Source organism: Vulcaniibacterium tengchongense, from assembly GCF_003814555.1.
Classification (GTDB): Bacteria; Pseudomonadota; Gammaproteobacteria; order Xanthomonadales; family Xanthomonadaceae; genus Vulcaniibacterium; species Vulcaniibacterium tengchongense.
The window spans coordinates 678,106-732,876 of the sequence record NZ_RKQN01000001.1 but is presented as its reverse complement, the minus strand read 5'-3'; the positions used below and the strand labels follow the sequence as shown (position 1 = coordinate 732,876).

The window sequence follows — 54,771 nt, the reverse complement described above, 5'->3', positions numbered from 1 at the left end:
GCGCTGGCCGGTGCTGGTGGCGCTCGGCGGCGGCGGGACCGCGCCGCTGCAGGTGCACTGGTGCCGCTGACGCGCACGCGCGCTGCACGCGCGGCCGCGCATCCTGTACGCCGCGTCGACGATCCCATGTTCCCAAGGAGAGCTCGATGAGCCTGCATCCCCGCGTCGCCGAAGTCACCGAACGCATCCGCGAACGCAGCCGCCCCACCCGCGGCGACTACCTCGCCCGGATCGAGGCCGCGCGCCGCGACACGCCGCACCGCTTCGGCCTGGGCTGCGGCAACCTCGCTCACGGCTTCGCCGCCGCCGAGGAGGACAAGCCGGTGCTGAAGGGCGAGCGCCGCCCCAACCTGGGCATCGTCACCGCGTACAACGACATGCTCTCCGCGCACCACCCCTACGGCCCGTACCCGCCGCGGCTGAAGGCCTACGCGCGCGAGGCCGGCGCCACCGCCCAGGTCGCCGGCGGCGTGCCGGCGATGTGCGACGGCGTGACCCAGGGCCGCACCGGCATGGAGTTGTCGCTGTTCTCGCGCGACGTCATCGCCCAGGCCACCGCCATCGCGCTGTGCCACGACATGTTCGACGCCGCGCTGTGCCTGGGCATCTGCGACAAGATCGTGCCGGGGCTGCTGATCGGCGCGCTCGCGTTCGGGCACCTGCCGGTGGTGTTCGTGCCCGGCGGGCCGATGCCCTCGGGCCTGCCGAACAAGGCCAAGGTCGCGGTGCGCGAGCGCTACGCCGAGGGCAAGGCCACGCGCGAGGAGTTGCTCGAAGCCGAGGCGCAGAGCTACCACTCGCCGGGCACCTGCACCTTCTACGGCACCGCCAACTCCAACCAGGTGATGCTCGAAGCGATGGGCCTGCAGCTGCCGGGCTCCTCCTTCGTCAACCCCGGCACGCCGCTGCGCGAAGCCTTCGACCGCGAGGCGGTGCATCGCGCCGCGCGGATCACCGCGCTCGGCGACGACTACCGCCCGATCGGGCGGCTGGTGGACGAGCGCGCCATCGTCAACGCCCTGGTCGCCCTGCTCGCCACCGGCGGCTCCACCAACCACACCATCCACTTCGTCGCGGTGGCCCGCGCCGCCGGGCTGGTGGTCACCTGGGAGGACTTCGACGACCTGTCCAAGGCGGTGCCGCTGCTGGCGCGCGTGTACCCCAACGGCGAGGCCGACGTGAACGGCTTCGCCGCGGCCGGCGACACCTCGTTCGTGATCCGCGAGCTGCTCTCCGGCGGGCTGCTGCACGACATCGAGACCGTGATCCCCGGCGGCATGCGGGCCTATGGCCAGGCCCCGTACCTGGACGGCGACCGTGTCGCCTACGCGCCGGCGCCGGCCGCCACCCGGGACCCGTCGGTGCTGCGGCCGCTGGCCGACCCCTTCGACGCCCAGGGCGGCCTGGTGCTGATGCGCGGCAACCTCGGCCGCGCGCTCGGCAAGCGCTCCGCGGTCAAGCCCGAGCATCGCCGCGTCGAGGCGCCGGCGGTAGTGGTGGACGACCCGCGCACGCTCAAGCTGCTGTACGAACAGGGCGCGCTGCCGCGCGACTTCGTCGCGGTGGTGCGCTTCCAGGGCCCGCAGGCCAACGGCATGCCCGAGCTGCACAGCCTGATGCCGCTGCTCGGGCTGATGCTCAACGCCGGCCGGCGCGTGGCCCTGGTCACCGACGGGCGCCTGTCCGGCGCCTCGGGCAAGGTGCCGTCCGCCATCCAGGTGGTGCCCGAAGCCATCGCCGGCGGCCCGCTCGCGCGCGTGCGCGACGGCGACCCGATGCGGGTGGACCTCGAAGCCGGCGTGCTCGAAGCCCTGGTCGAACCCGACCTGCTCGCCTCCCGCCCCGCGGCGATGCCGCGCACCGAAGGCGGCGTCGACCTCGGCCGCGGCCTGTTCGCCCACAACCGCGCCAACGTCACCCCCGCCGACCAGGGCGCGCTGTCGATCAGCCTCGCCCCCTTCTCCACCGGCCTCCGGCAGCCGCATCCGCTGGAGGAAGGCGGCGAATGAGCGCCCGCCGCGCGCCGGCCCGCCGGCGTGCGGGAAGGGGCTTGCCCGTACGCACGCTGTCGATCGCGCATTCGATCGACAGCGTTTCCGGGCGCTATGCGTCTACGGCCCAAGGAAAGCGATCGGACACCCTCGGCCGCCCCCGCTCCCGTGTTCCGCATGGCGGCGTATCGGCCTCGGCCCCACCACCGTTGCAAAAATGAGGTCGATGACGTCATCGATGACGTCATTGACCTCATCGTTCATATCGGCGACCTCATCCGAAAGGTCCCGCACCTCAACCAAGCCGTCGCCGACGTCATCGATGAGGTCGCGGGCCTCTTGCGAGACGTTGGCGACCTCAACCGTCAGGTCAGCGACCTCCATGGCGAGGTCCGCGACGTCTGTGGAGAGGTCGGCGACCTCAATGGAGACGTCGCGGACGTCGGTGGACGGATCCCGGACCTCATCGGTCCGCGCAAGAGCTCACTCGGCCTCCACTTCCAAATTTTTCTCAGTCCATGAAGTGGCCCGGCCACGGGCGTGGACGGGAAGTCGGGAGGTCAGAAACCGCAGACGGCGGGCGTATTTCCCTTGCGGGTGCTGTATTAGCCGCTCTCCCGACGCAGGCATCGCGCCGGTTTGCGCCCGCAGCGAAGTGCGGGCGCAAAAAACCCACCGGTATGACGGAGGTGGGCACCGCTGCCTGAGGAGTTTCTACGCTCCTTGCCGCGGATTCTTTGCGCGGAAGACGGGGCCGCCGAGTCCTGGCCCGCGCTATCGAGATGGCAACGCGATCTCCACTTCCGCGCCGGCCGATCCGATGCGCAGCTCGTCGCCCCGCCACGGCGCCGGCTTGCCGTCGATGCGCGTCGCGCCGGGCGGTTGCGGGTACGGCCACTGCAGCACCACCCCGCCCGGCGGCAGGCGCAGGCCGGGCGCGAGGGTGAGGCGCAGCTTGCCGTTGGCCTCGCGCAGGGTGTAGCCGAGCGGGCCGTACGGGGTGCGCAGGCCTTCGACGGCGACGCCCTCGCCCTTCAGCCAGTCGGCGGGAATGCCGGCGGCGACCACCAGCGCCTCGTCGCGGTCGCGGGTGTAGGCGAACAGGTCCAGTGCGGAGCGGACGTAGTCGGATTCCACCCAGGCGTGCGGCAGGTCGCCGACGAAGAACGGCTTGCGCGGGGTGCGCGAGACCACCTCGGCCCACTGGTTCCAGGCGCGCGGCTGCTGGTCGGCGAAGAAGAAGTCCAGCGCCTCGTGCGCGCGCTCGCGCCAGCCCAGGCGCACGAAGGTGCCCACGGTGCGCAGCTCGTAGGGCGTGTAGTCCTTCCATTCGCGCCGGCCGTCGCGGCGCTGCACGAACTCGCGCCAGTAGCGCTCGAAGGTGTTCTCGAGCAGGTCCTGCGGCAGCAGGCCCTGTTCGCCGCCGGGGGCGAGCGCGATGGTGGTGGAGGTGGCGTCGAAGTCGCCCAGTTCCGCCGCGCCGGGCAGGAAGTCGATGCCGTGCTGCCGGGTGGCGATGCCGAGCGAGGCGTACAGGTCGGCGCGGAACTGGTCGCGCGAGGCGGCGAAGCGCTGGGCCTCTTCCTCGCGGCCCAGCCATTGCGCGATCCGCACCGCGTCCTTGTAGCCGCGCAGCGCCCAGAAGTTGTCCCAGTACGAGTGCATCGGCTTGGCCGAGTAGCCCTCGTGGCTGATCGAGGCCGGCATCAGGCCGTAGAACGCCGGGTTGCGCGCGCGGTTCTCCTCGGTGCGCTCGCTCAGGCGCAGCTCGTCCATGTACTGCACCGCGCCGGCCACGTGCGGCCACATCGCCTCCAGCAATGCGCGGTCGCGGGTGTAGCGGTAGACCTCGGCGACGGTGAAGATCAGCTCGCCGTGGCTGTCGTTCTCGGGCACCGGGTCGCTGCCGCGGTCGTCGACGCAGCACGGCACCTTGCCGCTGTCGAACTGGTAAGGCGCGTACCAGCGCAGGAATTCCTCGGCCACGTCCTCGCGGCCCATGCGCAGCAGGCCCTCGCCGATCATCGCGCCGTCGCGGATCCAGGCGCGCGAATACGAGCGCGTGCCCGGCTGCAGGCGCGGGCCGATGCGGGTGATCAGCATGTGCGCCAGGTTCGTGCGCAGCGTGTCGACGATGCGCCGGCCCGGCTCCGGCACGCGCAGCCGCACCCGGTCGAGCTTGTCGCGCCACTGCGCGGCGACCTCCCGCTGCCAGGCCGCGGCGTCCCAGTCGCGGTGCTTGAACGGCAGGTCGCCGGTCAGCGGCACCAGCAGGTCGAACTCGCGCGACTCGCCGGGCGCCAGGCGCACGCGGTACAGCAGCGCGCCCGAGGCCAGGCCGGTGGCGTCGCGCACGCGCGCCTGCGCTGGCAGCTCGCGCGCGGCCAGGTGCGTCACGTCCAAGCCGCCGTCGAACGGGGTGGCGAACGCCCGCTCCGGTGCCTGCTTCGCGAACACGCGCGGGCGGCCGTCCACCGAGACGGTGGCGCCGTCGATGGCCAGCTCGCGGATCTCGCTGACGCCGCCGACGGTGTTGAGGAACTGGCTCGGCGGGTTGACCTGGAACGGCCGCACCGCCAGCGCCAGGGTGTAGTCGCGCGGCCGCGCGCCGGTGTTGCGCAGGCGGTAGCGCGCGACCAGTTGCGACTGCTGCGGCGTGCCGCGGGCGAAGGCGGTCACGTCGAGGGCGAAGTCGGGGTGCTGCCAGTGCACGCTCGGGATCGGCAGGTAGCCGTCCTGCAGCGACTGGCGCGTGGCCGCGTCGGCCCAGGTGACCAGCCTCGCGTCGCCGCCGTCCTCGATCCGCACGAACGGCTCGATGCTGAAACCGCCCTTGCCCACTTCGACCGCGCCGTCCTCGCCGATCAGCCCCTGCTCGATGCCGCCGTCGAGGCCGACGATGGTCCAGTACGGCTGCTCGCCGTGGAAGCCGCGCGGGAACGCGCCGCGGCGCGCGTCGCGGGCGAGCGCCTTGACGAAGTCGTTGGGCGTGGCGCCGAACTCGAGCGGCTCGACGGTCAGTTCGCCCAGCGCGTAGGCGCGGCCCGGCTCGCCTTCCAGCCGCAGGCGCAAGTAGCGCGCTTCGGATTCGGGCAGCGCGATCGGGTCCTCGCCGCCGTTGCCGGCCTCCACCGCGCGGACCTCGCGCCAGTCGCGGCCGTCGGCCGACAGGTCGAGGCGGTAGCGCGCCGCGCCCTCGCCTTCGCGCCAATGCAGGCGCACGCCGCCGAACTCGCGCAGGCGGCCCAGGTCCAGGCTCAGGCTGGCGCCCGCGTTCGCGCGCCAGGCGGTGTCCGCGTCGCCGTCGACCGCGTACGCGGCCGCGCCGCCGGCCAGCGCCTGGCTGGCGCGCGCGACCGGCCGCGGCGGCGGCGTGACCTCCCCCGGCCGCGCGCGGAAGGTCAAGGTATCGAAGCAGACCGTGCCCTTGCCGCCGACCCGGTTGTAAACCGTGAATTCCAGCGAGCGGCTGCGGCGCAGCGTCGGGTCGGGCGCCGGGCCCCAGGCGCGGCTGATGTGGCGCTTCTTGTAGACGACCGGCGTCCACTCGCGCGGGAACGCGTACGACACGCGGTTGACCCACCAGACGTTGTCGCCGCTGTCATCGGCGACCTTGAACTGCAGGTCGTTGGCCGGCGAATCGCCGCGCAGCTGGAACGCGAACTCGTAGTCGGCCGGGTATTCGACCGGCAGCTCGCGCCGCAGGCCGGCGTAGCCGGACACGCCGTTGAAGTCGTAGTCCAGGCACAGCGCCTTGCCGTCGCGCCCCTGCACCGCGCGCAGGCGGCCGCCGACCTGGTCGGAGGTGACCAGGCGCCAGGCGCCCGGGTCTTCGAAGCCGTCGAGCACGCGCGGGGCTTGCGCCGCCGCGGACAGCGGCATCGTTCCGGCCACGAGCGCGGCGGCGATCGCCGCCCGCTTCGTCCGGCTCCGCATCGGGAACATCGACACACCGCTTGCCTGCAATCCGAACCTGATACCGCAGCGCACTCGCCTCTCCTCTTCTTCGCAAGACTTCGACCGTCGTTCCCGGGCAGCGGGATTCCTGGGCTGCCGGAGGACGGCCCCTCCGGCGGCTCCGCGCCCTCGGGTCGGCGCCGCGCCAGGCCACCGGATTCCCGCGTCCGCGGGGAACGACGGGCGGGCCGCTGGTCCTTGGCGAGGATCGGGTCGGCGGCCGCCCTCGACGGCGGCCGCGCCGTCAGCCCTTCACGCTGCCGACCAGCAGCCCCTGCAGGTAGTAGCGCTGCAGCGACAGGAACAGCAGCAGCACCGGCAGCACCGTGACCACGGACCCGGCCATCATCAGTTCGTTGTCCTGCACGTGCTCGCGCGACAAGGTCGCCAGCGCCACCGGCAGGGTGTACAGGTCCTTGTCGCTGAGCACGATCAGCGGCCACATGAAATCGTTCCACGAGCCGAGGAAGACGAAGATCGCCAGCGTGACCAGGATCGGCTTCAGCACCGGCAGCACGATCTGGAAGAAGATCCGCGCTTCGCCGGCGCCGTCGATGCGCGCGGCCTCCAGCAGCTCGTCCGGGATCGAGCGCGCGTACTGCCGCACCAGGAACACGCCAAACACGCTCGCCATCAGCGGCACCACCGCGCCGGCGTAGCTGTTCACCAGGCCGAACTGCTTGAGCATCAGGAACAGCGGCATCATCGTCACCTGCGCCGGGATCACCAGCGCCGCCAGCAGCGTGCGGAACACGCGCTCGCGCCCGGCGAAGCGCAGCTTGGCGAAGGCGTACCCGGCCAGGGTGTTGAGCAGCAGCGCGATCAGCGTGGCGGTGGAGGCGATCGCGAAGCTGTTGAGCAGGTAGCGGCCCATGCCGGCGCGGGCGAACAGCTCGCGGTAGTTGTGCACGGTGGGGTCCGACGGCAGCAACGGCGGCGGGAAATGGCTGGCCTCGCCCGGCTGCATGAACGAGACCGAGAGCATCCACAGCAGCGGCGCCAGGCTCAGCGCCGCCAGCGCGATCAGCAGGCCGTTGACCACGGCCCTGGCCAGGCGCGGGTTCATGCCGGTCTCACTCCGCCCCCTTGCGCCGCGCGTACCACAGCATCGCGCTGGTCACCGCGGTCATCAGCGCGAACAGCAGGAAGGCCACGGCCGAGGCGTTGCCCAGGTTCCACCACTTGAAGCCCTCCTCGTACATCAGGTACAGCACGCTGACCGTGCTCTGCAGCGGCCCGCCCTGGGTGATCACGTAGGGTTCGGCGAACAGCTGGAAATAGCCCGACAGGGTGAGGATGGCGACCATCAGCATCACCGGCCCGAGCATCGGCAGGGTGACGTGGCGGAACTGGCGCCACGGCGAGGCGCCGTCGATGCGCGCGGCCTCGTACAGGTCCTCGGGGATCGACTGCAGGCCGGCGAGGAAGATGATCATGTTGTAGCCGAAGTTCTTCCACACCGCGAACAGGATGATGGTCGGCATCGCCCAGGCCGGGTCGCCGAGCCAGTCGACCGGATCGACGCCGAGCGAGGACAGGCCCCAGTTCACCAGGCCGTAGCGGGTGTGGAACAGGTAGCGCCAGATCACCGCCACCGCGACCACGGTGGTCACCACCGGGGCGAAGAACGCGGTGCGGAAGAACGGCTTGAACGCGCCGAGCCGCGAGTGCAGCAGCAGCGCCGCGCCCAGCGAGGCCGCGATCGACAGCGGCACGCCCACGGCGACGAAGTACAAGGTGTTGCCCAGCGCCTTCCAGAACAGCGGGTTCTGCAGCAGCGCCAGGTAGTTGCCCAGGCCGACGAAGCGCAGGTTGCCGATGTCGGCCAATGCGTAGATGTCGAAGTCGGTCAGGCTCAGCGCGAACGCCGCCAGCACCGGCAGGCCGAAGAACAGCGCGATCACGATCAGCGCCGGCGCGGCGAAGACCCAGCCGGCGGTGGCGGGCTTCATCGCGCACCTCCCGCGGCCGGCGCGGCCTCGGCCGCAGGGCGGTCGAGCATCCACCGCCGCTTCTCCAGGATCGCGTCGGCGCGGCGGTCGAGCTCGGCCGCGGCCTGCTCCACCGTCAGGTGCCCGGCGACCATCCGCTCGCCGACGATGCGCAGTTCCTGGGCGATGCGCTCCCACTCCGGCACCTTCGGCGCCGGCTTGGCGCGCTCGAGCTGGTCGCGGAACGGACGCGTGTACGGGTCCTGCGCCAGCGCCCCGCTCCGCGCCCAGGCGCTGCGCCGCGGCGGCAGGTTGCCGGTCATGCCGTGGAAGCGGATCTGCACCTGCGGGTCGGACAGGAACTCGACCAGCTTCCACGCCGCGTCCCGGTTCCGGCTGGCGCGGAACAGCACGAAGCTGGCGCCGCCGGCGACCGAGGCGCCCGGCCCGTCGGGCCCGGGCAGGGGCATCGTGCCCCAGGCGTCGGCCAGCGAGGGCGGCAGGCGCTTGCGGAACTCGGCGATGTTCCAGGGGCCGTTGACGTAGAACGCGTAGTAGCCGCGGCCGAACTCGTCCCAGACGTTGGAGATCTGGTTGTTGCTGACCGGCGGCGCCCACCCGCGGTCGAACATCTCCTTGTAGAACGCCAGCGTGCGCTTGAAGCCGGCGCTGCGGAAATTGCCGTAGCGGCCGCCGTCGCGCAGCAGCGGCCCGGGCTGCTGGATCGCCAGGTTCAGCAGCGGCTCGTACTCGTTCAGCGGCAGCAGGATCGCGTAGCGCTGCGGCCCGACTTCGCGCTTGACCGCGGCGAGCGCCGCGCGCCATTCCTGCCAGTCGCGCGGCAAGCGCTCCACCCCGGCCGCGGCGAGGATGTCCTTGCGGTAGAACGGCAGCCGCGTTTCCACGTACCACGGCACCGCGTAGACATGGCCGTCGAGCACGCCGGTCTGCCACGGGCCGGGGAAGTAGTCGCCCGGGTCCAGCGCGGGCGAACGTGCCAGGTACGGCTCCAGCGGCGTCAGCGCGCCCAGCTCGACGAACTCGGCCAGCCAGGTGTTGCCCAGCGCGCACACGTCCGGCAGGCCGTCGCCGGCGAACGCGGTCAGCAGCTTCTCGTGCGCGGCGGTCACCGGCAGCTGCTGCACCTCGACGCGGATGCCCGGGTGCAGGCGCTCGAACTCCGGAATCAGCCGGGTCACCACCTCGCCCTCGTAGCCCATCGCCCAGAAGCGCACCACGGCGCGCTCGTCGGCGCGGCCGGTGCACGCCGCGAGCAGGCCCGCGAGGAGCAACGCGGCGACGCGCCGCAGCGCCTTCCCGGCGCCGGCGCCCCGTCCCGCTTCGATGCGCGGAGCGGAGAAGGAAGCCGGCCTGCGCTCGAGCCGCATCGGGATCACGGCGACTCGGGCTGCTTCTGCTGCGGCGCCGGCGCAGGCTGCGGCTGCGGCTGCGGGTTCTGCTGCTGCGCTTGCTGCTGCGCCTGTTGCTGTTGCGCCTGCGCGGCGCGGGTCGCGCGCGATTCGGCCTCGCCGAGCGCGCGCGCGGTGGCGGCGTCCTTCCCCGCCGGCGTCTGCGGCTTGGCCGGCTCCGCCTTGCCCGCCTCGCCGGGGCTCAGCCAGCCGCCCTGGAACCCGGCGCGCTCCAGTCCGGCGCGGATGTACGGGTTGCGCTTCATCACGTTCCAGACGAACTCGTTCCGGTAGTTGGCGATCATCGTCAGGATCGGCCCCTGGTCGATGCCGATGTAGTCGCTCGCCACCCAGCCCTCGCCCGGCACGATGCGGCCGGTCTTGAGCGGGATGTCGTACTCGAAGCTCGGGTTGAACGCGTCGAGGAAGCCGTAGCTGGAGTAGAGGAACTCGCCGTAGCGCTTGTGCATCTCCAGCGCGGAGGGGATGACGATCTCCGGCGCGAACGGCAGCGAGCCCAGCGCCGCGGTGGGCGCGATGGTGCCGTCGTCGAAGGTGTCGGCCAGGCCGACGCCGCGCGCGGAGTAGTGGCGGAACTGGCGCTGCTCGCCGCGGTATTCCTGCAGCGTCTGCTGCGGGCCGTCGCTGGCGGTCAGGCCCCACACCTCGGGGCCGTAGTCCTTCCACTTCATCGGATTGGCGATCGCGTACGCGCGGTGCGCGTAGGCGGCGCGGCGGCTGTTCTCGAAATAGTCGATGCCGCGCTCGCGCATGTACTGGTCCTGGATGCCGCGGAAGTCGATCCAGACGTGGCTGTACTGGTGGCCGAACAGCGGGCCGAAGGCCAGGTATTCCTCGCCCTGGAACACGCCCCAGGAGTTGTTGTAGGTGCGCGCCCAGACCTGCCAGGTCTCCGGCTCCACCGGGTGCGTCGGCGAGCCCAGCGCCAGGACGTACAGCAGCATGGCCTCGTTGTAGCCCATCCAGTCGTGCTGGATGAAGCCGCTCTCGGGGAACCAGCCCATCGAGATCAGCGGTTTGTTGCGCTGCAGCCAGGTCCAGTCGACGCGCCGGTAGAGCTCGTCGGCGAGCTCGCGGATCTCCTTCTCGCGCGGGTCGTCGCGGTCGTAGTACGACTGCGCGAACAGCACGCCGCCCATCAGCAGCGCCGTGTCCACGCTCGACAGCTCCACCCAGCTGTCGAAGCGGTGGCCGGTGTCCATGTCGAGGAAGTGGTAGTAGAAGCCGCGGTAGCCGCCGCGGCCGGCGGCCTGCGGCCCCTGCGGCAGGTCGCGGAAGAAGCGCAGCGTGGTCAGCGTGCGGTCCACCGCCTGGTTGCGGCTGATCCAGCCGTTCTCGATGCCGATCGGGTACGCGGTGAGCGCGAAGCCGACCGAGGCGATGCTGGCGAACGGCCGCGAGGGATAGCGGTCGGGCGTGAGGCCGTTGCGCTCGTTGGTGGTGTCCCAGAAGAACTGGAACGTGCGCCGCTCGATGTCGCGGAACAGCGGCGGCAGTTCCGGCTTGCTCGGCTTGAGCGGCTCCACCTGCACCGGCGGCGCGGACGCCACCGGGTAGGTGGTCGATCCCGCGGGCTGCTGCTGGCAGCCCGCGACGATCACCATGCCGATCGCAATCAGCGATGCGGTCAACCAATTGCGACGGGACGAATTCGGCATTACTACAACCGTTGTCGATGAGCGGAAAACGAAGGCGTCGCCGCCGGCCGTCGGAAAACGACGGCCGGCGGCCGCTGGCTCAGAAGTTGAAGCCCAGGGACAGCTTGAAGGTGCGGGTCGGCAGGGCCTGGACCGTCGGACGCCCGAAGTTCTCGTTCGGATCGTTGAAACCGCCGTACCAATCGTCGTAGCCGATGTAGTTGGCCCAGTCGAACACGTTGAAGATGTCGCCGCGCACCCACATGACGAACCCGGCGCCCGTGTCGAAGTTCTTCTGCACGGCCAGATCGACCTGCTTGAACCCGAACGTGCCGCTGGGCTTGTACTGGTCGATGAAGCAGTTGTCCGGGCGGTCGACGTCGAGGCAGTTGGTCGCGTAACGGGGCGCTTGCGACGCCAGCGTCAGCTTGCCGGAGAACGTCATGCCCAGCGGGCCGTCGTAGATGCCGGTCGCCACGAAGCGGTGCTCGGGCACCTCGGCCTTGTTCCAGCCGTAGTCCTCGAGCGTCGGGTAGTCGAGCGAGAACGCCTCGGGCGATTCGCGCATCTCCTTGGCGCGCATGTAGGTGTAGGCGAAGGTGACGCCCCAGCCCGACTCGGCGGTGTAGGGCTTTTCCGCCTTCAGGTACAGCGAACTGGTGCGGGTCTTCAGGCCGTTGGTGCCGAGGATCAGATTGCCGAAGCCCGGGAACCCCTGCCCCCACGGCTGCCCCCAGCGGAAGCCCGGGGCGAAGAAGGTGCCGTCCGGACGGCGGTTGCCGAGCAGGAACGCGAAGCCGTCGTGCCCTTCGACGTACGACAGCGTCGCGTCCGTGAGCCATTCGCCGACGGTGTTGCGCATGCCCAGGCTGAACTGGTCCGTGTAGGGCACCTTGAGATTGTTGTCGAGCACGAAGACCTCGCGCCCCTCGCCGGTGGTCGACGCCAACGTGGCCAGCACCGCCGGGTCGTAATAGGCAGGATCCCAGGCGATGCAGCGGATCGTCGGGTCGTTCCCGCGCGGGCAGGTGCCGTCCTCGCGGATGAAGTCGATGTCCACCGACGGGAACGTCGACTTGGTGATCTCAAGCTGCAGCCAGTCGAACAGGTTGCGGTCGTACGCGCGGCCGACGCCGCCGTAGACCACGTGCTCCTGGTCGGCGTTGAGGTCGTAGGAGAAGCCCAGGCGGGGCTGCCAGCCGTCCTTGAACGACTTCCGGTTGTGGCCGGTGCTGATGTAGTCCTCGACGTTGATGCCCGAATTCGGGTTGTTCAGCGCCGTGGAGGAACGCAGCGAAGCGGCGACGTCGGCCGGCGTCACGTAGTCCAGGTAGCTCGGGCTCTCCTCGTAGTCGTAGCGCAGGCCGAGATTGAGCGTCAGCTTGTCGTTGACTTCCCAGTCGTCCTGGAAGTAGATGCCGTACTGCTTGTTGCTCGACTCGGCGTTGCCGTCGCCGACGCCCGGCAGCACGGTGCCGAACTTGACGTGGATCGGCCGGGTCCAGCTGCCGTTGATGTCGTAGGTGAACTGCGGGTAATAGGGCTGGCGCTCGCTCGCGCGCACGTCCACGTCCTTGAACTTCACGCCCATCTTCAGCGTGTGGCCCTGCCAGCCGGTGAAGGTCAGGTCGTTCTGGAACCCCCAGCCCTTCTGCCCCTTGTCCTGGAAGTCGGAGCCGGCGCCGGTGCGGACGATCACGTCGTTGAAGTTGGTGCCGTCGCTGAGGATGTACGCCACGCCGGCGGTGCTCGGGCTCGGGTTGTAGCTGGAATCCTCGAAGGTGAGGTGCGCGTCGTTCAGCCACGGGCCGTTGGTGTACTGGTAGCGCAGGTCGCCGCGCTTCTCTTCGTTGAGCTTGGCGGTGCCGTAGCTCGGCAGGTTCTGCCCGCCGATGTTGGTGATCTCGCTCTCGTCGCGGTACTTGCCGCTCAGCTCGAAGTAATGGTTCTCGCCGATCAGCCAGTCGATCTTGGCGAAATAGAGGTCTTCCTTGAACGGCGCGCTGAACAGCCCGGAGCCGGCCTCCTGCTGCAACGCGGGCGGCAGCTCCGGGATCTGGAAGCCGCGGCCCGGCTCGAGCGTCCTGGGCGACTCGTACTCCTTGGCCTCGTAGGCGAGGAAGAAGTGCGCCACGTCGCGCAGGATCGGACCGCCGAAGGTCGCGCCGTACTGCGTCTCCTTGGTTTCGGTCTTTTCGCCTGCACGCTCCTCGAACACGCTGCGCGTGCGCCAGTCGGTGGCGGTGTGGTCCCAGAAGAAGCTGCCCTCGAACTCGTTGGTGCCCGAGCGCGTGCTGGCGACGATCGCCGCGCTGTTGAGCTGGTCGAACTCGGCCTTGTAGTTCTGGGTGATGACCTTGTACTCGCCGATCGCCGACTGCGGGAACGGGTTGCCGCGGCTGGAGTCCTGACCGCTGATGCCGCCGCGCAGCACGTAGTCCTTCTGGCCGACGCCGTCGATGTAGACGTTGATGCCGTTCGGGTTCGACGCGCCGGAGCGGATCCGGGTCGAACCTTCGGTGCCTCTCTCGAACATCACGCCGGGCACCAGGTCGGCGAACGCCAGGAAGTTGCGGGTACCCTGCGGCAGCGCCTCGATCTGCTTGTTGCTGATGTAGGTGGCGATCTCGGACGTCCTGACTTCCGGCAGCAGCTCCGAAGTGACCGTGACCGCATCCAGCTCCGTCGCCTCGCCCGGCGCCGCGGTCTCCGGCACGCCGCCGGCGGAGAGGTTCAGCGTCGCGGTCTGGCCGACCTGCAACGTGACCGTGCGCGAGGTGCTGCGGCCGTCGGCGACCGCGTCGATGCGGTAGGTGCCGGGCGGCAGGCCGCCGATGTTGTAGCTGCCGTTGCTGGCCTGGACCTTGCGGGTGAGGCCGGTGGCGAGGTTGGTGACGGTGACGTCGGCCTGGCCGGCCGGCGCCGAGTCGACCGTGATCTGGCCGCGGACGGTCGCGGCCGTGCTCTGCGCCAGCGCCGCGGGGGCGGCGATGGCGAGGCAACTGGCCAGCGCGCATGCCAGCAGGCGCGGCACGGGCCGGCGGTTTTGCAGGGGTTGCGACTTCATGGTGCTGTCCTCTCTCCCAAAAGCACGGTTATGGTTGGAATCGTTTACATGCAGCGACACGAGCGGCCCTCTCGAGGGGCGTTTTCAGGAAGGCGATGCGCCGCGCGCGCCGCTGGACGCGCGCACGATGAGCTCCGTGGCCAGCGGGCTGGAGCCCCCGGCCGCTTCGCCCGCGATCCTTGCGATGAGCAGGCGCGCGGCGCGCGCGCCGAGTTCGGCGATGTTGACCCGGATCGTGGTCAGCCCCGGGTGAACGTAACCGGCCAACGGAATGTCGTCGAAACCGGCGACGGCGATGTCGGCCGGCACGCGCAGTCCGGCCTGGGCGAAGGCGAACATGCAGCCCAGCGCCATCATGTCGTTGGCGGCGAACACCGCGTCCGGACGCGGCGCCGCGGCGAGCAGCGCCTGCCCGGCGCGATGCCCGGAGGCTTCGTCGAATTCGCCCCGCAGCTCCCACGGCTGCGACTGCGGCAGCAGGCGCGCGATCGCATCGCGGTAGCCGCGCAGGCGTTCGTGCGCGTCGAAGTTGTCTTCCGGCCCCGAGAGGAAGGCGATGCGGCGATGCCCCTGGCCGACCAGATGCCCGACCATGGCCACGGCGCCGCCGTAGTTGTCGACGCCGACCACCGGCTCGTCCGCGGCGGGCCGGCTGTTGATCAGCACGCGCGGCAACGCGGCGTCGAGGTCGGCGCGCATCGCCTCGCTGCCGCCGACGTAGGGCGCCATCGCCAGCAGCCCGTCGACCCGGCCGCGCATCGCGCCCAGCGCGGCGCTCTGTTCGTCCGGATCGCCGTGGTAGCTCGACACCAGCAGGTGCAGGCCGTGCTCGCGCGCGACCTGGTCGATGCCGCGGATCAGTTCGGAGAAGAACTCGCCGTACAGGTCGGGCAGCACCACGCCGATGGTCTGGGTGCGGCGGCTGCTCAGGCTGCGCGCGGCGGCGTGCGGGGTGTAGCGCAACTCGCGCGCGGCGGCGAGCACGCGCGCGCGCACCGGGGCGGCGACGTTGCCATGGCCGTTCAGCGCGCGGGACACCGTCGCCACCGAAACCTGGGCCATGCGTGCGACGTCTTTGATGGTTACGTTGGCCACGCCGGGCGAGCCCCCTTGACGAGGTGAAACGCACTGTAATCGTTTACAAACGCCGATGTAAAGGCGACGTTATCTTGCATCGCAGCGTGCGCTCGCGATGCGCGCAAAGCCCTGCGGGCGCTGGTTCGCGCTCCGCGAATCATGCTGCAACGCGGCAGAAAAGGAATGCGGCGGCGCAGCAAACCCGCCTCGCCGGCGACTCACGCGCCCTCGCCCGCTTCCTCCGGGGTGCGCGCGCGGATCGCCAGCGCATGGATGTCGGTCTGCATCAGCCCGCCCAGGGCGGCATACACCGCGCGGTGCCGCGCCAGCGGCGCCAGCCCGGCGAACGCGGCGCTGACGATCTCGACCCGGAAGTGGCCGCGTCCGTCGGCGGCGCCGGCGTGGCCGGCATGGCGGTGGCTTTCGTCCACGACATCGAGCGAAGCCGGCGCCAGCGCGCGTCGCAGCGCATCCTCGATCGCGGCAACGCGGCGCTCGCGCGGCAGCGGGCCGCCGCTCATGGCAGCACCTTGCGGAACGGACGCACCTCGACCCGCGAGTACACGCCGGCGGCGACGTACGGATCGGCCTCGGCCCAGGCGCGGGCCGCGTCGAGCGATTCGAATTCGGCCACGATCAGGCTGCCGCTGAACCCGGCCGGGCCCGGGTCCTCGGCGTCGATCGCCGGGCACGGCCCCGCCAGCAGCAGGCGCCCCTGCTCGCGCAATGCCTGCAGCCGCGCCAGGTGCTGCGGCCGCGCCTGCTGGCGCTTGGGCAGCGCGTCGGCGCCGTCGTAGCCTTCGATCAGATACCACATCGCTGCGTCCGCTCCTCTTCTTTCTTGTCTTGCAGTGCTCGCGGGCCATCCGCGCGAATGAATTGTAGCCAGCGGGCTCCGCGCCGCCGCTGGACAGGGCCGGGACAAGCCCGTACCCTAGCCGCACAGCCCAAAGGCCGGACGCAGCGGCCCGTCGCGACAGGCTCCCCACTCCGTCGCCACGCCAGCACATCACGTGCGTCGCTGCTTGCCGTGGCCCGCGCCCGCAGCCCTGCCGCCCTGTGCCGCCACCCGCGCGTGGCGCGCCGGTCGTAGCCGTTCGGACGCCGCGCCGAGATCCAAGCAGTCCGTTGCATCCGATGGCGGCCCCGCAGGCCGCCAGCACCGTAGCGATAGCAGTGCCGAGGCCCGGAGGGGCCGGCTCCGAATGACCGAAGAACGCGCAGCCGACGCGAGCGAGCAAAACCCGGCCCCCGCGCACCCGCAGCAGCAGGAAATGCCGCTGGCGGTGGTGCATGGCCAGCCGGTGCTGCAGATCCCGCAGGACCTGTACATCCCGCCCGACGCGCTGGAAGTGATCCTCGAGGCGTTCGAGGGGCCGCTCGACCTGCTGTTGTACCTGATCCGCCGGCAGAACCTGGACATCCTCGACATCCCGGTCGCCGAGATCACCCGCCAGTACATCGACTACATCCAGACGATGCACGAGATGCGCTTCGAGCTGGCGGCCGAGTACCTGGTGATGGCCGCGATGCTGGCCGAGATCAAGTCGCGCATGCTGCTGCCGCGGCCGGCGGCCGCGGAAGGCGAGGAGGAGGACCCGCGCGCCGAGCTGGTCCGCCGCCTGCAGGAGTACGAGCGGTTCAAGAAGGCGGCCGAGGACCTGGACGCCCTGCCCCGGCTGGAGCGCGACACGGCGCCGGTGGCGGCCTTCGTGCCGGACCGCGCCGCGGTGCGCTTGCCGCCGCCGGTGGAGTTGAAGGAGATGCTGCTGGCGCTGCACGACGTGCTCAAGCGCGCCGAACTGTTCAGCCAGCACGCGATCAAGCGCGACGCGCTGAGCGTGCGCCAGCGCATGGGCGAGCTGCTGGAGCGGATGAAGGACGGCGCCTTCCACCGCTTCGAGGCGCTGTTCGCCGCCGAGGAGGGCAAGCTGGGCGTGGTGGTGACCTTCCTCGGCCTGCTCACCCTGGCCAAGGAGCAATTGGTGGAGATCGTCCAGGAAGCGCCGCTGGCGCCGATCTACGTGAAGTCGCTGGCGGTGGCCAAGGACCCGTCCGAGATCGAACTGTCCAGCGAGTTCGACGCGCCGGCGGCGAACGACGACGCGCAGGCCTGACCCGCCCTCGCCGGCGGCGAACGGGAACGCCGCCGCGCGAACAGCACGACCCGGAAGGCACGCGGTGGCGCCGCGCGGCATCGTGGGGAAACAAGCGAGAAAGCCAGAGTCCGCATGGATCAACAACTCATCACCCGCATCGTCGAAGCCGCCCTGCTCGCGGCCAACCAGCCGCTGACGCTGGCGCAACTGCACGCATTGTTCCCCGAGGAGCAGCCGGCGCCGGCCGGCAGCGTCGAGCAGGCGCTGGAGGCCCTGCGCGAAGGCTGCGCCGAGCGCGGCATCGAACTGGTCGAGGTCGCCTCCGGCTTCCGCTTCCAGGTCAAGGCCGACGTGCACCCGTGGGTGGCGCGGCTGTGGACCGAGCGCCAGACCCGCTACACCCGCGCCACGCTCGAGACCCTGGCGCTGATCGCCTACCGCCAGCCGATCACCCGCGGCGAGATCGAGCAGGTCCGCGGCGTCGCGGTCAGCAGCAACATCATCAAGGCGCTGGAGGAGCGCGAGTGGATCCGCGTGGTCGGCCACCGCGACGTGCCCGGCAAGCCCGCGCTGTACGGCACCACCAAGGCCTTCCTCGACTACTTCGGCCTCAAGCGCCTGGACGAGCTGCCGCCGCTGTCGGAGCTGAAGGACATCGGCGAGCTGGAACCGCAGCTGCCGCTGGAGGAGCGCATCGCCGCAGGCGGCATCGACGCCGGCCAGGACACCGGCGCCGGCGACGACGGCGCGCAAGCGGCCGCGGACGACGGCCGCGCGCCGGGCGCCAGGGCGGCCGACGCGGCGGCCGCGGCCGGCGAAGCCGCGGGCGAGAACGAAAGCGAAGACACCGGCGAGGCCTTCCCGGCCGAGCCATCCGAATCCGCCAGCGATGGCGACCCCGAAGCCGCGCCGGGCGAGCGCGCGGCGGACGCGAACGATCCCGAAGCAGACACCCCCGCCGTCGAGACGACGACCGTTCCCGAACAGATGGACGCGGCCGCAACGGCCGAGTCGGAGCAACACAGACATGACTGAAGCCAAGAGCCGCAAGCTCACCCTCAAACGCAACGACGCCGCGGCCGAAGCGCCGCGCCTGGAAGAGCGCCTGCACAAGGTCCTGGCCCAGGCCGGGCTCGGTTCGCGGCGCGCGCTGGAACAGCGCATCGCCGACGGCCTGGTCAAGGTCAACGGCGAGACCGCCCAGGTCGGCATGAGCGTCCGCAGCGGCGACAAGATCGAGATCGACGGCCGCCAGTTCGTCGCCAGCGCGCTGACCGATCCGCCGCGCGTGCTGATGTACAACAAGCCCGAAGGCGAAGTGACCACCCGCGAGGATCCGGAAGGCCGCCCGACCGTGTTCGAGGCGCTGCCGGCGCTGAAGGGCGCGCGCTGGATCGCGGTCGGCCGCCTCGACATCAACACCACCGGCCTGCTGCTGCTGACCACCGACGGCGAGCTGGCCAACGCGATGATGCATCCCTCGTTCGAGATCGAACGCGAGTACGTCTGCCGCGTGCGCCCGCCGGAAGGCCAGGAGCGGGTGCCGGACAACCTCGTCGACCGCCTCGCCCGCGGCGTCGCGCTCGAGGACGGCCCGGCCAAGTTCGACGAGATCGAGCGCATCGGCGGCAGCGACTCGCACGACTGGTTCCGCGTGGTGGTCAAGGAAGGCCGCAACCGCGAGGTGCGCCGGCTGTGGGAATCGCAGGGCTGCCAGGTGAGCCGGCTCAAGCGCATCCGCTACGGCGCCGTGGCGTTGCCGCGCGAGCTGCTGCGCGGCCAGTCGCAGGAACTGCCCAGCGACAAGGTCGAGGCGCTGCGCCGCGAGGTCGGGCTCGAGGACGGCGCGCCGTCGGCGCTGACGCTGCAGCCGGTGATCGGCCAGCGCAAGGCGACCAAGGCCACCATCGACCTGACCGGCCGGGGCCGCGCCCAGGGCTACGTCAACGGCCACAACATCGCCGACGAGGGCCGCGAACTGCGCCGCTTCGACCACGTGCGCGACGAGCGCGGCCGTGGCCGCAAGGCGCACGGCGGCCTCACCGTCAGCGGCGAAGCCGCGGCCAAGCAGGCGCAGAAGCCGTTCAAGCAGCGCAAGCAGAAGGGCCCGAAGCCGCTGCCGGAGGGCAACCCGGCCGCGTTCCGCACCTGGTACGTGCCCGACGGCGTGGAAACCGGCCCGAGCGGCCACCGCAACCCGGACCAGCGCGGCAAGAAGCCGTACGGCAAGGGCCGCGGCGCCGGCGCCGGTGCGGCGTCGCGCGGCCCGGGCCAGGGCAAGGGCGGCCAGCGCGCGGCGCGGCCGTACGGCGCGCCCAGCTTCCCCTCCGACCACGCCACGCCGGGCGGCTTCAATCCGTACGGCGACAAGCCGCGCGGCGCACGTCCGAACGGCCGCCCCGGCGGCCGCCCGAGCGGGCGCCCCGGCGGTTCGCGCGGCGGCGGGCGTCCCGGCGGCCAGCCCGGCGGCGGCCGCGGCCAGCGCAGCGGCGGATGACGGCGGCCGCCGACGGCCGCGCAGAAAAAAGCTCGAGGCGCCCCGTGGCGCCTCGAGCCGGTTTGGACGCCCGCCCGGCAGGCGGACGCGCGTCCAAGTGCGTTACAGCTTGGCGGTGCCGTCCGCCGGATCGACGGCGGGATTGGCCGCCGGAGCGGATACGCCGGCATAGTCGACCACCAGCGCGACGCGGCGGTTGTCGCGGCCGGCGTCGCCGACCGCACCCGGGCGCACCAGGCGGTTCTTGTCCTCGCCGTAGCTGACCGCGCGCACCTGGCCCGGGGCCAGGCCGCCGCTGGCGACAAGGTAGTCGCGCACCGCCTCGGCGCGGCGCAGGCCCAGGCGCTTGTTGTAGCCCGCCGGGCCGGACGGGTCGGCGAAGCCTTCGACGGTGATCAGCGCATCGGAATGGTTGCTGCGGATGACGCGGGCGAAGTCGTCGAGCAGCGGCTTGTCCTGCTCGCTGAGGGTGGCGTCGTCGGTGGCGAAGTGCGCGCCGGTCTCGACCCGCACCCGCCCGGCGAGCTGGGTCACCAGCGCGTCATGCTTCTGCGACAGCGCGTCGAGCTGGGACTGCAGGCGCTGGTCGGTCGCGCGCAGGTCGGCGACGGTGGCGTCGAACTCCTCGCGCTTGACGTAGTGGTTGCAGCCGCTGAGGGCGATCGTGGCCAGGCCGAGAGCGAGGGTGGTGGTGCGAACGGAAAGAAGCATCGATATCTCCTTCGGAAGAAGCCAAACCGGCGCACGGGGGAATGCGCGCGGCGGACGCGCAGGACCGGGGGATCGCTGCGGCCGTGAACGTCGTTTTGGGAATGAAGCGGCGCCAGCGGCGCGAGGTGCAATCGGTTCATGGAGTGAAGGTGCGGGTATCAATCGCACAGCGCTTGTTAAACGGGCGTTGGATGAACGCGCGAAAACAGCGCCGCCGCGCACGCTTTGGCGGCGCGTTCAGGCCGGAGACACGCTTTCGCATGCCGGCGTTCACGAATGCGAAAGAAAGCGTCGCGTCGCAGGGTGCACGGATGTCGGCGGCCGCGCGTCGGGCGGCTGCCGCCGCGTCGGCGGATGGCGCCGCGAAACCGGGCCGGTGGACGCCCGCTCCGCCCCGGCGGGGCGGGCGCGCATGCGCGCCGCCGCGCGCCTCAATGCCGGCTCAGGCTCGCCACGTACGGATGGACGAGGCGCTCGAAATCGCTCCACTCCATCAGCAGCAGCTCGCGATGGGTCCCGGCATTGAAGGCGATCTGCCCATCCTCGTCGGCGAGGCTGTCGGCCGCGTACACCTCCATGCCATACAGGTTGCCGAACGGCGGCATCGCACCGACCTCGCACTCGGGGAAGCGGTCGCGGAACTCGGCCTCGCTCGCCAGTCCGACCTCGCTCGCGCCGCTGACCTCGCGCAGGCGCGCCAGGCTCAGCCGTTCGTCCGCGGGCAGCACCGCCATCGCCAGGCGGCCGTCGAGCCTGACCATCACCGTCTTGGCCATCTCGTGGCGATCGATGCGCGCGCTGAACGCGGTGGCCTCGGCGGTGAACGCGCGCGGATGGGTCAGGGTGTCGTACGCCACCCGGTGGGAGTCGAGAAACGCTTCGAGCCGGGACATGGACATGGCCGCCTCCAGGAACGGGAGGCCGGCGGCGTCGGTCGAGCGGCGCGGCGCGCCGGCGTTCGGAATGGGCCGCATGCGCGGCCGAGGCCAGTGTAGCCGGGCCGTGTCGAGCCGACGTGGTGACGCGGCGCCCGTGCGAAGCGCGCGGCGGCTCCGCCCTTGCGCCTGCGTTTTCCGCCTGCGGCGGTCAGCCCTTCAGTTCGAACGCATCGGCGTCGAGCATCGCCGGGAAGCGCCGGCGATGCGCGAGCAGTTCCTCGGCGAGCAGCGTCGTGGTCGCCACCACTTCCTCGTCGGTGCATTCGCTGGCCGGGTGGCCGAGGAAATCCAGCACCGCGCTGTCGCCGGCGTAGTGCAGGCCGTTGCCGTCGGTACCCACGCGGTTGACCGCGGCGACGTAGCACAGGTTCTCGATCGCGCGGGCGCGCAGCAGGGTCTTCCAGGCGTAACTGCGCGCCGACGGCCAGTTGGCCACGTAGATCGCCAGGTCGTAGTCGAGGTCGCCCGGGCGCTCGACGTCGTAGCGGTTGCGCGAGAACACCGGGAAGCGCAGGTCGTAGCAGACCAGCGGGCAGATCCGCCAGCCGCGCCATTCCACGGTCAGGCGCGGGCGGCCGGCGGCGTAGCGCTCGTGCTCGCGGGCATAGCGGAAGAGATGGCGCTTGTCGTAGGCGCGCAGCGCCCCGTCGGGCTGGACGAACAGCAGGCGGTTGAACACGCCGGCGTCGGTGCGGATCTGCACGCTGCCGGTCACCGCCGCATCGAGCCGGGCCGCCTGCTCGCGCATCCAGGCCACGGTCGGCCCGTCCATGGTCTCGGCATTGCCGATCGCGTCGTTGGAGAAGCCGCTGGTGAAGGTCTCCGGCAGGATCACCAGGTCGGTCGTGCCGTGCAGCGGCGCGATCAGCTGGCCGTAGTAGTCGCGGTTGCCGGCCGGGTCGTGCCAGCGGGTGTCGCCTTGGACGAGGGAGACGCGGAGGTTGTGCATGGCGGGATTGTGGCGGGTTTCGCGTGAACGCACGAGGCGGTCTTCGTCGCTCCCGCGAAGGCGGGAGCCCGGTGTCTTCAGCTTGTCTTGCCCGATCGCCCGCTTTCGCGGACGGCGGCGATCAGAGCTTGCGCAGCCGCTCGATCGCCGCGTCCAGGGTCGCCTCGTTCTTGGCGAAGCACAGGCGCGCCAGGCGCTGCCCCGGCGGCGGGTTCTCGTAGAACGGCGACAGCGGGATCGCCGCGACGCCGTGTTCGACCGTGAGCCAGCGGCAGAACGCGGCGTCGTCCAGCTCGCTCACCGCCGAGTAGTCGACCAGTTGGAAGTAGCCGCCCGGCACCGGCAGCGGCTTCAGCTTGGTGCCGAGCAGCTGCTCGCGGAAGCGGTCGCGCTTGGCCTGGTAGAACGCGCCGAGCCGCTCGTAGTGCTCCGGTTCGGCCTCGATCATCTCGGCGAACGCCCACTGCGCCGGGGCGAAGGTGCAGAAGGTGTTGTACTGGTGGACCTTGCGCAGCTCCGCCGACAGCGCCGGCGGCGCGATGCAGTAGCCGACCTTCCAGCCGGTGCAGTGGTAGGTCTTGCCGAAGCTGGAGACCACGAACGCGCGCTCGCGCAATCGCCGGTGGCGCAGCGCCGATTCGTGGACGCGGCCGTCGAACACGATGTGCTCGTAGACCTCGTCGGAGAGCAGGTACACCTGCGGCGCGTCGGCCAGCAGCGCGCCCAGGGCGGCGATGTCCGCGGCGCCGAACATCGCCCCGGACGGGTTGTGCGGCGAGTTGACCATCAGCAGGCGCGTGCGCGGGGTGACCGCGGCGCGCACCGCGGCCCAGTCCGGCGCGAAGGTCCGCGGGTCCAGCGGCACGTGCACGGCGCGGCCGCCGGCCAGGTCGATCGCCGGCTCGTAGGAGTCGTAGCACGGGTCGAGCACGATCACCTCGTCGCCCGGATGCACGACCGCCGCGACCGCGTCGAAGATCGCCTCGCTGGCGCCGGAGGTCACGGTGACCTCGGCGTCCGGGTCGGGCCGGTAGCCGTAGCAGCGCTCGGTCTTGGCGGCGATGGCCTGGCGCAGCGCGGGCACGCCGGTCATCGGCGCGTACTGGTTCCTGCCTTCGCGCATGGCCCGGTCGAGCGCGCGGACCAGGCGCTCGGGTACGTCGAAATCCGGAAAGCCCTGGCCGAGGTTGACCGCGCCGTGTTCCAGCGCGAGTTGCGACATGACGGTGAAGATGGTGGTGCCGACCTTGGGCAGCCGGGTCTGGGGGGGCATCGCGAGGATCGTGGGGAATGCGGGGAGAGCGGCAGTGTACGGAGCCCGGGCCGGCCGCGTCATGGCCATCGCTCATCGCGACGCACCGCCGCGCATTTGCATGTGGCCGCGCCAGGGACGACACTCGGGTCCATGCGCGAGCTGCAACTCGTCGACGCGGCCGAACTCGCCGCCGCCTATGCGGCGGCCGAATACGCCGTGCGCCTCGACGGCGACGCGCTGCCGCTGCGGGTCGGCCGTCCGGCCGCCGACCTCGAAGCCTATTGGCCGCGCCGCCGCTACGCCTTCCTGACCGCCTGGAACCCGGCCTCGCAGCCGCATTCGGAGGCGGCCAACCAGGCCGCCGACGCGCTGCTGCGGGCGCGGCTGGACGAACTGGGCGTGGACCGCCAGCCGGCCTGGGCGCAGGACCCGGGCGGGGATTGGCGCGAGCCGGGCTGGCTGCTGGCGGACCTGCCCGCCGGTGCGCTGATCCGGCTGGCGCAGGAATTCGGTCAGGCCGGCGTGCTCGACTGGACGCAGGGCGAGCCGGTGCGCCTGCGCATGCTGCTGCCGCGCCCGCGGGCGGCGCCGGCGCTGCCCCACGTCGAATGGCTGGACCCGCCGTAGATTCGCGCGTTCGGCGAGGCCGGCATCGCGGCGGGCCTCTTTGCCGGGGAATCCCGTTGCGAGCGCGCCGCCGCCGATGCCCGGCACGAACGTCCATGCGCCTCGCGGGCGGCCCCATGCCGCGGAGTCCTGACGGCGCCCGGGCCTGATCGCGGAACGCGCGGAACGCGCATGCCCCGCCGCGCCCGCGATGACGCCCGGCCGGACCGCCGCGCGCGCCTCCCGCGGAAAAGCGCGGCGCCAGTTCACATAGAATGGGCGCCCCGCGGCCGCTGGCCGCCGCCGCCCGAACGATGACCCCGCCCGACCGAACCGCCCCGCCGCTGCTCGCGGCCCGAGGCTTGCGCTTCGCCCGCAACGAGGAACCGGTGTTCGGCCCGCTCGACTTCGCCGTCGACGCGGGCGAGGCGCTGCTGGTCCAGGGCGACAACGGCGCCGGCAAGACCACCCTGCTGCGGGTGCTGGCCGGGCTGCTGCGCGCCGACGCGGGCGAGGTCGACATCGACGGCCGCCCCGCCGATCCGGCGCGGCGCGCGCGCGCGATCGCCTATCTCGGCCATCTGCCCGGGCTGAAGGCCGACCTGAGCGCGCTGGAGAACCTGGCCTTCCTGTGCGGCCTGCAGGGCCGCCGCCGCGCGCAGCTGGCGGAGAACGCGCTGGCCCTGGTCGGCCTGGCCGGGTACGAGGACGCGCTGGCCCGCCAGCTCTCGGCCGGGCAGAAGAAGCGGCTCTCGCTGGCGCGGCTGTGGATGTCGCCGGCGCCGCTGTGGCTGCTCGACGAGCCCTACGCCAACCTCGACCTCGACGGCATCGAGCTGGTCAACCGCATGGTCCAGGCGCACCTGCGCGACGGCGGCGCGGCGCTGGTCACCACCCACGGCGCCTACGCCGCGCCGCCGGTGCGGACGCGGACGCTCGCCATGGGGAAGGCGGCATGAGCGCGCTCGTGCCGACCCTGTCCGGCGCCGCCCGGGCGCTGCTGCTGCGCGACCTGCGCCTGCTCTGGCGCCGCCGCGGCGACGCCCTGCAGCCGGCGCTGTTCGCGCTGCTGGTGGTGGCGCTGTTCGCGTTGGCGCTGGGGCGCGAGAAGCAGGCGCTGGCCCAGGCGGCCGGCGCGGTGCTGTGGCTGGCGGTGCTGCTGGCCGGGCTGCTGTCGCTGGACAGCCTGTTCCGGGGCGACGCCGAGGACGGCTCCCTCGAGCAATGGATGCTGGCGCCGGTGCCGCTGGCCTGGCTGGTCGCGGTGCGCACCTTCATGCACTGGGCCACCACCGCGCTGCCGCTGCTGGTCGCCGCGCCGTTCCTGGCCGAACTGCTGTACCTGCCGAGGGCGCAGCTGCCGGTGCTGTTGGCCTCGCTGGCCCTGGGCACGCCGCTGCTGAGCCTGATCGGCGCGGTGGTCGCCGCGCTGACGGTCGGGATGCGGCGCTCCGGTATACTGGTCGCCTTGCTGGCGCTGCCGCTGTACGTGCCGGTGCTGGTGTTCGGGGCCGGCAGCGTCGCCGCCGCGGCGCAGGGGCTGGATCCGGCCGGCGCGCTGCTCCTGCTCGGCGCCGGGCTGGTCGCGGCGCTGGCGCTGGCGCCGCTGGCGGCCGCCGCGGCGATCCGCATCGCCTTGAACTGAGAGCAAGCCGGCGCTCGCGCCCTCACCCCGGCCCTCTCCCGCATGCGGGGGAGGGAGCTAGTGAACGATGAATCCGATCCTGCGCTGGTTCCACAAACTCGGTTCGCCGCCCTACTTCGACCGCTTCGCCGCGCGCTGGGCGCCGTGGGGCCACGGGCTGGGCCTGCTGGCGATGGCGCTCGGCGCGTACGGCGCGCTGTTCCAGGTGCCGGCCGACTACCAGCAGGGCGACAGCTTCCGCATCCTCTACATCCACGTGCCCAGCGCCTGGATGAGCCTGGCGGTGTTCGCGCTGATGGCGCTGTACGCGGCGATCGCGCTGGTCTGGCGGATCAAGCTGTGCGAGATCCTGGCGATGGCCTGCGCGCCGATCGGCGCCGCCTTCACCGTGATCACCCTGGCCACCGGCTCGATCTGGGGCAAGCCGATGTGGGGCACCTGGTGGGACTGGGACCCGCGCCTGACCACCGAGCTGATCCTGCTGTTCCTGTACCTGGGCGTGATCGGCCTGTACCACGCCATCGATGACCGCCGCGCCGCGGCGCGCGCGGCCGGCCTGCTGGCGATCGTCGGCGTGGCCCTGCTGCCGGTGATCCGCTACTCGGTGGTGTGGTGGAACTCGCTGCACCAGGGCCAGACCATCCGCGTGTTCGGCGAATCGAGCATGGACCCGAGCATGCTGCCGCCGCTGCTGTGGATGGTCGCCGGCACCAAGCTGTGGTTCGTCGGCGCGCTGCTCGCCCGCGCCCGCGCCGACAACCTGCGCCGCGAGGCCGGCAAGGCCTGGGTCGCCGAGCTCGCGCAGGAGAAGCGCGCATGAGCTACCTGAACTACGTGATCGCCGCCTACGCGGTATTCGTGCTGGTGCTGGGCTGGGACTACCTCGCCACCCGCCTGCAGATCCGCCGCGAGCTGCGCGGGGCGCGCCTGCGCGCCGCCCGCGGGGCCGCGCGCCCCGCCAAGAACGCCGCCAACGAGTTGTCCCGATGAATCCCGTCCGCCGCCGCCGCCTGCTGTGGGTGCTGGCCCTGGTCGCCGCCGCCGGCCTCGCGGTCGCGCTGGTCGCGCTGGCCCTGCAGCGCAACGTCGCCTACCTGTACACGCCCGGCGAGGTGCTGCGCGGCGAGGCCGGGGCGCTGGTCGCCGGCGGGCAGGCGCGCTTCCGCCTCGGGGGCATGGTCGCGGCCGGTTCGTTCCAGCGCCCGCCCGGCTCGCTGGAGGCGCGCTTCCGCGTGACCGACGGCGACGCCGAGCTGCCGGTGGTCTACACCGGCATCCTGCCCGACCTGTTCCGCGAGAAGCAGGCGGTGGTCGCCACTGGCCGCATGCGGGGCGACGTGTTCGTCGCCGAAGAGATCCTGGCCAAGCACGACGAGACCTACATGCCGAAGGAAGTCGCCGACAAGATGGGCGTGGCGCACAGGAAGCACGACGTGCAGGTGCCGGCGGACGGCGCCGATGAGTGACGCGCTTGCGATCGTCCCCTCCCCCGTTCGCGGGGGCGGCTTGGGCCGGGCGCGGACCGCGCCGCATCGCGCCGGCGCCTTGAGCGTCGTGCGCGCCCCATCCCTCGCCCCTTCCCTGTCCCGCAGGCGGGAGAGGGGGTATCCGATGCATGTCGGCCTCTTCCGCCAGCGGGAGAACGGGAGCGCGACGCATGTGGGCTGAGCTCGGACAGGTCGCGCTGGTCCTGGCGCTGCTGGTGGCGGTGCTGCAGGCGGCGCTGCCGCTGGCCGGCGCGCAGAAGCAGGTCCCGGCGTGGATGGCGGTGGCGCGGCCGGCCGCGTACGCGCAGCTGGCGCTGGTCGCGCTGGCCTTCGCGATCCTCACCTGCGGCTTCGTCGGCCAGGACTTCTCCCTGCGCTACGTCGCCGAGAACAGCAACTCGCTGCTGCCGCTGGTGTACCGCTACACCGCGGTATGGGGCGCGCACGAGGGTTCGCTGCTGCTGTGGGCGCTGATCCTGGCGCTGTGGACGGCGGCGGTGGCGCGCTTCTCGCGACGCCTGCCTGAGCCGGTGCTCGCGCGCGTGCTCGGGGTGATGGGCGTGGTCGCGATCGGCTTCCTCGCCTTCCTGATCTTCACCAGCAACCCGTTCCAGCGCCTGCTGCCGGCGGCGGCCGAGGGCCGCGACCTGAACCCGCTGCTGCAGGACCCGGGCATGATCGTGCACCCGCCGATGCTGTACATCGGCTACGTCGGCTTCTCGGTGCCGTTCGCGTTCGCGATCGCGGCGCTGCTCGACGGCCGCATCGACGCGCGCTGGCTGCGCTGGACGCGGCCGTGGACCAACATCGCCTGGGCCTTCCTGACGCTCGGCATCGCGCTGGGCTCGTGGTGGGCGTATTACGAGCTGGGCTGGGGCGGCTGGTGGTTCTGGGACCCGGTCGAGAACGCCAGCTTCATGCCCTGGCTGGCGGGCGCGGCGCTGCTGCACTCGCAGGCGGTGACGGAAAAGCGCGGCAGCTTCCGCGGCTGGACCCTGCTGCTGGCGATCGCCGCGTTCTCGCTGTCGCTGCTGGGCACCTTCCTGGTCCGCTCCGGGGTGCTGACCAGCGTGCACGCGTTCGCCGCCGACCCGACCCGCGGCCTGTTCGTGCTGGTGTTCCTGGGCCTGGTCATCGGCGGCTCGCTGCTGCTGTACGCGCTGCGCGCGCCGGCGGCGGACGACGCCGGCAAGCCGGATCCGAAGCAGTATTTCGAGCCCGCCTCGCGCGAGACCCTGCTGCTGGCCAACAACCTGCTGCTGACCAGCGCCTGCGCGATGGTCCTGCTCGGCACGCTGTACCCGCTGCTCGCCGACGCGCTGGAGCTGGGCAAGATCTCGGTGGGGCCGCCCTACTTCGCGCTGATGTTCACCCTGCTGATGGCGCCGCTGGTGGCGTTGCTGCCGCTCGGGCCGCTGACCCGCTGGCAGCGCGAGCAGATCTCCAAGCCGCTGGCGCTGCTGGCGCCGTGGGCGGGGCTGGCCCTGGCCGCCGCCGCGGCCGCGTTCTTCCTCGCGCCGCAAGGGCCCTGGAAGGTCGCCGCGGGCGTACTCGGCGCCGTATGGGTCGGCGCCGGCACGCTGCGCTTCCTCTGGACCCGGCTGCGCAACCGCGGCGCCGGCCGCCGCCTCACCGCGGAGATGCTCGGCATGAGCCTGGCGCATTTCGGCATCGCCGTGTTCCTGGTCGGCGCCCTGCTGACCGAAGCGCTGCACCAGCAGCGCGAGGTCGCCCTCGCGCCGGGGCAGACGGTGCAACTGGGCCGCTACGAATTCCGCTTCGACGGCGCGGCGCATTCGCAGGGGCCCAACTACGAGGCCGACCGCGGCACCGTCGCCGTGTTCGAGAACGGCGCGCCGCTCACGGTGCTGCATCCGGAGAAACGCACCTACGCCGGCGGCCAGGTGATGACCGAGGCGGCGCTCGACCCCGGCCCGGCCCGCGACCTCTACGTCGCCCTCGGCGAGCCGCTCGGCAGCGGCGCCTGGGCGCTGCGCGTGCACGTCAAGCCGTTCGTGCGCTGGATCTGGGCGGGGGCGCTGCTGATGATGCTGGGTGGGCTGGTGGCCGCCGGCGACCGGCGCTTCCGCGCCGAGCCGGCCGGCGCCGCCGAACGCCCGCGGCGCGACGCCGCCGCGCCCGTTCCGCCCGGCGCGCAAGGAGATTCCGCATGAGCCCCCGGTCGCGTTGGATCCCGCTGGCGGTGTTCGCCGCCCTGGCCGCGCTGCTCGCCGCCGGCGTCTGGCTGAGCCGCAACCCGAACCGCGCGGCCCTGCCCTCGCCGCTGATCGGCAAGCCGGCGCCGGCGTTCTCGCTGCCGGTGCTGCACGAGCCGGGGCGGCTGGTGTCCTCGGACGAGCTGCGCGGCGCGCCCTACCTGCTCAACGTCTGGGGCAGCTGGTGCCCGGCCTGCCGCGACGAGCACCCGGTGCTGACGCGCTTCGCCGAGACCAAGCGCCTGCGCGTGATCGGCTACAACTGGAAGGACGAGCACGCCGACGCGCTGCGCTGGCTCGAGCGGTTCGGCAATCCCTACTGGCTGGTGCTGGTCGACCACGACGGCCAGGCGGCGATCGACTGGGGCATCTACGGCGCGCCGGAGACCTTCCTGGTCGATGCCGCCGGCATCGTGCGCTGGAAGTACGTCGGCCCGCTGACCGACGACGTGATCCGCGACGAACTGCTGCCGAAGCTGGAGGAGCTCGAGCGCGGCGGCGGGGAGCGCAAGCTGTGACCGGCCGTGCGCGTCCCTTGCCGTTCCGCGCCGCGCCGGCCGCGCGCCTGCGCGCCGGGTTGCTCGCGCTGCTGCTCGCCGCGCCCTGGGCCCTCGCGCAGACCGCGATCGACGCCGCGCCCCCGCAGTTCCGCGACGCCGCCGAGGAACGCCGCTTCCACGCCCTGGTCTCCGAACTGCGCTGCGTGATGTGCCAGAACCAGTCGCTGGCCGAGTCCAACGCCCAGATCGCGGTCGACCTGCGCCGGGAAGTGCTGGACCTGATGCGGCAGGGCAAGAGCGACCGCGAGATCGAGGCGTTCCTCGTCGCCCGCTACGGCGAGTTCGTGCTGTACCGGCCGCAGCTCGAATCCAAGACCTGGCTGCTGTGGTTCGGCCCGGCCCTGGTGCTGCTGGCCGGCGGCGCGGGGGTGGTCGCGGCGGTGCGCCGCCGCGCCGCGCACGCCCGCCAGCAACCCGCACCGGCGGACGAACCGGACCAGGAGTGGTGATGACCGCCTTCGCTCTCGCCGGCCTCGCCCTGGCCGTCCTCGTGCTCGCCTACGTGCTGCGCCCGCTGTGGCGCACGCGGCCGGCCGCCGGCTTCGGCGCGGTCGCCGGCCTCACCCTCGCCGCGGGCCTGCTGTACTTCGCGATCGGCACGCCGCAGGCGCTGGATCCGGCCCGGCGCAAGGCGCCGGAAACGCTCGACGAAGCGATCGCGCAACTGGAAGCGCAGCTGCGGCGCGAGCCGAACAGCATCGAAGGCTGGCGCCTGCTCGGCCGCGCCTATCTCGCCGAGGGCCGCGGCGACGCCGCGCGCGATGTGCTGGCGCGCGCGCTGAAGCTGGCGCCGGACGACCCCGACCTGCTCGCCGAGGCCGCCGAAGTGCGCGCCCTGGCCGCGCCGCAGCGGCGCTTCGACGAGGAAGGCGTGGCCATGCTGCGCCGCGCCCTGCAGCAGCAGCCGATGCACCAGCGCGCGCGCTGGTTCCTCGGCATCGCCCAGCGCCAGGCGCAGCAACCCGCCGAGGCGGCGCGCACCTGGGAGCCGCTGCTGGGCGTCGTGACCGACCCGGCCACCGCATCCAGCCTGCGCCAGCAGATCGACGCGGCGCGCCGCGATGCCGGCCTGCCGCCGCTGCCGGCCTCGCCCGCCGCGGCGGCGGCCGCGGAGGCCGCACCGGCGTTGCTGCGCGTCACCGTCGAGCTCGCGCCGGAGCTGCGCGGCCGGCTCGGCGCCGACGCCGCGCTGTTCGTGCTCGCCCGCCAGCCCGGCGGGCCGCCGATGCCGGTGGCGGCCAAGCGCCTGCCCGCCACCGGCTTCCCGCTCACGGTCGAACTCGGCGATGGCGACAGCCCGATGCCGACGCTGAAACTGTCGCAGCTGCGCCAGGTGCAGCTGCAGGCGCGCATCTCGCAGGCGGGCACCGCCGAGCGCGGCCGCGGCGATCTCGAATCGGCACCGCAGCCGGCGCAGCCCGGCGCCGAATCCGCGTACACGCTGCGGATCGACCGCGTCGTCGAGTGATGCGCGCGCCCCCTCGCGCGGGGAGCGCGCGGCCACGCGTTGCGCTCGCCGGCATGCGCCTTTCCGCGCGGCGCCTGGCAAGCGCGGGGCGCGTTGCTACACTCCGGCGCCTATGTTCGAGTTCATCCCGCCCGGTACCCGCTTCTTCCCGCTGCCCTCGCCGTTCCCGATGAAGCGCGGCGGCGCGCTGCACGGCGCGCGCATCGCCTACGAGACCTGGGGCGAGCTTTCGCCCGCGCGCGACAACGCGATCCTGATCCTCACCGGGCTTTCGCCCGACGCGCATGCGGCGAGCGGCCCGGCCAATCCGGAGCCCGGCTGGTGGGAGCCGATGCTCGGCCCGGGCAAGCCGATCGACACCGCGCGCTGGTTCGTGATCTGCGTGAACTCGCTCGGCAGCTGCAAGGGCTCGACCGGTCCGGCGTCGCCGAACCCGGCCACCGGCGAACCGTACCGCCTGGATTTCCCGGAGCTCTCGGTCGAGGACGGCGCCGACGCCGCCGCGCACGTGGTGCGCGGGCTGGGCATCGAACGGCTGGCCTGCGTGATCGGCAATTCGATGGGCGGCATGACCGCGCTCGCGTTCCTGCTGCGCCATCCGGGGCTCGCCCGCCACCACATCAACGTCTCCGGCGCGGCCCGCGCGCTGCCGTTCTCGATCGCGATCCGCTCGCTGCAGCGCGAGGCGATCCGGCTGGATCCGAACTGGAACCACGGCCGCTACGACGAGCGGCGCTATCCCGAGTCGGGCATGCGCATGGCGCGCAAGCTGGGCGTGATCACCTACCGTTCGGCGCTGGAGTGGGACGGCCGCTTCGGCCGGGTGCGGCTGGATTCCGACCGCCGCCCGGACGACGATCCGTTCGGCCTGGAGTTCGAGGTCGAAAGCTACCTCGAAGGCCACGCCCGCCGCTTCGTGCGCCGCTTCGACCCGAACTGCTACCTGTACCTGAGCCGCTCGATGGACTGGTTCGACCTCGGCGAATACTGCGCCGGGCGCTGCGGCAACGGCGAGGCCGACGTGCGCGCCGGCCTGGCGACGATCCCGGTCGAGAAGGCGCTGGCGATCGGCGTGCACACCGACATCCTGTTCCCGTTGCAGCAGCAGGAGGAGATCGCCGAGGGCCTGCGCGCCGGCGGCGCCGACGCGCGCTTCCTGCCGCTGGACTCGCCGCAGGGGCACGACGCCTTCCTGGTCGACATCGGCCGCTTCGGCCCGGCGGTGCGCGGCTTCCTCGATTCGCTGTAGCGCGGCCCGCGAAAGCGCCTACTTGTCCGAAGGCGCCCGCCCGGCCGCGGCGGCGTCCAGCGCGTAGCGGAAGTCGTAATAATGCGGGCCGTCAGCGATGGTGATCGTCATCGCGCCCGACAGGCCGGCGAGCTGGCCCGTTCCCGAATCGGCACCACCGTCACCGTCCAGGCCTCCGGCTTGCCGCGGTTCATCAGCGCGTGGTGGACCAGCGCGAAGCCGCCCTCGCGCCCATCGAGCGTACCTTCGACCTTCTCGATCGCAACGTAGGCGCCGGACGTGGTGCCGTCGCCCGCGTACAGCATCTCCCCCTGGCCGGTCGCCTGCAGCGGGCCGTGGAAGCGCTTCTGCAGCGACATGCGGCCGATGCCGGCCGCCTGTGCCGGCGCGTTGTCGGGCTGCTGCGGTGTAACCTTGACCTCGAACGTTCCGTTGACCTGACGCATGGTGGGCTCCTTGGGCATCGATCCGGCCGCCGGCGCGCGCGAGCGGCGCGAACGCAACCGCGAGCAACCAGGCGGCGAGCGCGCCGCGGCGTGCGGACGCGGCGGGCCTGGCGGCACCTCGGCGGCGGACGTGCCCGCATTCGAACACATCCGCGACGCGCCGGATTGGAAAAACCCGCCGCGCGCGGCGCGCATGAGCACGGTCGGCCCCGCGCGCGGCATCCTGCGCCACCGGCCGGCGCCGGGGCGTTTCCACCACGCCCGCCTGGCCCCGCCGCCGGCGCTGGCCGGCCTGGTCCAGCACTTCTGGATCATTCGCTGGGAGCTGCAGGGCAACCCGCCGCAGACGCGCGAGACCCTGCCGCACCCGAACGTGCACCTGGTCGTCGAGGGCGGCCAGGCGCGGCTGTACGGTGTGCAGCGCGGCCGCTTCGTGCGGGAGCTGCGCGGGCGCGGCGGCGTGTTCGGCATCAAGTTCCGCGCCGGTGCGTTCCGCGGCCTGCTCGGCAAACCGGTCTCGACCTTGCGCGACCGCAGCCTGCCGCTGGAGGAAGCGCTGGGCGTCGACCCCGCCGCGCTGCTGCGCGACCTCGCCGCCGCGGGCGAGGACGACGCGCGGCAGGTCCAGGCGGCGGTGCGCTTCCTCGAGCCGATCCGCCCGCCGCCCGACCCGGTCGCGGAGCGCATCGCCGAACTGGTCGCGCGGATCGAGCGCGAGCGCGACCTGCTGCGCGTCGAACAGGCCGCCGAGGCGTTCGGCACCGCCCCGCGCACGCTGCAGCGCCTGTTCAACGATTACGTCGGCATCGGCCCCAAGTGGGTGATCCAGCGCTATCGCCTGCACCAAGCGCTCGAGCGCCTGGCCTGCGGCGACGCGGCCGACGGGACGCGGCTGGCGCTCGAACTGGGCTATTTCGACCAGGCGCATTTCATCCGCGACTTCCGCCGCCTGGTCGGGCGCTCGCCCGGCGAGTACCTGCGCGGCTGAGCGCGCGTTTCGTGCAGGCGATCGCACACGCGATGTCGCAGCGCACAATGCGGCGCGCGCGCTACCGGGCCCGCTGGTAGCGCGTCGCTCGGAAAAGGTTTCTTTTGCGACGATCGGCGTAGAATCGGCCGCATGAACGCCGTCGCCGCCCTTCCGCCCACCGCTTTCCCGGATCGCGACCGGCTGGTCGCCGCGCTCGACGAGGCGGTCGCCGCCGGCGACGGCCACGCTGTCACCGCCGCCCTGCGCGGCGCCTTGTGCGGGATGATCCGCACCCGCAGCGTGCGCCTGCCCGACTGCGTGTACGCGCCGATCGCCGACCACTACGCCCGCCGCGAGCTGTACCGCAGCCCCGAGCACGGCTACAGCGTGGTGGCGATGACCTGGGGCCCCGGCCAGGGCACGCCGGTGCACGACCACGCCGGCCTGTGGTGCGTGGAGGGCGTGTGGGACGGCGAACTGGAGATCACCCAGTACGAGCTGCTCGAGCGCGAAGGCGAACGCTTCCGCTTCCGCGCCGCCGGCGGCATGCACGCCGGCCCGGGCAGCGCGGGCAGCCTGATCCCGCCGCACGAGTACCACACCATCCGCAACGCCAGCGACGATGCCGTCGCCGTGTCGCTGCACATCTACCAGGCGCCGATGGAGTGCTGCTCGATGTACCTGCCCGAAGAGGGCGAGTGGTTCTCGCGCGTCGCCAAAACCCTGCGGACCGACGCCGCGGCCTGAGCGCCGCGGTCGCGGCACGCCGCCCGTGCACGGCGACGGCGCGGCGCCCCGCTGCGCCGGCACGGGCCCGGCCGGCCCAGCCCCGCGGACAGGAACCGCGATGCACGACTGGAACGCGCGCCAATACCTGAAGTTCGAGCGGGAACGCACCCGCCCCGCGCGCGACCTGCTCGCGCAGGTGCCGCCGCGGCCGTTCCGGCGCATCGCCGACCTGGGCTGCGGCCCCGGCAACTCGACCGAGCTGCTGGCCGAGCGCTTCCCGGAAGCCGCGATCCTCGGCGTCGACGCCTCGCCGGACATGCTGCGCCAGGCCCGCGAGCGGCTGCCGCGGGTGGGCTTCGTCCAGGCCGACCTGTCCGCCTGGGCGCCGCCGGCGGGCACCGACCTGCTGTTCGCCAATGCCGTGTTCCAGTGGGTGCCGGACCATCTCGCCGTGCTGCGGCGCCTGGTCGAGGCCCTGCCCGCCGGCGGCGTGCTCGCCGTGCAGATGCCCGACAACCTGGACGCGCCCTCGCACCGGCTGATGCGCGACACCGCCGCGGCCGGCCCCTGGGCCGGCAAGCTCGCCGGCGCCGCCGGCGCGCGCGACGTTCTGGCCGCACCCGGCGGCTACTACGACGCGCTGGCGCCGCTGTGCCGCCGTATCGACCTGTGGCACACGACCTACCGCCATGTGCTCGACGGCGTCGACGGCATCGTCGAATGGGTGCAGGGCACCGGCCTGCGGCCGTTCCTCGCGCCGCTCGGCGACGAGGAACGGGCGGCCTACCTGGCCGAATACCGCGCGCGCCTCGCCGAGGCCTACCCGGCGCAGGCGGACGGACGCGTGCTGTTCCCGTTCCGGCGCTTATTCCTGGTCGCCGAACGCTGAGCGGCCCCCGCACGCGAATCGCCCGTGCGCCGCCCTTGCCGCGGCCGAAGCCGGGCCGCCCCTGCGGTTACGCCAACGAGCCGGTGCGCGTCGGCGCGCCCGGCCATGGTGGAGCGACGTGCCGCAACCGCGCTTGCCCGCGGCTGCGCGGCCGGACGGGCAAGCGCCGCCGGAGCGCGGATTCCGGCGCCGGCGCGGCGCTCGTGCGCGCGAGGTGAATTCCGGCACTTGGCCCCGGCACGGCCGCGGTTTAGCGTGCCGCAACCCTCCACGACGGAACCGCGACGATGCTGACCGACTTCCTCCTCGCCGCCCTGCACCATCTGCTGTTCTTCGGCCTGGTCGCGATGCTGGTGGCCGAGGCGGTGCTGCTGCGCGGCGCGCTCGACCGCGCCGCGATGCAGCGCCTGGCTGGAATCGACCTGGGCTACGGCCTGAGCGCGATGCTGCTGCTGGTCGTCGGCGCCTCGCGCCTGCTGTTCGGCATCAAGGGCTGGGACTTCTACGCCCACAACCCGTGGTTCCACGCCAAGCTCGGCGCGTTCGTGCTGGTCGGCCTGCTGTCGATCCTGCCGACCCTGCGCTTCCTGCGCTGGCGCAAGGCGCTGGCGGCGAATCCCGGCTTCCTGCCCGACGCCGCCGAGGTCGCGAAGATGCGCGGCGTGGTCCGCTTCGAACTGCTGCTGGTCGCCGCGATCTTCGTGTTCGCCGCCGCGATGGCCCGCCACGGCGGCCTGTGAGCGCGCGCGGCTGTCCCGGCCGCGCCGCTTCGCTATACTGGGCCCCGCGCCGGAATGGCGGAATCGGTAGACGCAGCGGACTCAAAATCCGCCGCCCTTAAAAGCGTGTGGGTTCGAGTCCCACTTCCGGCACCATGACGTCGAAGCCCGCGAGCGATCGCGGGCTTTCGTTTTCGCGCGGCTTGCGCCGGGTCGCTTCTCCCGGCGTTCACCGCGTCCGTCGGACGATGGAGGCTCTGCCGAAGGAGTCTCCCCATGGCATCGAGCAAGCGGGAACTGATCGCGCCGAACGGCGACAAGCGGCTGATCCGCCGCGACGACAAGGGCCGGATCGTCGAGTCCGACGATCTCGGCCGCTCCCTGGCCCAGGACCGGCGCCGCGCCGCCAAGACCGAAGTCGCGTCCGGCCAGGGCGACCGCGGCGATCGCAAGCGGCGCTGAGGCGACCATGAAAACGCGCCACATCGTGATCCTGATGATCGCGATCCTGCTCGCCGCCCTGGTCGCATACGCGTATCTGAACAGTCGCGAGGCGGCACCGCTGCAGAATCCCTCGCCGGACGCGGCGCGCACCGGCGCGCAGGCGCGGCCGGGGCCGGCGCCTGCCGCGACCGGATGAGCCCGCGGCGGGGCCGTGCGCCCCACCCGTCGCACGCATCGCGAGGCACGATGAGCTCGCCATACGGCCGCCCAGGCGGAGGTTTCAGCGACCGGCGTCCGGAGCTCTCTCCCGTGCCACGCGCGACAAGATCGGCGCGCTCTTCGCCCGGCCTGTTCGGTGCCTCCATCGCTCCATCGGCACCGCCGGACGCGGCCTGGAGTTCCGCGGTTGTGCCGAGGCACGCGCCCGTTCCAACGCGATGCGCCGCCGGCGACGTTCGCGACGCCGCCGCTGCCTGGCGGCTCAGCACTCGACCGGATACGGCCCGTCGGCGAAGCGCTCGATGTGGTAGCCCTTGGCGCCGACCTGCCGCGCCAGCGGGCTGCGGTAGTCCTCGCCCAAGCGCAGGCGCTCGAGCAGATGGCGGAAGTCGTAGCGCGGGCGCCAGCCGAGCTCGCGGCGGGCGCGCTCGTTGACGTACACGCGGTCCAGGCGCGGCGGCAGGCGCCAGCCGCGGCGCGCGTATTCTTCGGCGTATTCGGGCACGCGCCGGCGCACCACCCGTTCGGCGTCGACGCGCAATTCGGCCGTGTCCTCGGGCAGGAACGGCGTCGTGGCGCTGACGATGTAGCGGCGGAAGCCCAGCGCCGGCGCGCGCTCGGCCGCGAGCAGATGGGCCTCGACCACGTCTTCGATGTCGACGCGCCGGTGCAGGTACTCGTTGAGCTTGAGGTTGGCGTCGGCATAGCGCTCCCGCGCGCCGCGGTCGTCGTCCTCCTCGGGGAAGAAGCGCGACGTGCGCAGGACGATGCAGGCCAGGCGCTGGTTGCGGTGGAACAGCTGGCACAAGTCCTCGGCCGCGGCCTTGCTGACGCCGTAGATGTTCTTCGGCACCGGCGCCAGGTCCTCGGTAACCCAGGCGGCGGGCGCGCCGGCGGGCGGGACCAGCGCGTCGCCGAACACACTGGTGGTGCTGGTATAGACGAAGGCGCGCACCCCGGCCGCGGCCGCTTCCTCGAGCAGATTGAGCGTGCCGGTGACGTTGACGTCGACGAAGTCCTGGCGCCGGTGCGTGGCGATGTGCGGCTTGTGCAGCGTCGCCGCATGGAACACGGCCTGCGCGCCGCGCATCGCGCGCGCGACGAAGCCGCGGTCGACGATCGAGCCCACATGGCTGGTGTAGGCGCCGGGCAGCACGTCGAGGCCGACGACCTCGCGCCCGGCATCGCGCAGCGTGCGCGCGAGCGCCTCGCCGAGATGGCCGGACGTACCGGTGACCAGGACCCTCATCGCACGCCCCCGAATGATCAGGCCGGAATTCTAGCCCGCGCGTGGCCGCCCCCACGAGCGCGGGCGCGCGGTGCGCCGACACCCGGCGCGGAGCCGCCGATGCGCAGGCGCGGCACGCGAGAGCCGAAACGATGCCGTGCCATCGCCCTCGTCCGAAGCGCCGAGGCTGACCTCAGGGCAGCAAGGTGCCGAACACCACGCGCGAACGCTCGTCGTAGATGCGCAGCCACAGCCCCCTGCCGAGGTCCTCGGCCTGGCGCTTGGCTTGCGGCAGCACCGCGGCCAGCGCCGCCTCGGCGGTGCCGTACTCGACCGCGGTCTCGGCGATGCTCTGGGCCAGGCGGACGCCGTCCTGATGCGAAACTTCGACGCGATACATGGCATTCTCCGATCGCGCCCGGCCCCCTCCGAACGCAGTTGGGCCGACGCAGTCCGCACCGGCGATGGGCGATGCGCCTAGCCTGCCCGGCGCCGCCGCCGGTCGCAGTCGGCCAGGCACCGACGGGCTTGTAGGATTTTTCTGACCCACCCGGATGCCGTCCCCATGTGCCTGATCGCCGTCGCCTGGCAGGTCCACCCGCGCTACCGCCTGGCGCTGATCGCCAACCGCGACGAGGCGCACGACCGCCCCACCGCCGCGGCCGGCTTCGACCCGGACGCGCCCGACCTGTACGGCGGCCGCGACCTGCGCGCCGGCGGCGGTTGGCTGCTGGTCTCGCGCCGCGGCCGGCTGGCGGCGCTCACCAACGTCCGCGCCGGACGCGGCGAGAGCGGGACGCGTTCGCGCGGCGAACTGGTGCGGGGCTTCGCCGCCGGCGCCGAAACCGCGCCGGGATTCCTGCAGGCGCTCGTCGGGCGCGCCGGCGCCTACGGCCGCTTCAACCTGCTCGCGTGGGACGGGCACGCGCTGGGCTTCGCCAGCAATCATCCGCAGGCCCATTGGCACGACGTGGCGCCCGGGTTGCACGCGATGTCCAACGGCGCCTTCGACGCGCCGTGGCCGAAGAGCACGCGCGCGACCGCCGCGCTGTCGGCTTGGCTGGCGCGGGCGCCCGCCGGGGGCGACCCGGACGATGCCGCGCTGGCGCCGCTGCTCGAGGCGCTGGCCGACACCACGCCGGCGCCCGACGAGGCGCTGCCCGACACCGGCGTCGGCCTGGCCCTGGAACGGCGCCTGTCGCCCCCGTTCGTGCGCGATCCGGTCTACGGCACGCGCTGCAGTAGCGTGGTGCTGGTCGATGCGGAGGCGATCGTGTTCGTCGAGCAGCGCTACGGGCCGGACGGCGCACCATGGGGACGGACGCGGGCGCGGGTGGATTTGCGCTGAGCCTCCCCCACCCCGGCCCCCTCTCCCGCCGGCGGGAGAGGGGATCTGCTCTCGCGGCGAGGGAAGGAGGTTTCCCCTCTCGTGGCGGAAGGCCCGGATTTCCTGCGAACTCCGCCGCAGCCGCCGGGTCCCTCAGAAGCGGTAGCGGACGGTGCCCACCACGTTGCGGCCGAGCCCGGTGAAGCAGTCGCCGAACACGCGGCAGGGCGCGAAGTACTCCTTGTCGAACAGGTTGGTCACGTTCAGCGCGAACGACCACTGCGACCATTCGACCGCGGCCAGGGCGTCGGCCACGGTGTAGCTGGGCGTGCGCAGCGAGCCCGCGGCGCCGGTGGACAGGGTCGAGCCGACGTAGCGGCCGCCGAGGCCCAGGCGCAGCCCGGCCGCGCCCAGCTCGAAGCGCTTGCTCGCCCACAGCGAGGCCAGGTGCTTGGGCACGTCGCCCAACTGCACCCCGATCTCCGCCGGATAGTTGCTGCGGGTAACCTCGGCGTCGTTGTAGGCGTAGCTGGCGGTGAGCTCAATCTGCGGGCCGAAGGCGTAGGCCGCTTCCAGCTCGAAGCCGCGCGAACGCAGCTCGCCGGTCTGGACGACGTTGACCGGATTGTCCGGGTCGTTGGTCGGCCGGTTGGTCTCGACGATGCGGAACACGTTGGCGGTGACCAGCGCGTTGCGCGCCGGATTCCACTTCACGCCCGCCTCGACCTGGCGCCCGCGCTGCGGCTGGAGCGCGTTGTTGTAGAAGTCCAGGCCGGCGACCGGCAGGAACGATTCGGAATAGCTGACGTAGGGGGAGAGATGGGCGCCGGCGTCGCCGATCACGCCGATGCGGTAGGTGGTGGCCTCGTCGGTCTGCACCGGCGAGCCTTGGGTCCGGGAACGCGCTCGGTCGCGGCGCAGGCCCAGCACCAGCGACAGCCGCTCGCCCCAGTCGATCTGGTCCTGCGCGTACAGCCCCACCTGGGTGTTGCGTTGGTTCGGGTCGCGCTGGTACGCCGGCAGCACGATGCCGCGGGAGACCGGGTCGTAGATGTCGATCGGCGTGATGGTGCACACGCCCGGATCGGCGGTGGCGTCGCAGCCGGCCGACCACGAGCGCTGGCGGAAGTCGCTGTAGTCCACGCCGAACAGCAGCTTGTGCCGGAACACGCCGGTCCGGACGTCCCATTGCAGCGAGTTGTCGCTGGTGAGGATGCGGAAGTCCGGCTTGATCGCGTAATAGATGCGGTTGAGCAGGCGATCCCCGGCGTCGATGAACGGGTCCGCCGGGTTGCTGTAGGTGTCGGGGTACAGCTCCTGGAACGTGGTTCCGGCGTCGACGTAGCGCAGGCTGCTGCGCCAGGTCAGCGCATCGGCGAAGCGGTGCTCGAACAGCGCGGTCAGGCTGGCCTGGCGCGCGTCGAGCTTGTCGACGTCCGCGTCGCCGAGGAAGGTGGACGCGTCGAGGCGGCGGCCGGGCGGCGCCTGCAGGGTCGCCGCCACCGGCAGGAACTGCTGGCTGGAGGCGGTGCGGTCGCGCTGGTACAGCGCCAGCAGCGTCAGGCGCGTGTCCGTACCGATGTCCCAGGTGATCGACGGCGACAGGAACAGGCGGTCGTCCGAGACCCCGTCGGTCTGCATGCCGCTGTCGCGGCCGACGCCAACCAGCCGGCCGTAGACCGTGCCGGCCTCGTTCAGCGCGCCGGTGACGTCGAACTGCAGCTGCTTGCGGTCGAAGCGGCCGAACTGCGCGCCGACCTCGCCCTGGAAGGTCGGTTGCGGCAGCTTGCTGACGCTGTTGACGATGCCGCCGCTGGCGCCCTGCCCGTACAGCACCGACGAGGGGCCGCGCAGCAGTTCGACGCGGTCCAGCGAATACACCTCCACGCGCGGCAGCGGGCTGTAGTTGTAGACCTTGCGCATGCCGTCGTGGAATTCGACCGGCGCCAGCCCGCGCACCAGCATCGCGTCCGAGCGCGTGTCCAGGCCGTAGGCTTCGGCGGCGACGCCCGCGCTGTAGCGCAGCGTCTCCTGCAGGTTGAGCGCGCCGCGGTCGGCGAACAGGTCGGCGGCGACCACGCTGATCGCCTGCGGGGTGTCGACCACGGCGGTGTCGGTCTTGGTCGCGGTGATCGCGCGCTCGGCGACCACCACCACGCCGTCCAGGTCCTTGGCTCGGCGCTCGGCCTCCGGATCGGCGGACTGGGCATGAGCGACGGCCGCGGCCAGCGCGCTCGGCGCGAGCAGCGACCAGGTCAGGAGGCGGCGTTTCGATGCGGGCATGGAGCGTTCCGGGCGTGGATCGGGGGCGCGATTATCGGAACTTCCGCCCTCAAACGCAAATGATTCTCGATTGCCAAAACTCCGCCGCATACCGCCGCCGCAACGCATCGGTGCGCGTTCGCGCGATTGTCGGCGGCCGGAGCGGACCTACCATGGCCCTGCCCGATCGCTGCGCGCCGCCATGGACCTGCTGCTCCACGTTCTCGCCGCCTATGGCCTGCCGGTCGTGTTCGTGGCCGTGCTGCTTGACCAGGGCGGCCTGCCGGTGCCGGCGTATCCGCCGATCGTGGTCGCGGCCGCGCTCGCCGTGGACCAGGGCCAGAGCCCCTGGCCGATCGCGCTGGTCGCGGCGCTGGCGGCGGTGAGCGCCGATTGGCTGTGGTTCCTCGGCGGTCGCCGCTTCGGCACGCGGCTGCTGCGGCTGATGTGCCGGCTGTCGCTGTCGCCGGATTCGTGCGTGCTGACGACGCGCGGCATCTACGCGCGCTGGGGCGCGCCGTCGCTGGTCGTCGCCAAGTTCGTGCCCGGCTTCGCCGCGGTCGCCACGGTGCTCGCTGGCGAGAGCGGCACCCGCCCCGGCCGTTTCCTGCTGTACGACACGCTCGGCGCGCTGCTGTGGGCGGGCGTGGCGGTCGCGCTCGGCGCGGTGTTCCACGAGGCGGTCAACGAGGTGCTGTCGACCCTGGAGGAGCTGGGCCGCTACGGGCTGCTCGCGCTGCTGGCGGCGGTCGTCGCGTTCGTGGTCGCGAAGGCCTGGCGCCGGCGTGCGTTCCTGCGCGAGCTGCGCATGGCGCGGATCACCCCGGCGGAGCTGCACGGGCTGATCGAGCGCGGCGCCGCGCCGGCGATCCTGGACGTGCGCGCGCCGAGCCAGCGCGCCCGCACCGGCTGGATCCCGGGGGCGATCTTCGTCGCCACGATCGAGGACGCGGCGCTGGCGCCGCGCGAGGAGGTGGTGGTCTATTGCGACTGCCCGAACGAGGCCTCCGCCGCGGTGCTGGCGCGCGAGCTGGCCCGGCGCGGCTTCAAGCGGGTGCGGCCGCTGGCGGGCGGCTTCGAGGCCTGGCGCGGCGAGGGCCGGGCGGTGGCGACGCAGTAGCCCCGGCCCATCCGCGCTCCGCGCCGGGAAGAAGCCGACGCATCCTGCGGCGAGGTCCTATGTCTCCGGACGCGCCACGGCGGCTCGCGGAACGACGCGCCGGTCGCCGCACCGAACGGCCGCAGCGGTGGCTGCCGTCCGCGCCTTCAATCGATACCAGATCGCATCCGCGGCCGGGCCGGTCGCGGGCTCACCCCCGCCCCGAGCCGCGCCTCGCCGGCGACGGCGGGAACGCATCGGGATCGCGCGACCACGGCCACCAGCCGCGGCCGGTGCGCGCGTAGCGGTCGGCGGCGCGCTCGAAGCGGTTGCGCACGCTGATGCCGCCGCACAGCAGGTACAGCGGCAGGAACAGCGGGCCCAGCGCCAGGTACTGGTAGACATGCGCGCGCTCGTGGTCGGCCAGCAGGATCGCCGGCTCCTCGCAATGGCCGGCACGGTGCGCGTAGGTGGCGCAGGGCGTGTCCAGGCTGTCGCCGGTGTGCAGGATGACGTTGCCGAAGGTGATCGCCCCGCCCGGCCCCCAGGGCCAGCGCTGGAACACCAGCGCGAGCTCGCGCCGGCGCCAGCGGCAGCGCGCCCCCCGCAGCAGCCCGGCGGCGCCGAGCAGCAGGCCCAGCAGCGTGTTCGGCAACGCCCACAGCGCACCCAGCGCGAGCACCGCACGCATCGGCCACGGCGACGTCGTCATTGCTTCGATTCTCCCTCGATGGGCGGCCGCTTCGAAGCGCCGCCTCGCGAGCGCATCCAGCGCCCCCTCGGCCCACGACACCGGCGCCTGTCGACGCGGCCCATGCGGCCTGCCGTCTCCTACGCCGCGCCGGCACGCTGCCGCATGTGACCGGCGGCGCCGCGCTAGTCGCCTTCGGGAATCAGCAACCAGAGGATCAGATAGACCAGCAGGCCGGGAAACGCGGCCGAGGCGATCGAGGCGATCACGTACAGCACGCGCAGCAGCGTCGAGTTCCAGCCGAAACGCCGGGCGATGCCGCCGACGACGCCGGCGATCATGCGGTCGTGGCGGGAACGGGAGAGCGTACGCGGAGCGTTCATTGCGGCTCGGTCCAGGGACACGCGGGCAGTCTAGCGCGGCGGCGGTCGATGCCAAGCGCTCACCGCGCCGGGTGCCGCGACTCGGCCAGCCGCGCACGCAGCCATTGCGCCGAGCCGGTCTCCGGCTGCCCCGGGCAACGCACCCGGTACGGCTGCCCGGTCGTGCTGCTGCGGCTGCCGGCGCGCTCGATGAACTGCTCGGCGCTGCCGGCTAGGTCGCGCCTGCGCAGCCACTCGTACTTGCGGCGCAGATGCGCCTGTGCCTCGGCGGCGCCGTGCCAGCGGCCATTGCGCTGGAATTCGCAGTTCGAGCGGCCGAGCGCGGCGATCAGGGCCTCGATCTCGCGCGCGGCCGGTGCCGGCGTCGAGCTCTGCGCGCACGCCGGGCCGGCCGCGCACGCGGCGAGCAGCAGCAAGATCCGCCCGGGCTTCCGCATCGCACCCTCCGATTCCGTTGTTCCTCCCGCGCCCGGGTACCGCGGCTCCCGCGCGGCGCCGCTAGCGGCGTGGCGGCAGCCCGGCCAGCCAGGCCCGGACCACCGCGCTCCAGATCGCGTAGCCGGACTCGTTCATGTGCAGCTCGTCGCCCAGGAACAGCTCGCGCCGCGGCTGCCCCTGCGCGTCCAGCATCGGCGTGAACACGTCGAGGTAGTCGACGTCGGCCTGGCGCTCGGCCCAGGCGCGCACCAGCGCGTTGGCCTGGCGCATGGCCGGCATCAGCGCCGCGCGCGAGGGGCTGGGCTTGATCGAGACGAAGGCGATGCGCGCCCGCGGCGCGAGCCGGCGCGTCTTGGCGACGAACGCGGCGAAGTCGTCGCGCACCTGGCGCGGCGTACGCCCCTCCGCCAGGTCGTTGTCGCCGGCGTAGAACACGATCGCGCGCGGGCGGTACGGGGCGACGATGCGCTCGGCGTAGTAGGTCGCGTCGCGCACGCGCGAGCCGCCGAAGCCGCGGTTGAGCGCGGCCACGCCGGGGAAGTCGGTCGCGAGCGACGGCCACATCCGGATCGAGGAACTGCCGACGAACAGCACGCCGCCGGGCGCCGGCGGGCGCTCCGCGTCGGCCCGCTCGAACGCGACGATGTCGGGCTCCCAGCGGGCCGGATCGGCGAGTTCGGCATGCGCCGCGGCTTCCCAGGCGCGTGCGGGCACGGGGCCGGCCGCGACGGCGGCGAGCAGCGCGAGCACCAGCGTCGACCACGATAGCGACATCGAAAACCTCCGCATCCGACCCGGCCAATGTAACGCGCGCCGGACGCGGCGAGCGAGAGGGACGGCCCGGATCCTCGCCGGTCCCGGCCGGCCCCGCCCGTCGTCCCGCGCAAGCGGGGCCCATCGTGCCGGCCGCAGTTCGCGAAGAGGGCGGCAAGCAACATTCCCAAGAGCGCGCCTGCGCCCTCGGGGCGCCGGCGGCACGGCTCGCTCCATCCCCGCCGGCGCGGAGGCCGACCCCCTCCCCGGCCAGGGCGATCCGCCCGATGCCTGCGGCCCGCCTGCCGCAGGCGACGGGAACCGCAGGCTCAGCGCGAGCGCCCGGCCAACCAATCGTGGATCGCCGCCGGCACCTCGCGCTGGGCGCGGCCGGAGACGTAGATGCCGATGTGGCCGCCGCGGAACGACAGTTCGCTGTAGTCCTCGCTGCCGACCAGGTCGGCCAGCGCGCGCGAGGAGGCCGGCGGCACCAGGTGGTCCTGCTCGGCGTAGATGTTCAGCACCGGCATGCCGACGTAGTTCAGGTCGACGCTGCGGCCGCCGATCTCGATGCCGCCTTCGACGAAGCCGTTGCCCTGGTAGAACTGCTTGACGAACTGGCGGAAGGCCTCGCCGGCGAGGTCGGGCGAATCGAAGATCCACTTCTCCATGCGCAGGAAGTCCTCCAGCGCGCGCGGATCGTCGAGGATGTCGATCAGGCCGACGTACTTGTGCACCATCAGCCGCCACGGCTTGAGCATCAGGTAGCACCAGTTCATCACGTCCGCCGGCACGTTGCCGAGCGCGTCGACGAACAGGTCGGCGTCCAGGTTGCGCGCCCAGTTGGACAGCATGTTGTCGTCGGTGTGGAAGTCCACCGGCGTGACCATCGTCACCAGGTTGCGCACCCGGGCCGGGTTCAGCGCCGCGTAGCACAGGGCGAAGGCGCCGCCCTGGCAGATGCCGAGCAGGTTGACCGCCTCCTGGCGGTACGTGCGGCGCAGGTGGTCGACCGCCCCGCCGACGAAGCGCTGGATGTAGTCCTCCAGCTCGAGGAAGCGGTCGGAGCGGTCCGGGTAGCCCCAGTCGATCACGTACACGTCCTCGCCGCGCTCGAGCAGGCCGCGCACGATCGACTTGTCCGCCTGCAGGTCGATCATGTACGGCCGGTTGACCAGCGCGTAGACGATCAGCAGCGGCACCTTCGCGGTCGGCGCGCGCTCGCCGCGGAAGCGGTACAGCACCACCTTGCCGTCGCGCCAGACCTCCTCGCGCTCGGTCGCGCCGTACTGCACGTCCTCGAGCCGGCGCAGCGTCTCCAGGCCGGCGCGCAGCTTGGCCTGCCACTGCAGCGCCTCCTGCGCGAGCATGTCCGGGGTGAAGCCGAGCGGGCTTGCGGTGCGCTTCTCGTCCATCAGCCTTCGCTCCGCGGCGAGGGCGCGCGCTTGCGCGCGGACGCGCGCGTCGCGGTGCGCACCGGCTTGCCCGGCCCGGGCGCCGTGTTAGCGGGCGCGTTCCGGCTTTCCTGCAGCGCCTCGCGCAGGCGGCGCAGTTCGCGCTCGAGCTGGGCGATCTTGCGGTGCGCCGAATCCAGTTCGGTGCGGGTGGGCAGGCCGAGCGCCGAGCAGGCCTGCTCGAGCTCCGCCTGCGCGGCCTTGCGCAGCTTCATCTGCGAATTGACCAGCGCCGCGTAGGCGTCGCGGAAACGCGGCGACAGCGCGATCTCGGCGTAGGCCTCCTCGGCCGCGTCCACCCACAGGTCGAACAGCTCGCGCGCGGACGCCAGCGGGCGGCCTTCGCGTTGGCGCTGCTCGAGCCGGCCCTCGAAACGCTTGAACGCGTCCTGCCCGGCTTCGGCCAGCAGGGCGTGGTAGGCCTGCGCCTGCGCCTGGGCGTCGAGCTGCGCCTGGGCGAGGCGCTGCCAGCGCTCCTGGTGCTCGCGACCGAGGCCGAACGCCGGCAGGCCGAGCCAGCCGCGCCCTTCCTCCTGCCAACGCTGCAGCAGCGCCAGCCAAGGCTCCGTCCCGCGCGCCGGATCCTGCGCGCCGGCGCCGTGCATGGCGGCGAACGCGTCCTGCAACGGCCTGGCCACGTCGCCGCCCAACATCTTGCGCCAGGCGGCGGCGATCTCGGCGGCGCCGGCGTCGCGGCCGGCGAACTGCGCGGCGAGCTGCTGCATCTGGTCCAGCCAGGCGCCGGCCTGGGCATTGAAACGGTCGAGCACGTTGTCCGGTTCGCCGCGTCCGCCCTTGGCCAGGCGCGACCACCAGTCCAGCGCCTCGTTCCACCCCGGCAACGCCGGCGCCGGGGGCGAGGCGGCGGGCGCGCCGGCGGCGCGCAGCGCCTCGCCCCAGGCGCTCCAGTAGCGGCGCGCCAGCGCGTCGAAGTCCTCGAATCCAGCCTGCATCGTGTCCACCTCCGGCTGCAAGCGATGATAGCAATCGCGCATGAGCGCGCCGTCGCGGCGCCGGATGCGGTCAGGGCTTGGGAATGCGCAGGGTCTTGCTGATCATCAGCGAGCCCGACAGCGCGTACATCAGCACCAGCGGATGGAACTGCCAGGGGCCGAGCTCGACCCTGCCCAGCCACAGGCCGGCCCCGGTCGCCCCCTGCCCGGCGGCGATCGCGAGCACGATCACCAGCACCAGGCTGGTGGGGATCGGCGTGCCTTCGAAGTACTTGACCTTGTCGCCGCCGCCGGCGAGCTGCTCGGCGGTGACGTTGTAGCGCGCCAGGCGGCTGACGCCGCAACCGACGAAATAGCTCAGCACGATCCAGTCCCAGCCGCCCTGCAGCCCGCAGGCGTAGCCGAGCGCGGCCGGCGCGACGCCGAAGGAGATCACGTCGGCGAGCGAGTCCAGCTCGCGCCCGAGCGTGGACGCCGACTTGCGCCAGCGCGCGACCCGGCCGTCGAGCGCGTCGAACACGAACGCGAGCGGGATCAACGCCATGCCCACCAGCAGGTCCCGCACGCGGCCCTCCTGCAGGAAACGCATCGCGGCGAAGATCGCGCCGGTGCCGCAGAACGCATTGGCCAGGGTCAGCCAGTCGGCCAGGTGGAACTGGCGCAGCATCGAGAAGTGGCGCGGCGCGGGGCGTTCGCTGGACATGGGCCGGCCTTCGCAAGCGGGAGATGGCGGCAAGCCTGCCAAGGCGGGCCGGCCGCCGCAAGCGCATGCGCAGCGCCTCTGGCCGCGATCACGCCGCGTGCACGCCGTGCGACTCCCGCTTCCCGGGCGCGCCGCGGGCCGCCCCGGCGGAAGACGCGGCGGTCGTGCGGCGGCCCCTCGGCTGCCGTCCGAGGCGCAACGAGGGACCTGTTTTTTGCTTGTGCAAGTCGGCACGGAGCGCAGCCGGGGCATGGGGCAGGCACGCGGTGAATACGTCCATGCAGGCGCTTCGGCGGCATCCCTGCCGCCGAAGGTCGCGCCTGCCCGGCTGCGCAAGCGACGTGGCACGCGGATGAAAAAGCACAAGCAGGCCCTGCTGCGGGATGACCGCCGGCTCCCGCCGCTCAACGCGCGGGCAACGCGAGATTCGCCGCCTGCAGCGGCCGGCCCGCGCCGCGCGGCACGGTGTCGACGATCGCGTCGGCCGGCAGCGGCGCGCCGCGTTCGAGGTGCGCCTCGACCCGGTCCAGCGCGGCGTACACGTACGGCAGCAAGGGCACATAGCGCGCGCCGTAGTCCGGCAGGCCGAGGAAGGCGTCGAAATGCTGGGCGTTGTGCACCTGCCAGTAGCGCACCTCGCGCCCGGCGGCCTGCGCCCGGCGCACGTACGGCGCACTGCTGAACGCCGGCGGGATCAGGCCGTCGTCGTCGCCGTGGATCACCACCACCGGCAACCCGGCGCGCGGCGGCGCGGCGCGGGTCTCGGCCACGCCACGGCGCACGCGCCGCGCGTCCTCGCCTTCGCCCTGCCACAACGCGCGCAGGCATTGCAGGCCGGCGAACGCGTCGCCCGGCGTGCGTTCGACCAGGCCGATGCCGTTGCCCGGCGGAATGCCGCTGGCGTCCGCCCACCAGGCCGCGCGCTCGGCGGCGGTCGCGGCCCGCGCCGCGCCCTTCGGGTCGAGCGCGGCATAGCCGTGGCCGCAGGGGTGCGCGCCGGCGGTATAGCGGCCGTAGGCCGAGGCATAGGCCACCGTCACCGCGCGCCACATGTCGAAACCGACCGTCGCCGCGCCCGCGCGCAGCGCTTCGTCGCGCCAGCCGCTCGCCTTCAGCCGCGCGTGGGCCGATGCGGCCTGCGCCGCGGCGTCGCCACCCTCCACCAGACCGGCGGCCTTCAGCGCCGCGCAATGCCGGGTCCACAACGGCGCCATCTGCGCGGTCGCCGGCGGCTGCGGCAGGCCCGGCACGCGCAGCAACGCGCACGGCATCAGCAGCGCCGCTTCGGTGGCGTAGTCGTAGAGCGCGCGCCCGCCCTCGCCTTCGACGTAGACGTTGGGCTCGCCGGCGACCGCCGCGTCGAGCCAGTCGCCCTCCAGCTCGGCCGCGCGCAGCACCGCGCCGCCGCCGTTGGAGATGCCGACCGCGATCACCCGGGTGTCGGCGAAGGTGAACGGCGCCGCCTGCGGGAAGGCCCGGTCCAGCGCGTGCAGCGCGTATTGCGCCGCCTGGCGTACGTGCCGGCCCCAGTCGGCCTCGGGGTTGTCCTGCGAATGCGCGTGCTTGAATGCGATGCCGCGCCGCCCGGCCGCGCCGGCCGGCGCGTCGGGCGCGAACGCCAGCGGCATCGCGCCGGGCGCGGCGATGCGGCCGTCCGCGGTCACGCCGAGGCCGGCGTCGAGATCGAAGTAGTCGGTACCCGCGCCCTTGTCGGTGTAGGCCACGGCGCAGCCCTTCGGCAGGCCCCAGGCGCCGGCGACCGCGATCGCCCCGTAGACGCCGCGCGAGCCGGACGAAGCGGCCACCACCACGCAGCGCTTGCCCAGGTCGAAGCCGTCCGGGACCTGCACCAGCACCCGATGCGGCTGGCGCGCGCCCGGCACCGTCGCCAGGGCGGCGTATTCGCGCCCGGGCACGGCGGCGACGCTGCCGTACAACTCGCCGTAGCCGCCGCCGGGGGCGAGGTCGGCGATGCCGCGCCAGTTGCTCCAGACCGCGCGCCGGCGCAGCTCGGCCGGCGTCGGCCGCTCGGGATCGGCGAACGCCGGCGGCGCCGGCGAACGCAGCCCGCCCAGGCCGAGGCCGGCGCTGAGCAGGTCGTCGCCGTCGCGGTGCTCGGTGACCCGTTCTGCGGCGAACATCGGCGCCTCCTGGCCCTTGCGTACGCCATGGCCGGCGCAGGCCGCCAGCGCGAACGCGGCGGCGGCGAGCAGCGGGATGCGGTGCGGGATCCTGTTCATCGCCGCAGCCTAGCAAGGCGCGCGCGCGGGCCCATCGTACTTTGGTACACGTCGCCTGCGGCCGCCGCGGCCGGCTTGGTACGCTAGCGCCATGCCGACCCTGCTGATCGCCGACGACCACCCGCTGTTCCGCGCCGCGCTGCGGCAGGCGGCGCTGGAGGCGGTGCCGGACGCGCGCATCGACGAGGCCGGCCGGCTCGACGACGTGCTCGCCGCGCTCGACGCCGATCCGTCGGTGGACCTGGTCCTGCTCGACCTGCACATGCCCGGCAACCACGGCCTGGCCGGGCTGGCCGCGATCCGTGCCCAGCACCCCGGGGTCGCGGTGGTCGTGGTCTCGGCCAACGACGACCCGCGCGTGGTGCGGCGCGCGCTCGACCACGGCGCCGCCGGCTACCTGCCCAAGAGCGCCGGCCTGGACGAACTGCGCGAGGCGATCCGCACCGTGCTGGCCTGCGAGCAGTGGCTGCCGCCCTCGCTGCGCGCCGCCGTGGCGCGCACCCAGAGCGCCAGCGCCGACGCCGACCTGGCGGCGCGGCTGGCCAGCCTGTCGCCGCAGCAGTTCCGCGTGCTCACCCTGGTCGCGCAGGGCCTGCTCAACAAGCAGATCGCCGACCGCCTGGAAGTGCAGGAGCGCACGGTCAAGGCGCACCTGTCGGCGATCTTCGAGCGCCTGGGCGTGCGCAACCGCACCCAGGCCAGCGTGGTGCTGCGCGAACTGGAACTGAGCGACCCGGCGCGGGCGCTCGGCGCCTGACGCTGCGGCGTTGTCGATTTCCGCCGCGCCGGTTCGTCGCGTCGATGAAGGCCGCGAACGGAACCGCGTTCCGGGCCTCGCTTCCCGCCATCGAAAAAAGAGGATACCGCCATGAAGATCACCGTCGAACGCACCGTCAAGGCCGGCCGCGATGCCGTCTGGTCCGCCTACAGCAACCCCGAGGACATCACCCGCTGGAACACCGCCTCCGAGGACTGGCACAGCCCGCGCAGCACGGTCGACCTGCGCGAGGGCGGCCGCTTCTCCACCCGCATGGAGGCGCGCGACGGCAGCCAGGGTTTCGATTTCGAGGGCACCTACACCCGCGTCGTGCCCGGCGACCTGATCGAGTACCGCATGGACGACGGCCGCGACGTGCAGGTGACCTTCGACGAAAGCCCGCAGGGCGTGCGCGTGCGGGTGACCTTCGACGCCGAGAACGTGTACCCGGCGGAGATGCAGCGCGAGGGCTGGCAATCGATCCTGGACAGCTTCGGGCGCTACGTCGAGGCGAAGGCCGGCGCGGCCGGGTAGGACACGGGCGCGAACGGCCGGCGCCGCGATCCCTTCCCGTGCGATCGCGGCATTCCCGGCTTCCCTCTAGCCCGCCACCGGGCGCCGCTCCGCCGCGCGCAGGCGGTCCACGGTCGACTTCAGCGCCAGCGGCTTGAGCGGCTTGCCGAGCAGCGTCAGCCCGGCCTCGTGCACCGCGCGGCGCACCGCGAGATCGGCGTCGGCGGTGAGGATCACGGTTGGCGGCGCCTCGCCTCCGCCGGCCAGGTCGGCGGCCAGCGCCAGTCCGGTGTCACCGTCGTCGAGATGGAAGTCGAACAGCCACAGCGCGGCCGGGCGCTCGCGCTGGGCGGCGAACGCGGCGGCGCGGTCGGCCACCGCCGCCACGTCGTAGCCCCAGCCGCGCAGCAGTTTTTCCAGCGCGGCGAGCGCGGCGCGGTCGTTGTCGACCACCAGCACGCGCACGCCGGGCGCCGAGGGCACGGCGGCGGGCGCCGCGGGCGCGCGCCGCTCGCGCAGCGGCACCCGCACCGCGAACACCGCGCCGCGGCCGGGGCGGCTGCGCAGCGACAGCGGCGCCTGCAGCAGCGCCGCGATGCGGTCGGCGATCCACAGTCCCAGGCCCAGGCCCTGCCCCGGCGCGTTCTCGCCGCGGCGGAACTCCTCGAAGATCGCCGCCCGCTGCTCCGGCGCGATGCCGGGGCCGCTGTCGTGGACCTCGATGCGCAGGCCGCCGCCGTCGCGGCGCACGCCCAGCAGCACGCGGCCGCGCTCGGTGTAGCGCACCGCGTTGGCGAGGAAGTTCTGCAGCACGCGGCGCAGCAGCTGCGGGTCGCTGCGGGTCCAGGCGCGGCAGCCGACGAAGCGGAAGCGCAGCCCCCGCGCCGCGGCGATCGCGCCGAACTCCGAGGCCAGCGGCTCCAGCACTTCCGCCAGCGGGAACTCGCGCGGCTGCGGCACCAGCCCGCCCGCCTCCAGCCGCGACATGTCGAGCAGGCTCCCGAGCAGGTCGTGGGTCGAATCCAACGCGCCGACGATCTGCGCGACCGTCTCGCGCTGCCCCGGCTCGCGCACCTGCTGCGCCAGCGCGTCGACGAACAGCTGCGCCGCATGCAGCGGCTGCATCAGGTCGTGCCCGATCGCGGCCAGGAAGCGGCTCTTGGCCTCGTTGGCGCGCTCGGCCTCGCGCTTGGCCACCTCCAGGTCCGCGGTCCGCGCCGTCACCCGCTGCTCCAGCGTCTCGTTGGCCTGGATCAGCCCGGCCTCGGCGCGGCGGAATGCGGTGACGTCGGTGAAGGTGGCGACGAAGCCGCCGCCCGGCATCGGGTTGCCGCGGATCTCGACGATGCTGCCGTCGGGCAGCACGCGCTCGGACAGGTGCGGCGTGCCGGCGCGCATGAACGCCAGGCGCCGCTGCAGGGCCTTCTCCAGGTCGCCGTGCAGCGGCAGGCGCTGCATCGCCCAGCGCGCCAGGTCGGCGATCGGGCGCCCGACCTGCAGCAGCTCGGGCGGGAAGTCGAACAGTTCGGCGTAGCGCCGGTTCCACGCGACCAGGCGCAGGTCGGCGTCGACCACGCTGATGCCTTGGCTCATGTTCTGCAGCGCGGCCTCGAGCACGCGCTGGTTGAAGCGCAGGTCGGCCGAGGCCTCGCCGACGATCGCCGCGATCGTGTCCAGCTCGCGCCCGGGCGCGCGGCGCGCCGCATCCAGCAGCACCCGCGCCGAAGCCGAGCCCAGCACCGCGGCCAGCTCGCGTTCCAGCCGCGCCTCCACCGCGGCCGGCACCGGCCCGTCCGCGGGCGCGTCCTGCAGCAGTTGCGCGACCCGCTCCGGCGGCAGGAAGCGCAAGCCGGCGTCGCGCAGCGCGCGCGCGTCGAGGCCGCGCTGCGCCCGGCGCGGCGCCTCGCGCCGCAACAGCGCGGCGAGCACCGTCGCGGCGGTGCCGACGAACAGGCTGGCGCCGACGGCGCGCCCGAGCCGGCTCCAGCCGGTCAGCCCGAACAGCGCCTCCGGCGCCAGCCATTGCACACCGAACGGCCCCTCGTGCAGCCACGCCGGCGCCGCGCCGCGCACTTCCAGCGTGGTCGGCAGCAGCAACGCCCAGGCCCAGGCGGCGAAACCGGCGAGAATGCCGACCACCGCCGCGCGCGGCGGAATCGACGGCCGCCATACCGCGAAGCACAGCGCCGGGGCCAGCGTCGCCAGCGCCGAGAACGACACCGCGCCGACGTCGGCCAGCGCCGCGCTGCCGGCGATCAGCCGGCTGTAGGCCCAGGCCAGCAGCATGATCGCGAGGATGCAGACGCGGCGCAGCGCGAGCACGCTGCCGCGCAGGTCGCCGCGGCCGCCGCGCGACCACGCGCCGCGCAGCAGGCCCGGCGCGAACCAGTGGTTGCCGACCATCAGGCTCAGGGTCAGGGTGCTGACCACCACCATGCCGGTGGCCGCGCTCAGTCCGCCCAGGAACGCGAACAGCGCCAGCCCCTCGTGGCCGCGCGCCAACGGCAACGCCAGCACGTACAGGTCGGACGGCACGTGGCCGGCGAGCAGCGCCTGTCCCGCCTGCGCCAGCGGCAGCACCGGCAAGGCGATCAGCGCCAGGTACAGCGGGAACTGCCAGCGCGCGGTGCGCACGTCGCGCTCGTCGCGGCATTCGACCACGGCGACATGGAACTGGTGCGGCAGGATGAACATCGCCAGCGCGCCCAGCAGCACCAGCGGGGCGAAGCCGCCCGCGGGCTCCGGCGGCGGGGCGGCCGGCGCGGGCCACGGCGCCCCGCCGAG

53 protein-coding genes and 1 tRNA gene (2 of these 54 cut by a window edge) are annotated in these 54,771 nt (G+C 72.8%); 27 read left to right on the top strand and 27 right to left on the bottom strand.

The genetic code is table 11. The features are described 5' to 3' along the window. Positions 1-70 carry the 3' end of a 6-phosphogluconolactonase gene (gene pgl, locus EDC50_RS03395; RefSeq protein WP_123769042.1) on the top strand. Its footprint begins 677 nt before the window's first position, so only the last 70 of its 747 coding nucleotides appear in the window; its start codon lies beyond the left edge, outside the window; the stop codon is at positions 68-70. A gap of 76 nt (positions 71-146) precedes the next feature. Next, entirely contained in the window at positions 147-2,009 is a 1,863-nt protein-coding gene (gene edd, locus EDC50_RS03390; RefSeq protein ID WP_123769041.1) for a phosphogluconate dehydratase, read from the top strand. A gap of 102 nt (positions 2,010-2,111) precedes the next feature. On the opposite strand, the gene EDC50_RS03385 is transcribed toward edd, so the two are convergent. The 10 genes from EDC50_RS03385 to EDC50_RS03335 form a co-directional block, all read right to left on the bottom strand. After that, a complete protein-coding gene (locus EDC50_RS03385) occupies positions 2,112-2,375 on the bottom strand; it encodes a hypothetical protein (RefSeq protein ID WP_123769040.1) in 264 nt (87 codons plus the stop codon). A 390-nt stretch (positions 2,376-2,765) separates the two neighbouring features. After that, the gene (locus tag EDC50_RS03375; protein ID WP_199742127.1) at positions 2,766-5,873 is read right to left on the bottom strand and encodes a discoidin domain-containing protein; all 3,108 of its coding nucleotides are present in this window, start codon (positions 5,871-5,873) and stop codon (positions 2,766-2,768) included. Positions 5,874-6,192: 319 nt separating this feature from the next. Next, positions 6,193-7,014 carry a carbohydrate ABC transporter permease gene (locus EDC50_RS03370; protein WP_123769037.1) on the bottom strand — a complete coding sequence of 274 codons (822 nt, stop codon included), beginning with the start codon at positions 7,012-7,014 and terminating at the stop codon, positions 6,193-6,195. 7 nt (positions 7,015-7,021) lie between these two features. Continuing rightward, positions 7,022-7,900 carry a carbohydrate ABC transporter permease gene (locus EDC50_RS03365; RefSeq protein WP_123769036.1) on the bottom strand — a complete coding sequence of 293 codons (879 nt, stop codon included), beginning with the start codon at positions 7,898-7,900 and terminating at the stop codon, positions 7,022-7,024. After that, on the bottom strand, positions 7,897-9,276 hold the full coding sequence (locus tag EDC50_RS03360) for a sugar ABC transporter substrate-binding protein (RefSeq protein ID WP_244922520.1): 1,380 nt from the start codon (positions 9,274-9,276) through the stop codon (positions 7,897-7,899). The genes EDC50_RS03365 and EDC50_RS03360 overlap by 4 nt, the downstream gene beginning before the upstream one ends. Continuing rightward, a complete protein-coding gene (locus EDC50_RS03355) occupies positions 9,273-10,967 on the bottom strand; it encodes a glucoamylase family protein (RefSeq protein WP_123769035.1) in 1,695 nt (564 codons plus the stop codon). The genes EDC50_RS03360 and EDC50_RS03355 overlap by 4 nt, the downstream gene beginning before the upstream one ends. 79 nt (positions 10,968-11,046) lie before the next feature. Further along, complete coding sequence (locus tag EDC50_RS03350; RefSeq protein WP_123769034.1) at positions 11,047-14,013, bottom strand: TonB-dependent receptor; 2,967 nt, start codon at positions 14,011-14,013, stop codon at positions 11,047-11,049. 84 nt (positions 14,014-14,097) lie between these two features. Next, positions 14,098-15,108: a LacI family DNA-binding transcriptional regulator gene (locus EDC50_RS03345; protein WP_277872361.1), complete on the bottom strand. Its 1,011-nt coding sequence runs from the start codon at positions 15,106-15,108 to the stop codon at positions 14,098-14,100. Between the two features lie 200 nt (positions 15,109-15,308). Continuing rightward, positions 15,309-15,611 (bottom strand): BolA family protein, encoded by a 303-nt coding sequence (locus EDC50_RS03340; protein ID WP_123769032.1) that lies wholly within the window; start codon positions 15,609-15,611, stop codon positions 15,309-15,311. Next, positions 15,608-15,907: a YciI family protein gene (locus EDC50_RS03335; protein ID WP_123769031.1), complete on the bottom strand. Its 300-nt coding sequence runs from the start codon at positions 15,905-15,907 to the stop codon at positions 15,608-15,610. Before EDC50_RS03335 ends, EDC50_RS03340 begins: the two co-directional genes overlap by 4 nt. Positions 15,908-16,295: 388 nt before the next feature. On the opposite strand from EDC50_RS03335, the gene EDC50_RS03330 reads away from it, so the two are divergent. From EDC50_RS03330 to EDC50_RS03320, 3 genes are all read left to right on the top strand, one after another. After that, positions 16,296-17,207, top strand: a complete 912-nt coding sequence (locus EDC50_RS03330) for a segregation and condensation protein A (RefSeq protein WP_123769030.1) — start codon at positions 16,296-16,298, stop codon at positions 17,205-17,207. A gap of 114 nt (positions 17,208-17,321) precedes the next feature. Next, positions 17,322-18,224 carry an SMC-Scp complex subunit ScpB gene (gene scpB / locus EDC50_RS03325; RefSeq protein ID WP_123769029.1) on the top strand — a complete coding sequence of 301 codons (903 nt, stop codon included), beginning with the start codon at positions 17,322-17,324 and terminating at the stop codon, positions 18,222-18,224. Beyond that, positions 18,217-19,686, top strand: coding sequence for a pseudouridine synthase (locus EDC50_RS03320; RefSeq protein WP_123769028.1), 1,470 nt, complete (start codon positions 18,217-18,219; stop codon positions 19,684-19,686). Before scpB ends, EDC50_RS03320 begins: the two co-directional genes overlap by 8 nt. Before the next feature lie 102 nt (positions 19,687-19,788). On the opposite strand, the gene EDC50_RS03315 is transcribed toward EDC50_RS03320, so the two are convergent. The 4 genes from EDC50_RS03315 to EDC50_RS03300 form a co-directional block, all read right to left on the bottom strand. Next, entirely contained in the window at positions 19,789-20,397 is a 609-nt protein-coding gene (locus EDC50_RS03315; protein WP_123769027.1) for an OmpA family protein, read from the bottom strand. 431 nt (positions 20,398-20,828) lie between these two features. After that, positions 20,829-21,296: an aminoacyl-tRNA deacylase gene (locus EDC50_RS03310; RefSeq protein ID WP_123769026.1), complete on the bottom strand. Its 468-nt coding sequence runs from the start codon at positions 21,294-21,296 to the stop codon at positions 20,829-20,831. A gap of 187 nt (positions 21,297-21,483) precedes the next feature. Further along, the gene (locus EDC50_RS03305) at positions 21,484-22,284 is read right to left on the bottom strand and encodes an amidohydrolase (protein WP_123769025.1); all 801 of its coding nucleotides are present in this window, start codon (positions 22,282-22,284) and stop codon (positions 21,484-21,486) included. Between the two features lie 121 nt (positions 22,285-22,405). After that, positions 22,406-23,557, bottom strand: a complete 1,152-nt coding sequence (locus tag EDC50_RS03300) for a pyridoxal phosphate-dependent aminotransferase (RefSeq protein ID WP_123769024.1) — start codon at positions 23,555-23,557, stop codon at positions 22,406-22,408. A gap of 132 nt (positions 23,558-23,689) precedes the next feature. Between EDC50_RS03300 and EDC50_RS03295 the strand changes: the two genes are divergently transcribed. The 11 genes from EDC50_RS03295 (at position 23,690) to metX (ending at position 32,770) form a co-directional block, all read left to right on the top strand. Beyond that, positions 23,690-24,166 carry a DUF3293 domain-containing protein gene (locus tag EDC50_RS03295; RefSeq protein ID WP_123769023.1) on the top strand — a complete coding sequence of 159 codons (477 nt, stop codon included), beginning with the start codon at positions 23,690-23,692 and terminating at the stop codon, positions 24,164-24,166. A 293-nt stretch (positions 24,167-24,459) separates the two neighbouring features. Further along, complete coding sequence (gene ccmA, locus EDC50_RS03290; protein WP_123769022.1) at positions 24,460-25,104, top strand: heme ABC exporter ATP-binding protein CcmA; 645 nt, start codon at positions 24,460-24,462, stop codon at positions 25,102-25,104. After that, positions 25,101-25,790, top strand: coding sequence for a heme exporter protein CcmB (ccmB, locus tag EDC50_RS03285; protein WP_123769021.1), 690 nt, complete (start codon positions 25,101-25,103; stop codon positions 25,788-25,790). Before ccmA ends, ccmB begins: the two co-directional genes overlap by 4 nt. A 67-nt stretch (positions 25,791-25,857) precedes the next feature. Continuing rightward, entirely contained in the window at positions 25,858-26,610 is a 753-nt protein-coding gene (gene ccmC / locus EDC50_RS03280) for a heme ABC transporter permease CcmC (protein WP_123769020.1), read from the top strand. Next, complete coding sequence (ccmD, locus tag EDC50_RS16855; protein ID WP_123769019.1) at positions 26,607-26,780, top strand: heme exporter protein CcmD; 174 nt, start codon at positions 26,607-26,609, stop codon at positions 26,778-26,780. Before ccmC ends, ccmD begins: the two co-directional genes overlap by 4 nt. Beyond that, entirely contained in the window at positions 26,777-27,256 is a 480-nt protein-coding gene (gene ccmE, locus EDC50_RS03270) for a cytochrome c maturation protein CcmE (RefSeq protein WP_123769018.1), read from the top strand. Before ccmD ends, ccmE begins: the two co-directional genes overlap by 4 nt. 191 nt (positions 27,257-27,447) lie before the next feature. Beyond that, positions 27,448-29,451: a heme lyase CcmF/NrfE family subunit gene (locus tag EDC50_RS03265; RefSeq protein ID WP_123769017.1), complete on the top strand. Its 2,004-nt coding sequence runs from the start codon at positions 27,448-27,450 to the stop codon at positions 29,449-29,451. Beyond that, positions 29,448-30,011, top strand: coding sequence for a DsbE family thiol:disulfide interchange protein (locus EDC50_RS03260; RefSeq protein WP_123769016.1), 564 nt, complete (start codon positions 29,448-29,450; stop codon positions 30,009-30,011). Before EDC50_RS03265 ends, EDC50_RS03260 begins: the two co-directional genes overlap by 4 nt. 47 nt (positions 30,012-30,058) lie before the next feature. Next, positions 30,059-30,502, top strand: a complete 444-nt coding sequence (locus tag EDC50_RS03255) for a cytochrome c-type biogenesis protein (RefSeq protein ID WP_170167599.1) — start codon at positions 30,059-30,061, stop codon at positions 30,500-30,502. Then, positions 30,502-31,521 carry a tetratricopeptide repeat protein gene (locus EDC50_RS03250; RefSeq protein ID WP_123769015.1) on the top strand — a complete coding sequence of 340 codons (1,020 nt, stop codon included), beginning with the start codon at positions 30,502-30,504 and terminating at the stop codon, positions 31,519-31,521. Before EDC50_RS03255 ends, EDC50_RS03250 begins: the two co-directional genes overlap by 1 nt. Positions 31,522-31,633: 112 nt before the next feature. After that, a complete protein-coding gene (metX, locus tag EDC50_RS03245; RefSeq protein ID WP_123769014.1) occupies positions 31,634-32,770 on the top strand; it encodes a homoserine O-acetyltransferase MetX in 1,137 nt (378 codons plus the stop codon). A 107-nt stretch (positions 32,771-32,877) separates the two neighbouring features. Here the strand turns inward: metX and EDC50_RS03240 are convergent, their stop codons facing one another. Then, a complete protein-coding gene (locus EDC50_RS03240) occupies positions 32,878-33,216 on the bottom strand; it encodes a DUF3224 domain-containing protein (RefSeq protein ID WP_338419791.1) in 339 nt (112 codons plus the stop codon). 130 nt (positions 33,217-33,346) lie between these two features. Between EDC50_RS03240 and EDC50_RS03235 the strand changes: the two genes are divergently transcribed. From EDC50_RS03235 to EDC50_RS16290, 7 genes are all read left to right on the top strand, one after another. Then, positions 33,347-34,204 carry an AraC family transcriptional regulator gene (locus EDC50_RS03235; protein ID WP_242002986.1) on the top strand — a complete coding sequence of 286 codons (858 nt, stop codon included), beginning with the start codon at positions 33,347-33,349 and terminating at the stop codon, positions 34,202-34,204. Between the two features lie 132 nt (positions 34,205-34,336). After that, a complete protein-coding gene (locus EDC50_RS03230; RefSeq protein WP_123769013.1) occupies positions 34,337-34,933 on the top strand; it encodes a cysteine dioxygenase family protein in 597 nt (198 codons plus the stop codon). 100 nt (positions 34,934-35,033) lie between these two features. Beyond that, positions 35,034-35,804, top strand: a complete 771-nt coding sequence (gene tam / locus EDC50_RS03225) for a trans-aconitate 2-methyltransferase (RefSeq protein WP_123769012.1) — start codon at positions 35,034-35,036, stop codon at positions 35,802-35,804. 287 nt (positions 35,805-36,091) lie between these two features. After that, on the top strand, positions 36,092-36,544 hold the full coding sequence (locus EDC50_RS03220) for a DUF2214 family protein (protein ID WP_123769011.1): 453 nt from the start codon (positions 36,092-36,094) through the stop codon (positions 36,542-36,544). Positions 36,545-36,592: 48 nt separating this feature from the next. Next, positions 36,593-36,679: transfer RNA gene (locus EDC50_RS03215), tRNA-Leu, on the top strand. Between the two features lie 120 nt (positions 36,680-36,799). Beyond that, on the top strand, positions 36,800-36,985 hold the full coding sequence (locus tag EDC50_RS03210; RefSeq protein WP_123769010.1) for a hypothetical protein: 186 nt from the start codon (positions 36,800-36,802) through the stop codon (positions 36,983-36,985). 25 nt (positions 36,986-37,010) lie between these two features. Continuing rightward, positions 37,011-37,163 (top strand): hypothetical protein, encoded by a 153-nt coding sequence (locus tag EDC50_RS16290; protein ID WP_158635675.1) that lies wholly within the window; start codon positions 37,011-37,013, stop codon positions 37,161-37,163. A gap of 285 nt (positions 37,164-37,448) precedes the next feature. Here EDC50_RS16290 and EDC50_RS03205 read toward each other — a convergent pair whose 3' ends face one another. Then, positions 37,449-38,435, bottom strand: a complete 987-nt coding sequence (locus EDC50_RS03205; RefSeq protein WP_123769009.1) for an NAD-dependent epimerase/dehydratase family protein — start codon at positions 38,433-38,435, stop codon at positions 37,449-37,451. A gap of 172 nt (positions 38,436-38,607) precedes the next feature. Next, positions 38,608-38,814, bottom strand: coding sequence for a hypothetical protein (locus EDC50_RS03200; protein WP_123769008.1), 207 nt, complete (start codon positions 38,812-38,814; stop codon positions 38,608-38,610). Positions 38,815-38,979: 165 nt separating this feature from the next. On the opposite strand from EDC50_RS03200, the gene EDC50_RS03195 reads away from it, so the two are divergent. Then, the gene (locus tag EDC50_RS03195) at positions 38,980-39,762 is read left to right on the top strand and encodes an NRDE family protein (RefSeq protein WP_123769007.1); all 783 of its coding nucleotides are present in this window, start codon (positions 38,980-38,982) and stop codon (positions 39,760-39,762) included. Positions 39,763-39,894: 132 nt separating this feature from the next. Here EDC50_RS03195 and EDC50_RS03190 read toward each other — a convergent pair whose 3' ends face one another. After that, the gene (locus EDC50_RS03190) at positions 39,895-42,024 is read right to left on the bottom strand and encodes a TonB-dependent siderophore receptor (protein WP_123769006.1); all 2,130 of its coding nucleotides are present in this window, start codon (positions 42,022-42,024) and stop codon (positions 39,895-39,897) included. 181 nt (positions 42,025-42,205) lie between these two features. On the opposite strand from EDC50_RS03190, the gene EDC50_RS03185 reads away from it, so the two are divergent. Next, a complete protein-coding gene (locus EDC50_RS03185) occupies positions 42,206-43,123 on the top strand; it encodes a rhodanese-like domain-containing protein (protein ID WP_123769005.1) in 918 nt (305 codons plus the stop codon). A 190-nt stretch (positions 43,124-43,313) separates the two neighbouring features. Here EDC50_RS03185 and EDC50_RS03180 read toward each other — a convergent pair whose 3' ends face one another. The 8 genes from EDC50_RS03180 to EDC50_RS03145 form a co-directional block, all read right to left on the bottom strand. Next, complete coding sequence (locus tag EDC50_RS03180) at positions 43,314-43,814, bottom strand: hypothetical protein (protein WP_123769004.1); 501 nt, start codon at positions 43,812-43,814, stop codon at positions 43,314-43,316. Between the two features lie 164 nt (positions 43,815-43,978). Beyond that, positions 43,979-44,176, bottom strand: a complete 198-nt coding sequence (locus tag EDC50_RS03175) for a PspC domain-containing protein (protein WP_123769003.1) — start codon at positions 44,174-44,176, stop codon at positions 43,979-43,981. A 59-nt stretch (positions 44,177-44,235) separates the two neighbouring features. Continuing rightward, positions 44,236-44,613: a YfeK family protein gene (locus tag EDC50_RS03170; RefSeq protein ID WP_123769002.1), complete on the bottom strand. Its 378-nt coding sequence runs from the start codon at positions 44,611-44,613 to the stop codon at positions 44,236-44,238. Positions 44,614-44,674: 61 nt separating this feature from the next. Then, complete coding sequence (locus EDC50_RS03165) at positions 44,675-45,388, bottom strand: SGNH/GDSL hydrolase family protein (RefSeq protein ID WP_242002985.1); 714 nt, start codon at positions 45,386-45,388, stop codon at positions 44,675-44,677. Between the two features lie 308 nt (positions 45,389-45,696). Further along, on the bottom strand, positions 45,697-46,782 hold the full coding sequence (locus tag EDC50_RS03160) for a class III poly(R)-hydroxyalkanoic acid synthase subunit PhaC (protein WP_123769000.1): 1,086 nt from the start codon (positions 46,780-46,782) through the stop codon (positions 45,697-45,699). Beyond that, positions 46,782-47,816 carry a class III poly(R)-hydroxyalkanoic acid synthase subunit PhaE gene (phaE, locus tag EDC50_RS03155; RefSeq protein WP_123768999.1) on the bottom strand — a complete coding sequence of 345 codons (1,035 nt, stop codon included), beginning with the start codon at positions 47,814-47,816 and terminating at the stop codon, positions 46,782-46,784. Before phaE ends, EDC50_RS03160 begins: the two co-directional genes overlap by 1 nt. A 28-nt stretch (positions 47,817-47,844) precedes the next feature. Further along, a complete protein-coding gene (locus EDC50_RS03150) occupies positions 47,845-48,477 on the bottom strand; it encodes a CDP-alcohol phosphatidyltransferase family protein (protein ID WP_199742075.1) in 633 nt (210 codons plus the stop codon). A 404-nt stretch (positions 48,478-48,881) separates the two neighbouring features. After that, positions 48,882-50,717, bottom strand: coding sequence for a 3-hydroxybutyrate oligomer hydrolase family protein (locus EDC50_RS03145; protein WP_123768998.1), 1,836 nt, complete (start codon positions 50,715-50,717; stop codon positions 48,882-48,884). A 91-nt stretch (positions 50,718-50,808) separates the two neighbouring features. Between EDC50_RS03145 and EDC50_RS03140 the strand changes: the two genes are divergently transcribed. Next, positions 50,809-51,474 (top strand): response regulator transcription factor, encoded by a 666-nt coding sequence (locus EDC50_RS03140; protein ID WP_123768997.1) that lies wholly within the window; start codon positions 50,809-50,811, stop codon positions 51,472-51,474. A 111-nt stretch (positions 51,475-51,585) separates the two neighbouring features. Then, positions 51,586-52,008: an SRPBCC family protein gene (locus EDC50_RS03135; protein WP_123768996.1), complete on the top strand. Its 423-nt coding sequence runs from the start codon at positions 51,586-51,588 to the stop codon at positions 52,006-52,008. A gap of 66 nt (positions 52,009-52,074) precedes the next feature. Here the strand turns inward: EDC50_RS03135 and EDC50_RS03130 are convergent, their stop codons facing one another. After that, a protein-coding gene (locus tag EDC50_RS03130; protein WP_123768995.1) for a PAS-domain containing protein crosses the window boundary here: on the bottom strand, positions 52,075-54,771 show its 3' portion. The gene runs 642 nt beyond the window's last position; only the last 2,697 of its 3,339 coding nucleotides appear in the window; its start codon lies beyond the right edge, outside the window — the gene reads right to left on this strand; the stop codon is at positions 52,075-52,077.

What these genes read in the sequence shown, in the direction of transcription:
- edd (WP_123769041.1), top strand. Translation starts at nt 147, where the DNA reads ATGAGCCTGCATCCCCGCGTCGCCGAAGTCACCGAACGCATCCGCGAA.
- EDC50_RS03385 (WP_123769040.1), bottom strand. Translation starts at nt 2,375, where the DNA reads ATGGAGGTCGCTGACCTGACGGTTGAGGTCGCCAACGTCTCGCAAGAG.
- EDC50_RS03375 (WP_199742127.1), bottom strand. Translation starts at nt 5,873, where the DNA reads ATGCCGCTGTCCGCGGCGGCGCAAGCCCCGCGCGTGCTCGACGGCTTC.
- EDC50_RS03370 (WP_123769037.1), bottom strand. Translation starts at nt 7,014, where the DNA reads ATGAACCCGCGCCTGGCCAGGGCCGTGGTCAACGGCCTGCTGATCGCG.
- EDC50_RS03365 (WP_123769036.1), bottom strand. Translation starts at nt 7,900, where the DNA reads ATGAAGCCCGCCACCGCCGGCTGGGTCTTCGCCGCGCCGGCGCTGATC.
- EDC50_RS03355 (WP_123769035.1), bottom strand. Translation starts at nt 10,967, where the DNA reads ATGCCGAATTCGTCCCGTCGCAATTGGTTGACCGCATCGCTGATTGCG.
- EDC50_RS03350 (WP_123769034.1), bottom strand. Translation starts at nt 14,013, where the DNA reads ATGAAGTCGCAACCCCTGCAAAACCGCCGGCCCGTGCCGCGCCTGCTG.
- EDC50_RS03340 (WP_123769032.1), bottom strand. Translation starts at nt 15,611, where the DNA reads ATGAGCGGCGGCCCGCTGCCGCGCGAGCGCCGCGTTGCCGCGATCGAG.
- EDC50_RS03335 (WP_123769031.1), bottom strand. Translation starts at nt 15,907, where the DNA reads ATGTGGTATCTGATCGAAGGCTACGACGGCGCCGACGCGCTGCCCAAG.
- EDC50_RS03330 (WP_123769030.1), top strand. Translation starts at nt 16,296, where the DNA reads ATGACCGAAGAACGCGCAGCCGACGCGAGCGAGCAAAACCCGGCCCCC.
- scpB (WP_123769029.1), top strand. Translation starts at nt 17,322, where the DNA reads ATGGATCAACAACTCATCACCCGCATCGTCGAAGCCGCCCTGCTCGCG.
- EDC50_RS03320 (WP_123769028.1), top strand. Translation starts at nt 18,217, where the DNA reads ATGACTGAAGCCAAGAGCCGCAAGCTCACCCTCAAACGCAACGACGCC.
- EDC50_RS03315 (WP_123769027.1), bottom strand. Translation starts at nt 20,397, where the DNA reads ATGCTTCTTTCCGTTCGCACCACCACCCTCGCTCTCGGCCTGGCCACG.
- EDC50_RS03310 (WP_123769026.1), bottom strand. Translation starts at nt 21,296, where the DNA reads ATGTCCATGTCCCGGCTCGAAGCGTTTCTCGACTCCCACCGGGTGGCG.
- EDC50_RS03305 (WP_123769025.1), bottom strand. Translation starts at nt 22,284, where the DNA reads ATGCACAACCTCCGCGTCTCCCTCGTCCAAGGCGACACCCGCTGGCAC.
- EDC50_RS03300 (WP_123769024.1), bottom strand. Translation starts at nt 23,557, where the DNA reads ATGCCCCCCCAGACCCGGCTGCCCAAGGTCGGCACCACCATCTTCACC.
- EDC50_RS03295 (WP_123769023.1), top strand. Translation starts at nt 23,690, where the DNA reads ATGCGCGAGCTGCAACTCGTCGACGCGGCCGAACTCGCCGCCGCCTAT.
- ccmA (WP_123769022.1), top strand. Translation starts at nt 24,460, where the DNA reads ATGACCCCGCCCGACCGAACCGCCCCGCCGCTGCTCGCGGCCCGAGGC.
- ccmB (WP_123769021.1), top strand. Translation starts at nt 25,101, where the DNA reads ATGAGCGCGCTCGTGCCGACCCTGTCCGGCGCCGCCCGGGCGCTGCTG.
- ccmC (WP_123769020.1), top strand. Translation starts at nt 25,858, where the DNA reads ATGAATCCGATCCTGCGCTGGTTCCACAAACTCGGTTCGCCGCCCTAC.
- ccmD (WP_123769019.1), top strand. Translation starts at nt 26,607, where the DNA reads ATGAGCTACCTGAACTACGTGATCGCCGCCTACGCGGTATTCGTGCTG.
- ccmE (WP_123769018.1), top strand. Translation starts at nt 26,777, where the DNA reads ATGAATCCCGTCCGCCGCCGCCGCCTGCTGTGGGTGCTGGCCCTGGTC.
- EDC50_RS03265 (WP_123769017.1), top strand. Translation starts at nt 27,448, where the DNA reads ATGTGGGCTGAGCTCGGACAGGTCGCGCTGGTCCTGGCGCTGCTGGTG.
- EDC50_RS03260 (WP_123769016.1), top strand. Translation starts at nt 29,448, where the DNA reads ATGAGCCCCCGGTCGCGTTGGATCCCGCTGGCGGTGTTCGCCGCCCTG.
- EDC50_RS03250 (WP_123769015.1), top strand. Translation starts at nt 30,502, where the DNA reads ATGACCGCCTTCGCTCTCGCCGGCCTCGCCCTGGCCGTCCTCGTGCTC.
- metX (WP_123769014.1), top strand. Translation starts at nt 31,634, where the DNA reads ATGTTCGAGTTCATCCCGCCCGGTACCCGCTTCTTCCCGCTGCCCTCG.
- EDC50_RS03240 (WP_338419791.1), bottom strand. Translation starts at nt 33,216, where the DNA reads ATGCGTCAGGTCAACGGAACGTTCGAGGTCAAGGTTACACCGCAGCAG.
- EDC50_RS03230 (WP_123769013.1), top strand. Translation starts at nt 34,337, where the DNA reads ATGAACGCCGTCGCCGCCCTTCCGCCCACCGCTTTCCCGGATCGCGAC.
- tam (WP_123769012.1), top strand. Translation starts at nt 35,034, where the DNA reads ATGCACGACTGGAACGCGCGCCAATACCTGAAGTTCGAGCGGGAACGC.
- EDC50_RS03220 (WP_123769011.1), top strand. Translation starts at nt 36,092, where the DNA reads ATGCTGACCGACTTCCTCCTCGCCGCCCTGCACCATCTGCTGTTCTTC.
- EDC50_RS03210 (WP_123769010.1), top strand. Translation starts at nt 36,800, where the DNA reads ATGGCATCGAGCAAGCGGGAACTGATCGCGCCGAACGGCGACAAGCGG.
- EDC50_RS03205 (WP_123769009.1), bottom strand. Translation starts at nt 38,435, where the DNA reads ATGAGGGTCCTGGTCACCGGTACGTCCGGCCATCTCGGCGAGGCGCTC.
- EDC50_RS03200 (WP_123769008.1), bottom strand. Translation starts at nt 38,814, where the DNA reads ATGTATCGCGTCGAAGTTTCGCATCAGGACGGCGTCCGCCTGGCCCAG.
- EDC50_RS03195 (WP_123769007.1), top strand. Translation starts at nt 38,980, where the DNA reads ATGTGCCTGATCGCCGTCGCCTGGCAGGTCCACCCGCGCTACCGCCTG.
- EDC50_RS03190 (WP_123769006.1), bottom strand. Translation starts at nt 42,024, where the DNA reads ATGCCCGCATCGAAACGCCGCCTCCTGACCTGGTCGCTGCTCGCGCCG.
- EDC50_RS03185 (WP_123769005.1), top strand. Translation starts at nt 42,206, where the DNA reads ATGGACCTGCTGCTCCACGTTCTCGCCGCCTATGGCCTGCCGGTCGTG.
- EDC50_RS03180 (WP_123769004.1), bottom strand. Translation starts at nt 43,814, where the DNA reads ATGACGACGTCGCCGTGGCCGATGCGTGCGGTGCTCGCGCTGGGTGCG.
- EDC50_RS03175 (WP_123769003.1), bottom strand. Translation starts at nt 44,176, where the DNA reads ATGAACGCTCCGCGTACGCTCTCCCGTTCCCGCCACGACCGCATGATC.
- EDC50_RS03170 (WP_123769002.1), bottom strand. Translation starts at nt 44,613, where the DNA reads ATGCGGAAGCCCGGGCGGATCTTGCTGCTGCTCGCCGCGTGCGCGGCC.
- EDC50_RS03165 (WP_242002985.1), bottom strand. Translation starts at nt 45,388, where the DNA reads ATGTCGCTATCGTGGTCGACGCTGGTGCTCGCGCTGCTCGCCGCCGTC.
- EDC50_RS03160 (WP_123769000.1), bottom strand. Translation starts at nt 46,782, where the DNA reads ATGGACGAGAAGCGCACCGCAAGCCCGCTCGGCTTCACCCCGGACATG.
- phaE (WP_123768999.1), bottom strand. Translation starts at nt 47,816, where the DNA reads ATGCGCGATTGCTATCATCGCTTGCAGCCGGAGGTGGACACGATGCAG.
- EDC50_RS03150 (WP_199742075.1), bottom strand. Translation starts at nt 48,477, where the DNA reads ATGTCCAGCGAACGCCCCGCGCCGCGCCACTTCTCGATGCTGCGCCAG.
- EDC50_RS03145 (WP_123768998.1), bottom strand. Translation starts at nt 50,717, where the DNA reads ATGAACAGGATCCCGCACCGCATCCCGCTGCTCGCCGCCGCCGCGTTC.
- EDC50_RS03140 (WP_123768997.1), top strand. Translation starts at nt 50,809, where the DNA reads ATGCCGACCCTGCTGATCGCCGACGACCACCCGCTGTTCCGCGCCGCG.
- EDC50_RS03135 (WP_123768996.1), top strand. Translation starts at nt 51,586, where the DNA reads ATGAAGATCACCGTCGAACGCACCGTCAAGGCCGGCCGCGATGCCGTC.